The sequence below is a fragment of the Paenarthrobacter sp. NPDC089322 genome, from assembly GCF_040684895.1.
Taxonomy (GTDB): Bacteria; Actinomycetota; Actinomycetes; order Actinomycetales; family Micrococcaceae; genus Arthrobacter.
The window spans coordinates 1-57671 of sequence record NZ_JBFBGW010000007.1 but is presented as its reverse complement, the minus strand read 5'-3'; the positions used below and the strand labels follow the sequence as shown (position 1 = coordinate 57671).

The 57671-nt window shown below is 62.4% G+C and carries 49 protein-coding genes (1 of these 49 running past the window's edge); 24 read left to right on the top strand and 25 right to left on the bottom strand.

Features of this window, described 5'->3' with window-relative positions; translation table 11 throughout:
* The 3 genes from AB0N65_RS09550 to AB0N65_RS09540 form a co-directional block, all read right to left on the bottom strand.
* Positions 1 to 184: the 5' end (the start) of a carboxymuconolactone decarboxylase family protein gene (locus tag AB0N65_RS09550; RefSeq protein ID WP_326336165.1), read on the bottom strand. The gene continues 359 nt to the left of window position 1, outside the view; the window shows 184 of its 543 coding nt (coding positions 1–184); its start codon is at positions 182 to 184; the stop codon falls past the left edge of the window.
* A gap of 31 nt (positions 185 to 215) precedes the next feature.
* Entirely contained in the window at positions 216 to 1217 is a 1002-nt protein-coding gene (locus tag AB0N65_RS09545) for a VOC family protein (protein ID WP_364160482.1), read from the bottom strand.
* Positions 1218 to 1301: 84 nt separating this feature from the next.
* Positions 1302 to 2333 carry a LacI family DNA-binding transcriptional regulator gene (locus AB0N65_RS09540; protein ID WP_364160480.1) on the bottom strand — a complete coding sequence of 344 codons (1032 nt, stop codon included), beginning with the start codon at positions 2331 to 2333 and terminating at the stop codon, positions 1302 to 1304.
* A 409-nt stretch (positions 2334 to 2742) separates the two neighbouring features.
* Here AB0N65_RS09540 and AB0N65_RS09535 point away from each other — a divergent pair, with 409 nt between their 5' ends.
* The 5 genes from AB0N65_RS09535 (at position 2743) to AB0N65_RS09515 (ending at position 9931) form a co-directional block, all read left to right on the top strand.
* Positions 2743 to 4116 (top strand): MFS transporter, encoded by a 1374-nt coding sequence (locus AB0N65_RS09535; RefSeq protein ID WP_364160478.1) that lies wholly within the window; start codon positions 2743 to 2745, stop codon positions 4114 to 4116.
* 29 nt (positions 4117 to 4145) lie between these two features.
* Entirely contained in the window at positions 4146 to 5393 is a 1248-nt protein-coding gene (locus tag AB0N65_RS09530; RefSeq protein ID WP_364160476.1) for a CoA transferase, read from the top strand.
* Positions 5390 to 6553 carry an acyl-CoA dehydrogenase family protein gene (locus AB0N65_RS09525; protein ID WP_364160474.1) on the top strand — a complete coding sequence of 388 codons (1164 nt, stop codon included), beginning with the start codon at positions 5390 to 5392 and terminating at the stop codon, positions 6551 to 6553. The genes AB0N65_RS09530 and AB0N65_RS09525 overlap by 4 nt, the downstream gene beginning before the upstream one ends.
* 2 nt (positions 6554 to 6555) lie before the next feature.
* Positions 6556 to 8640 carry a 3-hydroxyacyl-CoA dehydrogenase NAD-binding domain-containing protein gene (locus AB0N65_RS09520; RefSeq protein ID WP_364160472.1) on the top strand — a complete coding sequence of 695 codons (2085 nt, stop codon included), beginning with the start codon at positions 6556 to 6558 and terminating at the stop codon, positions 8638 to 8640.
* 103 nt (positions 8641 to 8743) lie between these two features.
* Positions 8744 to 9931 (top strand): acetyl-CoA C-acetyltransferase, encoded by a 1188-nt coding sequence (locus AB0N65_RS09515; RefSeq protein WP_364160470.1) that lies wholly within the window; start codon positions 8744 to 8746, stop codon positions 9929 to 9931.
* Positions 9932 to 9939: 8 nt separating this feature from the next.
* Here AB0N65_RS09515 and AB0N65_RS09510 read toward each other — a convergent pair whose 3' ends face one another.
* From AB0N65_RS09510 to AB0N65_RS09495, 4 genes are all read right to left on the bottom strand, one after another.
* Positions 9940 to 14769, bottom strand: coding sequence for an NAD-glutamate dehydrogenase (locus tag AB0N65_RS09510; protein WP_364160468.1), 4830 nt, complete (start codon positions 14767 to 14769; stop codon positions 9940 to 9942).
* A 243-nt stretch (positions 14770 to 15012) separates the two neighbouring features.
* Positions 15013 to 15825 carry an MBL fold metallo-hydrolase gene (locus tag AB0N65_RS09505; protein ID WP_364160466.1) on the bottom strand — a complete coding sequence of 271 codons (813 nt, stop codon included), beginning with the start codon at positions 15823 to 15825 and terminating at the stop codon, positions 15013 to 15015.
* Between the two features lie 118 nt (positions 15826 to 15943).
* Complete coding sequence (locus tag AB0N65_RS09500; protein WP_364160464.1) at positions 15944 to 17149, bottom strand: NosD domain-containing protein; 1206 nt, start codon at positions 17147 to 17149, stop codon at positions 15944 to 15946.
* A gap of 67 nt (positions 17150 to 17216) precedes the next feature.
* Complete coding sequence (locus AB0N65_RS09495; protein ID WP_364160462.1) at positions 17217 to 17426, bottom strand: hypothetical protein; 210 nt, start codon at positions 17424 to 17426, stop codon at positions 17217 to 17219.
* Between the two features lie 436 nt (positions 17427 to 17862).
* On the opposite strand from AB0N65_RS09495, the gene AB0N65_RS09490 reads away from it, so the two are divergent.
* The 6 genes from AB0N65_RS09490 to AB0N65_RS09465 all read left to right on the top strand — a co-directional run bounded on the left by AB0N65_RS09490 (position 17863) and on the right by AB0N65_RS09465 (position 25238).
* Positions 17863 to 19143 carry a sugar ABC transporter substrate-binding protein gene (locus AB0N65_RS09490; RefSeq protein ID WP_364160460.1) on the top strand — a complete coding sequence of 427 codons (1281 nt, stop codon included), beginning with the start codon at positions 17863 to 17865 and terminating at the stop codon, positions 19141 to 19143.
* A 71-nt stretch (positions 19144 to 19214) separates the two neighbouring features.
* Positions 19215 to 20102 carry a sugar ABC transporter permease gene (locus AB0N65_RS09485; protein ID WP_364160458.1) on the top strand — a complete coding sequence of 296 codons (888 nt, stop codon included), beginning with the start codon at positions 19215 to 19217 and terminating at the stop codon, positions 20100 to 20102.
* Between the two features lie 173 nt (positions 20103 to 20275).
* Positions 20276 to 21139, top strand: coding sequence for a carbohydrate ABC transporter permease (locus AB0N65_RS09480; protein WP_364160725.1), 864 nt, complete (start codon positions 20276 to 20278; stop codon positions 21137 to 21139).
* A gap of 83 nt (positions 21140 to 21222) precedes the next feature.
* On the top strand, positions 21223 to 22266 hold the full coding sequence (locus AB0N65_RS09475) for a LacI family DNA-binding transcriptional regulator (protein WP_364160456.1): 1044 nt from the start codon (positions 21223 to 21225) through the stop codon (positions 22264 to 22266).
* A 38-nt stretch (positions 22267 to 22304) separates the two neighbouring features.
* Complete coding sequence (locus AB0N65_RS09470) at positions 22305 to 23876, top strand: glycoside hydrolase family 32 protein (RefSeq protein WP_364160454.1); 1572 nt, start codon at positions 22305 to 22307, stop codon at positions 23874 to 23876.
* A gap of 21 nt (positions 23877 to 23897) precedes the next feature.
* Positions 23898 to 25238: a NosD domain-containing protein gene (locus AB0N65_RS09465; protein WP_364160452.1), complete on the top strand. Its 1341-nt coding sequence runs from the start codon at positions 23898 to 23900 to the stop codon at positions 25236 to 25238.
* A 59-nt stretch (positions 25239 to 25297) separates the two neighbouring features.
* Here AB0N65_RS09465 and AB0N65_RS09460 read toward each other — a convergent pair whose 3' ends face one another.
* The 5 genes from AB0N65_RS09460 to AB0N65_RS09440 form a co-directional block, all read right to left on the bottom strand.
* Positions 25298 to 26116, bottom strand: coding sequence for an MBL fold metallo-hydrolase (locus AB0N65_RS09460; RefSeq protein WP_364160450.1), 819 nt, complete (start codon positions 26114 to 26116; stop codon positions 25298 to 25300).
* Positions 26117 to 26137: 21 nt separating this feature from the next.
* On the bottom strand, positions 26138 to 26791 hold the full coding sequence (locus tag AB0N65_RS09455; RefSeq protein ID WP_364160448.1) for a DedA family protein: 654 nt from the start codon (positions 26789 to 26791) through the stop codon (positions 26138 to 26140).
* Between the two features lie 97 nt (positions 26792 to 26888).
* Positions 26889 to 27518: a 3-oxo-tetronate 4-phosphate decarboxylase gene (gene otnC / locus AB0N65_RS09450; RefSeq protein WP_364160446.1), complete on the bottom strand. Its 630-nt coding sequence runs from the start codon at positions 27516 to 27518 to the stop codon at positions 26889 to 26891.
* Positions 27515 to 28831 (bottom strand): 3-oxo-tetronate kinase, encoded by a 1317-nt coding sequence (gene otnK, locus AB0N65_RS09445; protein ID WP_364160444.1) that lies wholly within the window; start codon positions 28829 to 28831, stop codon positions 27515 to 27517. The genes otnC and otnK overlap by 4 nt, the downstream gene beginning before the upstream one ends.
* Positions 28832 to 29626: an aspartate/glutamate racemase family protein gene (locus tag AB0N65_RS09440; RefSeq protein ID WP_364160442.1), complete on the bottom strand. Its 795-nt coding sequence runs from the start codon at positions 29624 to 29626 to the stop codon at positions 28832 to 28834.
* A 300-nt stretch (positions 29627 to 29926) separates the two neighbouring features.
* Between AB0N65_RS09440 and AB0N65_RS09435 the strand changes: the two genes are divergently transcribed.
* On the top strand, positions 29927 to 30271 hold the full coding sequence (locus AB0N65_RS09435; RefSeq protein ID WP_364160440.1) for a cupin domain-containing protein: 345 nt from the start codon (positions 29927 to 29929) through the stop codon (positions 30269 to 30271).
* Positions 30272 to 30351: 80 nt separating this feature from the next.
* On the opposite strand, the gene AB0N65_RS09430 is transcribed toward AB0N65_RS09435, so the two are convergent.
* A complete protein-coding gene (locus AB0N65_RS09430) occupies positions 30352 to 31254 on the bottom strand; it encodes a LysR substrate-binding domain-containing protein (RefSeq protein WP_364160438.1) in 903 nt (300 codons plus the stop codon).
* Between the two features lie 168 nt (positions 31255 to 31422).
* Between AB0N65_RS09430 and solA the strand changes: the two genes are divergently transcribed.
* Both solA and AB0N65_RS09420 read left to right on the top strand, forming a co-directional pair.
* Positions 31423 to 32607 (top strand): N-methyl-L-tryptophan oxidase, encoded by a 1185-nt coding sequence (gene solA, locus AB0N65_RS09425; protein ID WP_364160436.1) that lies wholly within the window; start codon positions 31423 to 31425, stop codon positions 32605 to 32607.
* A 39-nt stretch (positions 32608 to 32646) separates the two neighbouring features.
* The gene (locus AB0N65_RS09420; protein WP_364160434.1) at positions 32647 to 33321 is read left to right on the top strand and encodes a haloacid dehalogenase type II; all 675 of its coding nucleotides are present in this window, start codon (positions 32647 to 32649) and stop codon (positions 33319 to 33321) included.
* A 7-nt stretch (positions 33322 to 33328) separates the two neighbouring features.
* Here AB0N65_RS09420 and ligD read toward each other — a convergent pair whose 3' ends face one another.
* The gene (gene ligD / locus AB0N65_RS09415; RefSeq protein ID WP_364160433.1) at positions 33329 to 34567 is read right to left on the bottom strand and encodes a non-homologous end-joining DNA ligase; all 1239 of its coding nucleotides are present in this window, start codon (positions 34565 to 34567) and stop codon (positions 33329 to 33331) included.
* A 105-nt stretch (positions 34568 to 34672) separates the two neighbouring features.
* On the opposite strand from ligD, the gene AB0N65_RS09410 reads away from it, so the two are divergent.
* Positions 34673 to 35806 carry a phosphatase domain-containing protein gene (locus AB0N65_RS09410; RefSeq protein WP_364160432.1) on the top strand — a complete coding sequence of 378 codons (1134 nt, stop codon included), beginning with the start codon at positions 34673 to 34675 and terminating at the stop codon, positions 35804 to 35806.
* A 23-nt stretch (positions 35807 to 35829) separates the two neighbouring features.
* Here the strand turns inward: AB0N65_RS09410 and AB0N65_RS09405 are convergent, their stop codons facing one another.
* Both AB0N65_RS09405 and AB0N65_RS09400 read right to left on the bottom strand, forming a co-directional pair.
* On the bottom strand, positions 35830 to 36753 hold the full coding sequence (locus tag AB0N65_RS09405; protein ID WP_364160430.1) for an NAD(P)H-hydrate dehydratase: 924 nt from the start codon (positions 36751 to 36753) through the stop codon (positions 35830 to 35832).
* Positions 36737 to 37522 carry a histidine phosphatase family protein gene (locus AB0N65_RS09400; protein WP_364160428.1) on the bottom strand — a complete coding sequence of 262 codons (786 nt, stop codon included), beginning with the start codon at positions 37520 to 37522 and terminating at the stop codon, positions 36737 to 36739. Before AB0N65_RS09400 ends, AB0N65_RS09405 begins: the two co-directional genes overlap by 17 nt.
* Before the next feature lie 150 nt (positions 37523 to 37672).
* Between AB0N65_RS09400 and AB0N65_RS09395 the strand changes: the two genes are divergently transcribed.
* The 5 genes from AB0N65_RS09395 to AB0N65_RS09375 all read left to right on the top strand — a co-directional run bounded on the left by AB0N65_RS09395 (position 37673) and on the right by AB0N65_RS09375 (position 41115).
* On the top strand, positions 37673 to 38008 hold the full coding sequence (locus tag AB0N65_RS09395; protein ID WP_364160426.1) for a hypothetical protein: 336 nt from the start codon (positions 37673 to 37675) through the stop codon (positions 38006 to 38008).
* Positions 38009 to 38072: 64 nt separating this feature from the next.
* The gene (locus tag AB0N65_RS09390) at positions 38073 to 39548 is read left to right on the top strand and encodes an MFS transporter (protein WP_364160424.1); all 1476 of its coding nucleotides are present in this window, start codon (positions 38073 to 38075) and stop codon (positions 39546 to 39548) included.
* Between the two features lie 128 nt (positions 39549 to 39676).
* A complete protein-coding gene (locus AB0N65_RS09385; protein WP_364160422.1) occupies positions 39677 to 40069 on the top strand; it encodes a nuclear transport factor 2 family protein in 393 nt (130 codons plus the stop codon).
* Between the two features lie 23 nt (positions 40070 to 40092).
* Entirely contained in the window at positions 40093 to 40728 is a 636-nt protein-coding gene (locus tag AB0N65_RS09380; RefSeq protein WP_364160420.1) for a dihydrofolate reductase family protein, read from the top strand.
* Between the two features lie 33 nt (positions 40729 to 40761).
* Entirely contained in the window at positions 40762 to 41115 is a 354-nt protein-coding gene (locus tag AB0N65_RS09375; protein WP_364160418.1) for a TraR/DksA C4-type zinc finger protein, read from the top strand.
* Between the two features lie 4 nt (positions 41116 to 41119).
* Here AB0N65_RS09375 and AB0N65_RS09370 read toward each other — a convergent pair whose 3' ends face one another.
* The 9 genes from AB0N65_RS09370 to AB0N65_RS09330 all read right to left on the bottom strand — a co-directional run bounded on the left by AB0N65_RS09370 (position 41120) and on the right by AB0N65_RS09330 (position 53760).
* Positions 41120 to 41650, bottom strand: coding sequence for a dihydrofolate reductase family protein (locus AB0N65_RS09370; RefSeq protein ID WP_364160416.1), 531 nt, complete (start codon positions 41648 to 41650; stop codon positions 41120 to 41122).
* A complete protein-coding gene (locus tag AB0N65_RS09365; RefSeq protein WP_364160723.1) occupies positions 41647 to 42918 on the bottom strand; it encodes an MFS transporter in 1272 nt (423 codons plus the stop codon). The genes AB0N65_RS09370 and AB0N65_RS09365 overlap by 4 nt, the downstream gene beginning before the upstream one ends.
* Before the next feature lie 77 nt (positions 42919 to 42995).
* A complete protein-coding gene (locus AB0N65_RS09360) occupies positions 42996 to 44195 on the bottom strand; it encodes a VWA domain-containing protein (RefSeq protein ID WP_364160414.1) in 1200 nt (399 codons plus the stop codon).
* A complete protein-coding gene (locus AB0N65_RS09355) occupies positions 44192 to 46585 on the bottom strand; it encodes a DUF5682 family protein (protein WP_364160412.1) in 2394 nt (797 codons plus the stop codon). Before AB0N65_RS09355 ends, AB0N65_RS09360 begins: the two co-directional genes overlap by 4 nt.
* Before the next feature lie 17 nt (positions 46586 to 46602).
* On the bottom strand, positions 46603 to 47709 hold the full coding sequence (locus AB0N65_RS09350; RefSeq protein WP_364160410.1) for an AAA family ATPase: 1107 nt from the start codon (positions 47707 to 47709) through the stop codon (positions 46603 to 46605).
* Entirely contained in the window at positions 47706 to 49154 is a 1449-nt protein-coding gene (locus tag AB0N65_RS09345; RefSeq protein ID WP_364160408.1) for a DUF5691 domain-containing protein, read from the bottom strand. The genes AB0N65_RS09350 and AB0N65_RS09345 overlap by 4 nt, the downstream gene beginning before the upstream one ends.
* Positions 49151 to 50449: an SWIM zinc finger family protein gene (locus AB0N65_RS09340; protein WP_364160406.1), complete on the bottom strand. Its 1299-nt coding sequence runs from the start codon at positions 50447 to 50449 to the stop codon at positions 49151 to 49153. Before AB0N65_RS09340 ends, AB0N65_RS09345 begins: the two co-directional genes overlap by 4 nt.
* A 48-nt stretch (positions 50450 to 50497) precedes the next feature.
* Entirely contained in the window at positions 50498 to 51667 is a 1170-nt protein-coding gene (locus AB0N65_RS09335) for a glycosyl hydrolase (protein WP_364160404.1), read from the bottom strand.
* 161 nt (positions 51668 to 51828) lie between these two features.
* Positions 51829 to 53760, bottom strand: a complete 1932-nt coding sequence (locus tag AB0N65_RS09330) for an FAD-binding monooxygenase (protein WP_364160402.1) — start codon at positions 53758 to 53760, stop codon at positions 51829 to 51831.
* A 186-nt stretch (positions 53761 to 53946) separates the two neighbouring features.
* On the opposite strand from AB0N65_RS09330, the gene AB0N65_RS09325 reads away from it, so the two are divergent.
* From AB0N65_RS09325 to AB0N65_RS09310, 4 genes are all read left to right on the top strand, one after another.
* A complete protein-coding gene (locus tag AB0N65_RS09325) occupies positions 53947 to 54882 on the top strand; it encodes a 5'-3' exonuclease (protein WP_364160400.1) in 936 nt (311 codons plus the stop codon).
* A gap of 176 nt (positions 54883 to 55058) precedes the next feature.
* Positions 55059 to 55607 carry a Clp protease N-terminal domain-containing protein gene (locus AB0N65_RS09320; protein ID WP_364160398.1) on the top strand — a complete coding sequence of 183 codons (549 nt, stop codon included), beginning with the start codon at positions 55059 to 55061 and terminating at the stop codon, positions 55605 to 55607.
* 194 nt (positions 55608 to 55801) lie between these two features.
* Positions 55802 to 56221, top strand: a complete 420-nt coding sequence (locus AB0N65_RS09315; protein WP_364160396.1) for a YciI family protein — start codon at positions 55802 to 55804, stop codon at positions 56219 to 56221.
* A gap of 19 nt (positions 56222 to 56240) precedes the next feature.
* A complete protein-coding gene (locus AB0N65_RS09310) occupies positions 56241 to 57494 on the top strand; it encodes an RNA polymerase sigma factor (protein ID WP_364160394.1) in 1254 nt (417 codons plus the stop codon).
* The last annotated feature ends 177 nt before the right edge of the window (positions 57495 to 57671 follow it).

Sequence of the window (57671 nt, the reverse complement as noted above, 5' to 3'; positions counted from 1 at the left end):
GCTTTGAACCGTCACGCAGGGCGTTGGCGTAGGAAAGAAAGGCATCAAGAAGCACGGGCGCATTCGCCAGCGTGCGGAAGATGTTCGCGGTCGGAACTTTGCGCTCGGCTTCAAGCCGGTCCCACAGCGGCTGCTGGTCGATCGATAGGGCATGGTCACGGGTGAGGGAAGGAACTCGGGACATAATTTGTTGGACTCCAGTTCGGGGTAGGGGATCAGCGAGGCTGTGGGCTGGACAGGAACTTCTCCAGCGTCATGGGGGATGGGGGAATGGCAGGGGACTTCAAGGGGACGTCAACGAAAGCCGAAGCTTCGAAGTACCACTTTTCCAAGGCGGGCAGTCCCCACCGGGCGTTGGTGCTGACCGAGGTAGCGTCCCATCGAACAGGTTCGGTTTCGATGTCGATGGTCTGGTAGTGGCTGTTGAAAACTTCGACGCGGTGGCCATCAGGGTCGCGAAGGTAGCTGAAAAGCATGCCGCCAGGTCCATGGCGTCCCGGGCCGCGTTCTACCCCGTCACCGTAGCCAAGGATTCCAGCGAAGTCGCAGGCCGTGAAGATGTCGTGGCTTTCGGAAACGGTATAGGCAAAGTGGTGAAGGCTTGGTCCGTCGCCGGGCACGATGGCCAGGTCCAAGCAGGTTCCCTTTCGGTACATGAATGCGCCGATCAGCTCGTCGCCATGTTCCAAGTACTCCGAGTTCCGGAATCCGAGTTCGCCATAGAAAGCGCACAGTTCATAGACGTCGGGGACGAGTAGCTGAAAGTGGTCAAGCCGCTGAGCATGAGCGCCCTGGTATTGCTCGAAGTTGATGTGCAAGCGTGGCCGGGTAGACATGGTTGCACACAACTCCAAGGGCGTGCCGATGGGGTCGGAGACGTGAAGCGTGCGGCCTTGATGCGGCATCTCCACCCACTCGGCCGGGAGTCCGCGCTCGCGGAAATAACGATATGCCTCGTCCAGATCCTCATCGAAAAAGACCCGGAATCCAATCCGACGGGCGGTGCCGCCGTCGGGGCTCTGCTCCAGCACGAGGCTGTGGTGACATGCCTCGGCCAGTCCGCGGAGGTAGACTGTCGATTCGTCCTCATCGCTAACCACCAGACCAAGGACCGTGGTGTAGAATTTACGGCTCTCGGCCAGGTCGGCGACATTAAGGCGTAAATGGCTGGTTCGGCTGATGTTAAACGGCGGGCGCAAGTCGACCGGTGGCAGCATAATAATTTCTCCAATTGGTGCTAGGGGTAGCACTCTCTGTTCTTTGTGCGCATAGAGTGCGCAGCTCTTGTAGGTGTCACGACGTCAGGCGGAGCGCTTTCGCGTTTCCGCCCGCGGTGCGGCAGTGCTGCCGCGGGCCACCAGCCAGCCCGCCGACACGGACTCATAGGGATCGTTGCCGGTTGGCGGGTTATTGAGCCTGCGGATAAACCAAAGTCCACAGGAGGTGGCCACGTCTCCGATCGGGAGACTGATGGTAGTGAGGCCAGGCCCCCACCAGGAGAACCCACTTTGATCGCCGAAACCGACGAGGGAAAGCTCATGGGGCACCTCGACGCCCATTTCCAGGGCCGCGTCCAGTACGCCAACGGTGTGTTGAACGGAGCCCAGCACAACGGCTGTCGGCGGGGTCGGGCGGTTCAGCAGCCGGCGGAGGGCCTCCTGGGCATGCTCCGGTGAGGCCGGAGGGCCCAGTTCGACCAAGTCAGACGACGGTGAGACGCCTTCAGCGATCAGCGCCTGGCTGTAGCCCTCGAGGCGTTCGCGGCCCGTCGGCAGGTCCTCCGAGGCGCCGATGTACGCTATCCGCGTGTGCCCGAGTTCAAGTAGGTGCGCCGTGGCATCCTGTAAGGCCCGCTGGTCGTCGAGGCCAAACCACTGCCCGCCAAGGGATGCATGCCTGCGAAGTAACTGGACGTGCGGCATGCCGCGTAGCAGGTTGACCGAGTCCCCGTGTGGGCTGGGGGTCGGTGCAATCACTACTCCTGCGGCGTGACTGGCAGACAACTCGCGTAGGTGTCGCCTCTCAATCAGGCGATCATCGAACGTTTCCGCGAGCATCAGCTGGTACTCCTCGCCGGCCATGATCGCGGACAATTCGTGGGCGATGGTGGAGTAGAAGCTGTTGCGAACGTCCGGAATGACAAGCCCGACGACGTTGCTTGAGGCGCCACGCATCATCCTGGCCGCACGGTTACCGACGTAACCCAGCTCCGAGGCAGCCTGGCGAACACGGACTTTGGTCTGTTCGCTGATGCGTCCATCGTCGGCCAGCGCCCGGCCGACCGTGGAAACCGATAGTTGCAAGTGCGCGGCGATATCCTTGGTCGTGACCATGGTTCCTCCTGGCAATTCTCTCTGTGGGCCATTGCGTGCGGTGGTCGTGGCTGTAGCCGTGACCATCACGTTGGTGCTAACGATAGCACGCTGGTCCAGCACGTCAAGAGAAAACGCCGGGGGTTGGTAGGGAGGAACTAGCGGGCCCGTAGGTTCTAGCTTGGATTGGCGGACCTTGGTAGCCCTCGAATGCCACGGTCGCGGCAGGGATTTCATGGTGAGGCCTTGACTCGTCCGAGCACGGTGCTATCGTTAGCATCACCCCGCATCGCAGAATCTTCCAGTCCCACTTTCGCCACGGCCAACCACTAGCGGGCCGTACGAGGTGGCTCTCCCACAGCATCTCGTGGACTGCCCTTGGGCAGGCACACACCTCCACGAACGCAAGCCCCAAAACAAGGAGACAACGATGTCCCATCCAAATACTTCCGGTCCCGGCAGCGCCACTGGCGCACCAGGGTCCAGCCTTAAGCACGCAGTGCCCACCTACCCTGAGCCGATGGACGCCATCTCTATGGATGCCGTCCCCGCCAGCCCTACTCCATCCAGGGTCAAGAACAACCCCGAGGGCATGGCCACGAACGTCATTGCCGGCATATCGCTGGGTGTTCTGGCGGTTACCTTCATGCTCAACGCAATGGATCGCCAGGTTTTCGCGCCCCTGATGACTACGATCGCCAAAGAGTACGGGTTCAATCTCCAAACAGGTGGACTGCTCGCCACCGTTTTTACCCTCGGAATGGCTGTCGCCGGAATTCCCGCTGGTTTCCTGGTGGAGCGTTTCTCGCGCAAGGCTGTCCTCTTGGTCAGCATCGCGATTTACTCATTAGGGACCCTGGCCACGCCGCTTGCTACTTCATGGGGAGACATGGCGGTGTACCGGATCATCTCCGGACTGGGCGAGGGGATGCAAGCCGCAGCACTGTTCGCAGCTGTTGGCGCCTTCTTCCATCACCGTCGCGGCCTTGCCTTGGGCATCCTGGGCTTTGCTTTCGGGCTGGGCGCAACTTTCGGACCGGCACTCGGAATCATGTTCGCGGGCCAATTCGGAACCTGGCGGGCCCCGTTCGTTATCTTCGGACTACTTGGCCTGCTGCTGGCAGTAGTTGCGATGTTCACGGTCAGCCGCAAATTCACCGAACAGGCCATCAGCACCACCGGAACCGAGGGCTCGTACGATTACATGCCCGCCAAGGCGTACAACCGTAACTCCCTTGCTATCGCCGCTGCCTCCGGATGCGGGGCCCTCGCCTTATACGGGTTCCTGGGCTTGTACCCCACCTTCCTGACCACCCAATTGGGAGTGTCCACCGCGGAATCAGCACTGGCGCTCAGCTTCGTCGGACTGGGCGGCTTGGCCGGCTTGCTCGGCGGTTGGATCGGTGACCGGATCAACCAGAGAACACTGTTGATCGTATCCCTCGTGGTGATGGCTGTGCTCGGCGTACTCATCTACCAAGTGCAGGCATCATTCGCATGGCAATGTGTCTTCGCCTGCCTTATGGGCGTGTTCGGGACCGGAGTCTTCTTCCCCAACACAAACAGCGTGATCCAGCGGGCAGTCCGTCCGCACCAGGTAGGCCGCGCCGCCGGACTGTTTGTCACCTGCTATTACGGCTCCGCCGCCTTTTCCGGCCTGCTGTTCGCGGCAATGGTGCCTCACCTTGGTTGGCAGGGCGCGGGCTTGCTTCAGGTCACCGTACTGCCGTTGGCTGCGGCCGCGATCATGCTGATCGTTCAGACGTCCCTGTTCAACAACGCCCCGCGCGCGGCCACCCACTGAGCCTGTGATTCACCCGAATGGAGAACCAGATGACTGACGCCGGCTCCCAACACCAGCCCTTCGGCGCGCTGACTGGGATAGTAGTTGCCGACTTCAGCCGGGTGCTGGCAGCACCCTACGCAACAATGTTGTTCGGTGACCTTGGCGCGGATGTCATCAAGATCGAGCGCCCTGGCCTTGGTGATGACACTCGTCAGTGGGGACCGCCGTTTACTGATGATCATGAAGCGACATACTTCTTGTCAGTGAACCGCAACAAGCGCTCGTTCACAGCCGACATGTCGGACCCGGCAGACCACCGAAACCTGGTGGAGCTAATCCGGCGGGCTGACGTGCTGATCGAGAACTTCCGCCCGGGCACCATGGCGCGGCATGGCTTGTCCTACGACCAGCTTGCAGCGATCAACCCGAGGCTCGTGTATTGCTCGATCACGGGGTTCGGTGCGGGTGAGGCCGCGGCGGCATTGCCGGGCTACGACCTGCTGGTACAGGCCGTTGGCGGGCTGATGAGCGTAACCGGTCCGGGCCCCGGGCAACCGGTGAAGGCGGGGGTCGCCCTGGTGGATGTCCTGACTGGGCTGCATGCCGCGGTTGGCGTGCTGGCGGCCCTGCGGGCCCGGGAGACCACTGGCCGCGGCCAACTCGTCGAAGTCAACTTGCTTAGTACGTTACTGTCCAGCATGGTCAACCAGAGCGTTGGCTACACCGCAGCAGGCTCGGTTCCGGGCATCATTGGAAACCGGCACCCTTCGATCGCCCCGTACCAGCTGTTCCCTGCGTCGGACCGGCCCGTGGTCATCGCGGTTGGCAATGATCGGCAGTTCGCTCAACTGTGCGCGACACTCGGAATCCCTGAGCTCGCGAAAGATCCCCTGTTCGCGACCAACCCGGCGCGTGTGGCCCACATCGAGGAACTCGACCGGGCGATCAGTACGCAGACCATCGGTCAGACCGCGGGCCACTGGTACCGCACGCTGTCCGCCTGCGGCGTACCCTGCGGTCCGGTCAATGACATCGCCGACGCGTTCGCGATGGCCAACGACCTCGGACTGAACCCCCTCGTCACCCTCGGCGCCGGAAACGACGCCGTCCGCCTGCCCGCCAATCCGATCAGTTTGTCCGAGACGCCTGTCTCGTACACACGTCGGCCGCCACGGCTGGGGCAGGATGCGGACGAAGTGTCCGCTTGGCTTCACGGACCCCCCACAACGAAGCTACCGAAACACCCAGACCACCACAGCAACAGCAAGCACCAGCCAATGGGAGCACACTCGTGACCGATCTTTCCACCGACTACCTCGACATCGACGCACTGCTTACGGAGCAGGAGTTGGACCTGCGAGCGCAGGTCCGCCGGTTCGTCGATGACCGTATCCGACCCAACATCAGTTCCTGGTACGAGGACGCCGTCTTCCCCCAGGATCTGGTCAAGGAGATGGGGAGCCTCGGCCTCCTGGGAATGCATCTGGCCGGCTACGATTGCGGGGGCCGCAGCGCGGTCGAATACGGGATCGCCGCAATGGAGCTTGAAGCCGGGGACTCCGGCATTCGTACCTTTGTGTCCGTGCAGGGATCGCTCGCCATGAGCGCCATCTCAAAGTTCGGCTCCGAAGCGCAGAAGCAACAGTGGCTGCCGGGCATGGCTGCAGGGGAGCTGATCGGTTGCTTTGGCCTTACAGAGCCAACTGCCGGAAGCGACCCGGCTGGTATGGTCACCCGCGCCGTTCGGGAGAAGTCGGGCTGGGTCTTGAACGGAGCGAAACGCTGGATCGGCCTCGCCTCGATCGCCGACGTCGCGATCATCTGGGCAAAGACCGACGACGGCATCCGCGGCTTCGTCGTCCCCACTGACACGCCGGGCTTCTCTGCCATCCCGATATCGGGGAAGATGTCGATGCGCGCGTCCATCCAGTGCGACATCACCCTTGAGAACGTTCATCTGCCGGAAAGCGCCGCATTGCCCGGTGTGGTGGGGCTGAGCGGTCCGTTCTCCTGCCTCAACGAAGCCAGGTACGGCATCATGTGGGGCGCGATGGGCGCCGCTCGTGACGCCTACCAGACCGTTCTGGCATACGCGCAGGAGCGTACCCAGTTCGACAAGCCAATTGCCTCGTTCCAGCTTATCCAGCAAAAGCTCGTCGATATGGTCCTGGAAATTCAGAAGGGAACACTCGTTGCCCTGCAGACAGGGCGACTGAAGGACGCCGGGCGCTTGCGTCCCGAACAGATCTCCTTTGGCAAGCTCAACAACGTCCGTCAGGCGATCGAGATCTGCCGTACCGCCCGCACTATCCTGGGCGGAAACGGGATCACCCTTGAGTATTCACCGCTGCGGCATGCGAACAATCTGGAGAGCGTTCGAACCTATGAGGGCACCGACGAGGTACACACCCTGATCATGGGCCGTGCGATCACCGGCATTCCGAGCTTCTCGTAGCCATGGGATCTGATATCCACAGCCCGGCCCCACAGGCCGGGAAGTCAGTCACGACGACCTCAACCACCTACATGGACCATGGCGGTTTCCGCTTTGCAGTTCTGAGCCTTGAAAACTCCGGACGACATCCTGTGACCATGTGCCCGGCATCGTTGGCCGGGTTCGAGGCTGCGCTGGGCTCCCTGGATCTTGCTGGTGTTGATGCAGTTGCCGTCACCGGCCACGGCCCGGTTTTTTGTGCCGGAGCAGACCTCAAGGTGATGACAGAGGCCACCACCTTGGACCAGGCCGAGGACGTCGCGCGTCAAGGCCACGCGGCCTTGGGCCGCCTGGCCACGCTCTCTGTGCCCACGTTCGCTTTCATCAATGGAGTCGCGTTGGGCGGCGGGTTGGAACTGGCGTTGCATGCCGACTACCGCACCGTAGCTGACTCCGCACGTGCTCTGGGTTTTCCTGAGGTCCGGCTCGGGCTGATCCCAGGCTGGGGCGGTATTCCGCGAACAATGGCCCTCCTTGGCCTGGACCTTGCGGCTCGCCTTGTGGTGACGGACTCGCTTGCGGGCAGGACGCTCTCATCGCAGGCTGCGTCCGAGATGGGCTTGGTCGACCGCCGGCTCCCGGAGGATGGGTTCCTGCAAGCCTCGCTGGACTTCGCCGTCGGCATCCTCTCCGGGACGGATTCGGATACAGCGCACGTGGACCGAAGCAAAGAGCGGAAGCCTTCTGGCGCCGTCGCCGGTTTTTCAGCGCTGGACACAATCCGAAAGAAGCTCGACGCACGTCTCCACGGCGCTGCACCCGCCCCCTACCGTGCCTTGGAGCTGATCGCCGCGGCAGCGCGGGCACCGCGCGGCACCATGAAACAAGAGGCGGAGATCCGCGCGTTCGGTGAACTGCTTCTCTCTGATGAGGCCCGCGCGAGCATTTATGCGTTCCAGCTCACACAGTCCATGGCAAAGAAACCCACAGGGCGGCCGGCCGTGGAAACCCTACCGGTTCGGTCCGTGGGCGTCATCGGAGCTGGACTGATGGCCAGTCAGTTGGCTCTCATCTTCGCGCAAAAGTTGCGTGTGCCGGTGCGAATCACGGACCTGTCCCAGGAACGCATTGATTCCGCGCTGGTCTGGATCGGCGCCCAGTTGGACAGTCTCGTTACGGGCGGTCGCCTCACGGCTGATGGTGCCGATGCCGTCCGCGCGTTGATCACCGGAGGTACGGACAAGACGGTATTCGCGGACAGCGATGTGGTCATTGAGGCTGTTTTTGAGGAACTTGATCTCAAGCGCGCCGTGTTTGCAGAAATCGAATCCCTCATAAGGCCGGACGCGCTGCTGTTGACTAACACCTCCTCGCTGTCCATTGAGGCCATGGGTGCCGCCCTGAACCACCCCGAGCGACTGATTGGCTTCCATTTCTTCAACCCGGTGGCCGTGCTGCCGCTGGTGGAGATCGTCAGTAGTTCGCGCACTGACGAGGCTACGCTGGCCACTGCGTTCGAGCTGGCACGACTACTTCAAAAGACCGGTGTGCTCGTCAAGGACACTGCGGGCTTCGTGGTAAACCGCCTGCTGACGCGGCTCATGGGCGAAGTGCTTTCACTGATTGACGACGGCGGCGATCCGGACGTGGTGGACCACGCCTTGGAACCTCTTGGACTGCCAATGACCCCGCTGCAACTTCTGCAGTACATCGGCCCGTCAGTACAGCTGCACATTTGCGAGGCGATGAACCGGGCGTATCCGGTGCGCTTTGGCGTGAGTCGCAGCCTGACGGCAGTGGTCGCTGCGGGGCTTCCGGGCTACCTGGACAACGACGGCGGGATCTCGCCAGCCGCTGCTGCCCTCCTGCCGCTTGCCCAGCCGATGGATCCCCGTCAGGTCCGGGCAAATGTACTGGCAGCCTTGGCCGAGGAAGTTACGGCGATGCTGGAAGAGTCAATCGTGGCAGGACCCGAGGAGATCGATTTATGCATGATCCTAGGAGCAAACTACCCCTTTCACACCGGAGGTCTGACACCGCTTCTGGATCGGGAGGCAGGCACCGCTTTCCATCCCCGCATGCGAGTTCCCGTTTCCGCTGTCCGGTAGCCCGGCCAGGTGCTGGCCGCCAGCCGGAAGTCCCGCCCCCAACCCGGGTCGTTCCAACCTGCGAGTTCGGCCCGTCCACCCCCGATCCCTCAGGGAGAAGAAAATGAACCCCCCATCGGATGTTGTCATCGTCGGGGCCGCCCGTACGCCACAAGGACGGCTGATGGGTCAGCTCGCTCCGCTGTCCGCAATCGAACTCGGTGGTGCCGCGATCGCCGCTGCCCTCGAGAGGGCCAACGTCAACCCCGAGGTGGTCGACGCCGTCATCATGGGACACGTGCTGCAAGCCGGAGCGGGACAGAATCCTGCACGTCAGGCAGCCGTCGCTGGAGGGATTCCGCTGAGCGCGCACGCCGTCACCGTCAACAAAGTGTGCCTGTCCGGGCTGAGCGCCATTATTGACGCCAGCCGCCTGTTGCGTCTTGGAGAAGCCGACGTCGTGGTCGCCGGCGGACAGGAGTCGATGAGCAACGCCCCGCACCTGCTGCCGGGGTCGCGCGCCGGACTTCTGTACGGAAACACCGTGCTGATCGACTCAGCCGCCCATGACGGCCTGACTGATGCTTTCGATCACGAGGCCATGGGCCTGGCAACGGATGGCGTCAATGACGCGTTGGGAATTCCCCGTGCCGAGCAGGACAAGGTAGCAGCCGATTCCCACCGGCGGGCGGCGGCCGCTCAGGTTGCAGGGCTATTCGACGAGGAAATCTTTCCCGTCAAAGTGCCGCAGCGGCGGGGGGACCCGGCGCTGGCAGATACAGATGAAGGCGTGCGTCCGGACAGCAGCGAAGAGTCCCTGAGCAGGCTTAGGCCAGCGTTTTCCCCGACCGGTACGGTGACCGCCGGCAACGCCTCGCCGCTCAATGACGGCGCTGCCGCCGTGGTCCTCACAACGCGGAGCTATGCAGAAGCCCACGGCCTCAAGATCATGGCAGTGCTGGGTGCTCCGGGACAGACGGCCGGCCCGGATACCTCGCTGCCTGACAAACCTGCCCATGCCATCGCGAAGGCGCTTGGAACGGCGGGGTGGGACGTGGAAGACCTGGACTTTGTGGAGATCAACGAGGCGTTTGCCTCAGTAGCCCTTCATGCGGCCGAGCGGCTCGGGATCCCCATGGATAAGGTGAACATCAACGGGGGAGCGATCGCCCTGGGCCATCCCATCGGCGCCTCCGGTGCCCGGGTGGTGGTCTCTGCAGCGTACGAGCTGCAACGTCGGGGCACCGGCAAGGCAGCGGTCGCCCTGTGCGGCGGCGGAGGCCAAGGCGAAGCGCTGCTCCTGTCGCGCTGACCCAGCCCTCACCGCCGTACCAGGGTCCGCAGGAGCTTGAGGGCCACGGAGATCGAATCGATGTCCACTTGCCCGGGTTTGGTGACCTCCGCAAAAGTGTCCTTGATGCGACGCAGTTGCTCCTGGTGGCCACTCTCCCATTCAACAAGGCGCTCCATGGCAGCTACCCCCTTGGCACCGGGGGTGGTCTGCAGGACTGAAAGGGTCATGTCTGCCACGGCGGAGTAAACGTCGTCACGCAGGGCAGCACGCGCCGAGGCTTCCCAGCGGTTCTGCCTGGGGAGGTCGGTGATGCGCAGCAGCAGGCCCAACGCACCGATGCGGTGGAAAACCGCGTAGTACAGATCGGCGATCATAGCGGGGGGTTCTTCCACCCGTTCGGCCAGGAGCGAGATGTCAAGCAGCCCGAAGCTCTCCAGCAGATCCGACGCACGCTTCACCAATTCGCGCGGCATCCCTACGTCGTTCCAGCGCGCAATCCTGTCCTCCGTGTGGTCACGATCGGAGCCGCGCAGAAACTCCCGGGTCCTGGTCAGGAGCAGTTCAAACGTCGGAGCGATTCTGCCCAAAGCCACGGTAACGGGCTGGTCCCGGTGTTCGTGCGTCACGTACCAGCGCGTTGCGCGGTCCAAGGCCCTGCGCAGGTACAGGGCAACTTCTGCAGCGTACTCTCCGGGGAAGTCTGCTGGAAGTGCCGCCAACCTACGCGTGATCCACGGCAGGTTGTACACCTCACGGACCACCACGAAAGCCCTGGCGACCGCCGCCGCGGTGGCGTTGGTTTCCTCAATAACGCGGAAGGCAAAAGTGATTCCCCCAAGGTTGACCATGTCGTTGGCCAGGACCGTACAGATAATTTGCCGACGCAAGGGGTGTTCGTCCAGTGCCTCTTCAAAACGTTCCGACAACTGGCGGGGGAAGTAGTCGCGGAGCACGCGCCTGAACCACGGATCGTCCGCCAGGTCGCTGGCAATGAGGTCCTTGGCCAGCTCGATTTTTGCGTGCGCCGCAAGTACAGAAAGTTCCGGCGAGGTGAGCCCAATCCCTGCGCGCAGCCTTTCGTGGAGTTCCTCCGTGCTGGGAAGGCCCTCCAGGTTGCGATCCACCTCTGCAACGTCCTCAAGCCAATCCATCATCCGTTCAAAGCCGGGGCTCAACTCCACTACGAGGTGCCGGTCATTGAAAAGCAGGATGTTCTGGTTCACGTTGTTTTCCAGAACCAATCGGGCTACCTCATTGGTCAGGGACTGGAGCAAGCCTGCCCGTTCCGCGGTGGGCAGCCTGCCTGAGGCGATCACACGGTCAACGAAGATCTTGATGTTGACTTCGTGGTCCGAGCAGTCCACACCGGCTGAGTTGTCTATGGCATCGGTGTTGAGGAGGACACCGGCAAGGGCAGCGTCTATCCGCCCACGCTGGGTGATTCCCAGGTTCCCGCCCTCTGCCACTATCCGCGCCCTCAGTTCGGTACCGTTAACCCTCAAAGCATCGTTGGCTTTGTCACCAACTTCAGCGTGGCTCTCAATGGCCGCCTTAACATATGTACCGATGCCACCGTTGTAGAGAAGATCAACCGGGGCCCGGAGAATGGCTTGAATGAGGACATGCGGCGGCAGCTGGGCAGTTCCGGGCGCCAGGCCGAGCGAGGTCCGGACCTCCTCAGTGATTCCTATTGCCTTGGCACTCCGCGAATGGACGCCCCCTCCCGGGCTGATCAGCGACGGTTTGTAGTCGGCCCACGACGAGCGGGGTAGGCGAAATAGACGCTGGCGTTCTTCGAATGACGCCCCAGCATCAGGGGACGGGTCGAGGAAAATGTGGCGATGGTCGAATGCAGCCAGCAGACGTATGTGGGGTGAGAGCAGCATTGCGTTTCCGAACACGTCCCCGCTCATGTCTCCGATGCCCACAGCTGTGAAGTCAGATCTTTGCGGGTCCATTCCCAGCTCGTTGAAGTGGTGCTTGACTGACTCCCAGGCGCCGCGCGCTGTGATGCCCATCTGCTTGTGGTCATAGCCCACCGAGCCGCCCGAAGCGAAGGCATCGCCCAGCCAGAAGCCATACTCCTGCGCGACGGCATTAGCGGCATCGGAAAAGGACGCTGTGCCCTTATCCGCTGCAACAACAAGGTAATAGTCGTCGCTGTCGTGCCGCACCACACCCTGAGGAGGGACCACCTTTTCTCCTCGTGACGTGATGACCAGATTGTCCGTGAGGTCCAACAGACCCCGGATGAAAATCCGGTAGCATTCCAAGCCCTCTTCCAACCATGACTGCCTGTCCGAGGCGGGGTCAGTGAGTCGCTTGGGATAGAAACCTCCTTTGGCTCCTGCCGGGACAATGACCGAGTTCTTCACTTCCTGTGCTTTGACCAGTCCCAGGATTTCGGTGCGGAAATCCTCGCTCCGGTCAGACCAACGCAGACCCCCGCGGGCGAGGTCTCCGAAGCGAAGATGAACACCCTCAAGGCGTGGTGAGTAGACCCAGATCTCGTATTTCGGTCGCGGCACAGGGGCATGGGAAATCACTGTTGGATCCAGCTTGACGCTCAGTTGGGGCTTGTTCAGGAAGTAGTTGGTCCGCAGCGTCGCTTCCACCAGGTCCATGAACGTACGAAGGAGCCGGTCAGCGTCGAGCCCCGGGACTTCGTCAATCGCGGCCTGCAGCTCCTTCCTGGCCGCAGCAACATTCCTGAAGCGGCGGGAGTCGTCCAAACCGGGATCGAACTTAGCGTGGAACAAGGCCAGGAGCGCGTGTGTTGCCCGGGGGTTGCCTACAAGTGTGTCCGCGATGAATCCATAGGAGTTCGTCGTCCCCAACTGCTGGAGGTACTTCGCGTAGCTTCGTAGGATTGTCGCTTGCCGCCAGTCCACGCCCTGACCAATAACGAGCGCGTCGATCTGGTCGGATTCGGCATCCCCCCGCATGGCAGCGGCGAAAGCATCTGCGAGGAGTCCGCTGCGGGCGTCTGGATCAGCACCCATCGGATACTTCACCCGGAGGTCGTAAAGATACACGGACTGTCCGCTGCCGTGAAAAAGTTCGAAGGGTCGTTCCTCCAGCACCTCTACACCGAGGTTGTGCAGTAAGGGCAGGATCTGGGTAAGGCTTCTGGGCGCCGTCAGATAAAGGCGGATCCGGGCATCCTCCTGCTGCTTGAGCGAAGCGCTGGCCGTCGCTCTGTAAACCTTGAGCAGGGGATCACCCACGGGTCCACCGCCTGTACCGCCCACATGCAACGTCTCAAAAGCGATAATGTCCTTTACGGCAATGTCCGTCCCGTAAACCGCGCTATAGCTTAGTGGAAACGCGTCCAACCACCGTTCAGAGAGCCGGGCGGCCTTTACAGGAGGGAAATGATCGCGAATTGCATTGCCGAGCATTTCCTTCCAGGAGCGGACACCTGATGTCAGGTGCCTCTCGAGTTCGGAAAAGTCGACGACCGTTGCCCCGGACGCTGTGGCTTCCAACGCAGGGGCGTTGACGTGCACCCGGAAAAGCACGCAGACCACGGGGGACCGCGCCGGCATCACCGTGACGTGGACGGATTTCGCCCTGATGGCCTGCTTTAAATTCTGTTCCATACGTAGCCGCACGGCTGTGGTGTAGTGATGGCGGGGTAACAGCACCAGACTTGAGACGAACTGCTCGGAAGAGCGGGGCCAGGGGAGCACTCGCATCGCTTGGAGCACCTCGGAACGAAGTATCTCGGCCGCTGGAACGGCGAGTTCGTCCGCCTCAAGACGAAAGAGCTCATCGCGTGGAAATGATTCCAGGATGGCCAGCACTTTCCCAATTTGGGGGGACGGGGGCCTGAACCCTAACCGTTCCACAACGGCCTGCACTTTGTCCCGGATGATCGGAATCCGCTGGACTGACTGCTGGTCGGCCGCCGGCGTGAAGAGTCCCGCGAACCTCCGTTCCCCGATGACCTTACCGCTCTCGTTTAACGCCTGTAGGCGCACTTCGTCCAGAAATGCTGCCCGTAGGACGGTGGACCGCGCACCAGAGCCCACAATAGTCAGTATCTGATGCCCGCCATGTAGCGCAGGTCCCCGCTCGGGTGTGACTTCGTCCAACCCAGGCCGCCTCAAGAGACCCAGCGAAGAACCTCCCCGCTCTGTCAGCAACTGCTTGCCGCCCGCCGTCGTGAGCTCATATTCCGTGTATCCAAGCAGCACGAAGTTGCCGGCCTTCAACCAAAGAAGCAACTGACGGTACTGCTCTCGTGCCGGAACAACGGCTATGGACGATTCCTCCACCGAGGCCACGGCCTCGGCGAATTTTCGGTGGATGGCCGCGGCGTCGTCAGCCACCATGCGCACATCCTCCAACACCGTATGCAGTCGGTCTGTCAGATCCTTCATCGCTGCGGCGTCTGCGAGCCTGCCGATTTCTGCCGTGACCCACGTCTCGCGTATTCCGTGGGGCATCGGTAAGTCCAAGAGTCCTTCTCTTGGTGGGCCGGGGATGACCTCCAAGAGTCCGTTGGTATGACTGTCGCGCACTACTTCGAACGTGGGATGTACGAGCAGCCGGACGGACGCATCTTCAAGCGTGAGTTCCGCCCTGATGGAGTTCAGCAGGTACGGCATTTCTTCAGCCACCACTGACACAATGCTTACGTCGAGTTCGTTTGAAATGTTGACTAGGGTCTGTCCGGGCATGCGCCAGGATGCCAAGTCAAGATGGTGCGCCGCTCTGGCACGCAGGATGTCGGAGCTGTAGCCCTTCAGTTCCTCTGTAGGTACATGGGCGTAGTACCAGGCGAGGAACTTGTCGTCCGGCTTGATGTCACCGGCACGGGCATTGCCCGGGCGGCGTGATTTCGCTGACATGGCAATGCGCCTCCACAACGCGGGGTGCCCGAAGACTGCCGTTGGTTATCTCGGCGCCGCGCATGATCTCATCATCGCCGCCGCTCAGCGACGCGTCCAGAGTATGTACGTCCATAGTCCCGCTCTCCCGACCGGGTTCGTCTGCTGGTAAGGGGTTCCCATGCCGTCGAATCCCGATCAGGCCTACCTTCTTCTTGGCATATGGGCGGAAGAGTTGCTTCAACATGAGTATCGTGGGCCCACTCAGGTCAGATGGTCGAAGTCTCCCCGAGCCCAGGCAGCGTGCCTTTGGGCGGAATCTTTCAGCACCTGCTTTGCACCTGATGCGATGATGTTGTTGAAGTTGCCATAGATGCGGTCGAAAGCGAGCTCACCGAGCTGAGCCGCGATGCGGAGGGCGACGGCACCGGACAGCGGTAGGTGGTTGGGGTAACTGCGCATGAAGGATACGGATCTGCGGTCCGGGTTGGAGAATACGCTGTCGCCGGTCAGCAGCACCCCTTTGCCTTCTGCCCCTGCGGTCCAGAGTGCTACCGAGCTGCCGGGGAAGTGCCCGCCTGTCTGATGCAGCGTTAGTCCCTCGGCGATTGTCGTGCTGCCCGACCACAAGGTGACGTTTGCATCGTCGCGTCCCAACCATTGCCGGTCCGCTTCTGAGACAAGCACCGGGACGTCGCCGAGACGGCGGGACCACTCCACCTGAACACCGTACATATGCGGATGACTGGCCGCGATGGCCAGCACCGGTCCGTGCTCAAGCACTCGCTGAACGGCGGAGTCGTCCACGAAGCCGACCGGATCCCACAGCAGTGAGCCGGCAGGTGTAACCAGGAGCTGGGAGGTCTGGCCGATTCCCACCTTTGGCTCCACCCTGATCGCAAAGAGTCCCGGCTCGTTTTCCGTCATCATGACCTGATGGCCGGACCGTTCCAAGTCCTTCAGTGTGAGCCACTCTTGCCCGGATTCCGGAACGTACTGTCGCTCGTCGGTGCAGATCGGGCACAACTCCGGTGTTGGTTCGTCGCGTTCGACTGCACAAGTTCCGCAAATCAGCATGGGCGTTTCCCTCCCGGTGTCGCTGGCGATCGCCCTGCACCCTCAGCAGGCCAGTGGCCTTAGCCTAGGGCAGGTAAGAGTCCCGAGGAAGTGAAGGAGCGCAGGATCAAGCCGGCGCCTACGGCGTAGGCCTGAATGCGTAGTTGGACGCGTAACGCACAACTTGGTTGTTGTCTCCGCTATCCAGCACCTTGGACCCGGAGGTGGACGCGTCCAGGACCACGGTGTGCACCGCGATGGCTGACACCGTGTTGTTGGTGGCGATGTAATTGTTGCTTCCCGAAGCGACCAGGATGATGGTGGGCGTCTGTCCGGATGGCGTGACCGACCCGGAAGGGACGTCATAGCTGAAGTGGTTGCCGGTTACGGTGTTGCTGTTGCCTGCGATATGCACCAGCCCGAAAAGGTCGTCCAGTCCGTTGTTGTATGGCTTCAAGGGATCAAACGGTTCCATTTGCCGCAGGAAGTGGTTCGCTCCCACGAGGTTTTCCGTGCAGCTTCCTTCGAAGTTCACCATGCCGGGGTAGAAAGCATGGAAACGATTGGACGTAATTGCAGAGCGCGTGCAGTTCTTGAAATGCACGCTGCTCTTGCCTCGTGGAAAGACGTTGTTGCCGGTCACCAGCAGGCCCATGTGGCCCTCAGCGAAGATTGAGAATCCCACGTAGCCGGCGCCGATCAGGTTGTCTGTGACTTTTGAGGCCTGGCCCGAGCCGGTCAGCTCCACGCAGGAGCCGCATTCTGCGAGGAAGTTGCCGCTGACGCTAAGGGCGTCAGTGTCCCGGACAACCAGTCCGTGTTCCAGGTACACCATGCCCATGCCTTCTACCCGGCATGAGTCGTTGGCGGAATCGAAACGGATTCCGGTTTTCCCGTTGACGTAGGAATTCTGGTTGGAATTGAAGGAGACGCCGTCCAGGCAGAAGTTCTGGAAGACGACGGAACTGAGGCGCGGGTCGCCCGTGCGATGAACCCGGAAGGCGTCGGTGTTCCCGTCCGTGTTTTCCACGCGCACGCGACTGCCGCCCGGGTTGATTTCATGCCAGCTCGAGGTGTTTCCGGCGTTGTAGCGAATGCTGCTGGAGGTGAATCCATGCCCGGAACCGCGGATGGTCAAGTAGCTGACATCCACGTTCACGCGGGTCTTCAGGGAGTAGTCTCCGGGCGGGATGTAGACCACTGCGCCGGGTTTGGATGCTTGGCTGGTCTGTTGGGATTTCACGTCGGCGATGATGCTGTTGATGATGAGCCCAATGTCGTTGTAGGGCGTTGCGGACGGGTTTCCGGGGACGGACCAGGTGGTGACGTCGTAAACGGTGGTCAAGGCGTGTTCTCCTCTGATCTTCGGGTACTTGCTTGAGTGGCAATGCGGGTGTTGCGGGATTGGATCGCTAGAGCAGGCCGATGATTCCGCGGTGGTTCGGCGTAGCCTGCGGGCCTTTCACGTCGGCAGGCTTTGCAGGATGACGGTTTTCGGCGGCCTTTTGGGCAGCCTTTCGGGCCAGTGCCCCCTCGGCGGACATCACGACGACGGTGCAAGCGGCTGCCGCTGCTGGAATCAACCGGAGGATGCTCCTTCGGCTAACAGTTCCAGGGTTCATGGTTCTCCTTTGAACGGGTTGATGGTGCGGGCGGGGGAGTTCGCCGGGAAGAGTGCTGCCTCGTTGTTGACGAGCGCGTAGAGCGGATGCACCAGTCAAATGCACGGTGCGGCACAGGCGATGGCGCGAGAGGCGGGAAAAGTGTGCGGCCTCAAGGGCACGGCCATAAGGGTGTGCCGCAATTTCCGGAGAACTTGCCAAAATTGCCAAATCCGCCAAAATATGCCAAAACGGTTTTTCTTCCGGCGACGATGACTTTAGGCCCGGGTCGCCCAGTGCGTCAAGAGCCTCCGATGCCTGGCAAAGTGACGCTTGACACGTTGCGAGAACTAGCCATATGGTTTTGCCAAGTCGTTTTGGCAAAACGATTTTTCATCTTCACCGTTACTCCCACCCACCAACCAGCTTCCGTTCAAGAGAAAGTGAGTCGACAGCGATGTCCACTCGAAACACCATCTCCCGACTCGTCACCCTTGGTGGCCTGTGCACTGCGGTGGCACTCGCGGCCACAGGCTGCGGTGCCGGCGGTCCGGCGCCCACTTCCGGCAGCGCCTCCAGTTCCGTCAATGTCCTCGTCGAGGCCGGCGGGCACGCTGAACTCACCGGCGTTGCCGAGCAATGCAAGAAGGATGCAGGCATCGACGTCAACTTCGTCGAACTGCCGTACGACGGCATGTTCAACCGCCTGTCCAGCGAGTTCTCTTCCGGCAACGTCTCTTTCGACGTCGCGGCCTTGGACTCCGTGTGGCTCCCCAGCTTCAAGGACGCCGTCCAGCCAATCGACGAACTCTTCACCGACGAGGCCAAGAAGGACATCTTCCCCGCCTTGGTGAAGGAAGCAAATGTGGACGGCCACTTCATCGGCATGCCGGCATGGACCAATGCCGAGATCATTCTTTACCGCAAGGACCTTTTCGAAGACTCCAAGAACAAGTCCGAGTTCCAGGCCAAGTACGGCTATGAACTCGCGGCTCCAAAAACCTGGAAGCAGTACCAGGACATCTCCGCGTTCTTCACCAAGGACGGAATGTTCGGAACGGACGTCAAGGGCGCGGTGGAAACGGAATGGCTGGCCCACGTGCTCCAGGCCGGTTCCCCTATGGTCCTTGACGACAACAACAATGTGGTGATCGACAACGCCGCCCATAAGGAAGCCCTCGACTTCTACGTAAGCCTGGCCAAGGATGCCCCCAGCGGTGCCGCGCAGGTTGACTGGGCTGCAGCGCAAAACCTGTTCAACCAGGGCAAGACTGCCATGACGCGTTTCTGGGCCCACGCGTACCGCCAGATTCCCGCCGATTCCCCAGTGGCTGGAAAAGTGGGAGCCGCAGCGATGATTGGCGGCAGCGCCGGCGTCGCGGGTGTTCCGGGACCGTGGTACCTCTCCGTACCCAAGGCAACCAAGAACACTGATGCTGCGAAGAAGTTCATCAAGTGCGCGTACGACCACAACAGCATGGGCATCGACTCCAAGCTCGGCCTGGCATCGCGCATCAGCGCCTTCGAGAAGTACCAGGACCAGCCCGGATACGAGAGCTTCAAGCCATTGATCGAGACGCTCAACGCCCCTGCCACCGCGACCCGTCCTGCAACGGCCAAGTGGCAGCAGATTGTGGACACGGTCCTCATCCCGTTGCTGCAGAAGGCAGTTGCCGGTGGCGATACCTCCGCCCTCCTGGCCGATGCCAAGAAGCAGATCCAGGACCTCCTGAAGTAAGACTCCGCGGCCGGCGCCTTGAACGCAACAGCCGGCGCCAGCCGCGGTCCCAACCAGCAGAAAAGAACACCGTGCGTATCTCCGATCGCCGCTTCGCCCTCTTCCTGATGACGCCCGCGGCACTGTTCCTGGCCGTCTTTGTTGCCTACCCGCTCTTCCGCCTCGTGGCCGACAGCTTCTTCAAAATTTCGCCGATCGCCGGCGGACCCCGTGATTTCGTGGGATTCGAGAACTACGTGACGGCCTTCGCCTCCGAGGCCTTCACAAGTGCCGGATGGCGCACCCTCGCCTACACGGTGGTGGTGGTGACCCTCGAATTCGCCCTCGGCCTGGGCATGGCCCTGCTCTTCACCACCCTGGGCCGGAAATCCCAGATTTGGCGGACAGTCTTCCTCTACCCGCTGATGATCGCCCCGATCGTGGCAGGCCTGTTGTGGAAGTTCCTGATGATCGACAACTTCGGCCTCATCGGCACCCTCCTTCACCAAGCAGGGATCCTCGAAAATCCCAACCAGATCGGGTGGCTCTCCGACCCCGGCATCGTGTTGTTCTCGGTGGCCATCCCGGATATCTGGCTCACCACGTCCTTCATGTGCCTGGTGCTCTTCGCAGGACTGCAGAACATCCCCGGCGACCTGATCGAGGCGGCCCGCCTTGACGGCGCAAGGGCACCGGCACTCCTGTTCCGGATCATCCTTCCGTTGCTGCGGCCCGTCATCGCCGTGGCATTGGTGGTCCGGGGGATCGACGCCGCGAGGGCCTTCGATACCATCCTCATCCAAACCAACGGCGGGCCGCAGTCGGCATCGGAAACCATGAGCCTGCTGATCTACCGGACCATGATCCGCTTCGGAGACCCGGGGCTTGCCAGCGCCATGGGAACCATCTACTTGCTCGCGATGCTCGCCGTCGCCTTCTTCGCGGTAGCCACCATCTGGCGGCCAGGAAAGGACACCTGATGATCACCGCAGATTCAATGTACGACGGCGGCAGGCCGGGCCCTGCTGCAGCCTCAAGCAGGCGCCGCGCGGCAATGGCCGTCCGCCTGGCAGCGGCGAAGAACCCCACGAAGACGGGAGATGTCGCCACCAAACCCGGGCTCCCGCCGTCGAGCACTGCGAACCCCCAACCGATGCGCAAGCGCCGTGGGGTCAACCGCGAAGGCCTCGAGGCGGGCCGCCGCAGCACACGAACCATCCTGTGGATCCTGCTGGCAGTGGCCATGGTGCTCTACGGCTTCCCGTTCCTGTACCTGCTGTTTACATCGTTCAAGACACCGATCGACACCATCGCTGTTCCACCCACGATCCTCCCCAAGGAATGGACACTGGAGAACTATGCCAACGCGCTTGGTCGCGGCGGCGTAGTCGCCTCTTTCATCAACAGCATCCAAACGGCCGTCATCAGCACCCTGCTGTCACTGGTCCTCGCTGTGCCTGCCGCGTACGGGATCACCCGCTACAAGACGCCCAGCGGCCGGGTGTTCATCATGGCAGCACTGGTGACCCGGATGGTGCCGCCGGTGGCCATCGGCATTCCCTTGGCGTCCATGATGGCATCGGCTGGCCTGGCCGATACTCCGATCGCACTGTCCATTGCGCACACGACGATCTCGTTGCCGCTCTCGATCTGGCTGATGTCCAGCTTCTTCGAAGCGGTGCCCCGTGACCTGGAGGAAGCAGCAACCGTGGACGGCTGCAGCAGGCTGGGCGCCCTGTGGCGGGTGGTGATTCCCGTGGTCTCGGGAGGTATCGCCGTCACCGCGATCTTCGCCTTCCTCGCTTCGTGGAACGAGTTCCTCTTCGCGTTGCTCATGACCGCCATCCGCTCGCAAACCACGCCAGTGGTGATTGCAAATTTCCAAACCCAGTTTGGACTCGACTGGGGCTCCATGACCGCACTCGCGGCGGTGTACTCCATCCCCGTGATCCTCCTGACGCTCCTCTTGCAGCGCAAGATCGTGGCAGGCATGACGCTGGGCGCGGTCAAGGGCTAGCGCCGTCACGGCGCCCGACGCAACAACCAGTAGCCTACTGATAGCCCCGCGGGCATCACCAACCATAAGGACGTGGAAGACAGATGAACAATAAGAACATCGGCATCAAGGACGTAGCGGTTGCAGCCGGCGTCTCCGTGACGACTGTCTCCCACGTCCTGAACGATGTTTCGTACGCCAGGATCAGCCCCGAAACGCGGGACAAAGTCAGGGCCGCTGCGGAGGAACTGGGCTACGGCCCCAACCGTCTTGCCCAGGCTCTCCGCACGCAACGGACCGGCATGCTGGGCTTGGTCAGCGAGGATATCGCCACCACGCCGCACGCGGGCAGGATCATTCTTGGTGCCGACGAGGCCGCCAAGGCCAGGGGCTACAACCTCATGATCATCAACACCCCTGGCTCCTCCACCCTCGAATCCAGGCAGGCGGATGTCCAGGCTCTCCTCGAGCGCCGGGTGGACGGCATTCTCTACGCCACCATGTACCACCGCAACGTGGAGCTGCCGGACAACCTCGGCAGCGTACCCTCGGTCCTGGTGGACTCGGTGGCGACCAGCGGAAGCATCACTGCCGTGATTCCCGACGAAGAAGGTGGTGCCCGCACTGCGGTTGCCGCGCTCCTTGAAGCGGGGCACACCCGGGTGGGCTTCATCAACAACACTGATGATGTGCCTGCAACCCGCCAGCGGCTCCAGGCCTTCCGGGCCAAGCTGACGGAAGCAGGGCTCGACGGCGACGCGGCACCTGTGGAGTCCGAGATCTCCGAGGTGCAGGGTGGCTATGAAGCCGCCCGCAGGATTCTGGCCCGCGAAAGCCGACCCACGGGCTTGTTCTGCTACAACGACCGGATGGCGATGGGCGCCTACCGAGCGGCGGCAGAATTGGGACTCAGCATTCCGGAGGACCTGTCAATTGTCGGCTTCGACGACCAGGAACTGATCGCCGCCAACCTTTATCCGGGCCTCACCACGGTGGCCCTGCCCCACTACGAAATGGGTGCCTGGGCCACAGAGCACCTGATTGACGCCGTCGAGGGGAAGACCGATCTTGCCCTCATGGCACTTCACCCGACCATTTTGAGCTGCCCGCTGGTGCGCCGCGATTCCATCACCGCGCCCCGCCAGTAGGCCGCCAGCCCTTCCACGTCCCAAAAGGAATGCCAGATATGTCCAGTAGCCTTGACGCTGCACGCCCGGAAACAGCCCCGGCCGAAACCGGCAGGTTCCGGCCCGCCATTCACTTCACGGCAAGGGATACCTGGCTCAATGATCCCAATGGCTTGGTCTTCTACAACGGCCTGTACCACCTCTTCTTCCAGAACAACCCGTACGACAACGTTTGGGGCAACATGTCCTGGGGCCACGCGACGTCTCCCGATCTGCTGCACTGGACCGAACACCCCGTGGCCATCGCCTGCGACGAACGAGAGGACATCTTCTCCGGCAGCGTCGTGGTCGACCACCGGAACACGTCCGGTTTCGGTACAGCGGATAAACCCGCCCTGGTGGCCATCTACACGAGCGCCTTCAAGTCGGGCACGGAACACAGCGGCATGCAGGCCCAGTCCCTGGCCTACAGCCTGGATGCCGGAATGACGTGGCATAAATATGCGTGCAATCCCGTCCTCACCAGGAACTCGGCCCACTTCCGCGATCCCAAAGTCTTCCGCTACTCCGGCGAACAGGGCGCGTATTGGGTGATGGTCGCCGTCGAAGCTGTGGAGCAAAAGGTGGTCTTCTACCGTTCGGAGGACCTCAAATCCTGGAACTTCCTGAGCGACTTCGGCCCCGCCAACGCTGATGCCGGAGAGTGGGAATGCCCGGACCTGTTTCCCCTTCCGGTGGACGGGGATCCGGACAACATCGCGTGGGTCCTGATCGTGAACGTAAACCCCGGTTCTGTGGCCGGTGGTTCCGGAGGCCAGTACTTCGTAGGGCACTTCGACGGCGTCCGGTTCCTTCCGGACGCAGGTTCACTCGTGGCGCCGGCGGGACTTGCTTCCCTCCCGGACGCCTCCGAAGCCTTGAAGCAATGCCTTTGGCTGGATTGGGGACGCGACTGCTATGCCTCGGTCTCCTTCAGCAACGCTCCGGATGGCAAGCGCATCATCATTGGTTGGATGAACAACTGGGACTACGCCAACGAACTCCCAACCGCACCGTGGCGGTCATCGATGACCATCGCGCGCGAGGTGAGCCTCACCGCCGTCGACGGCTCCGCCCGCCTTGTTCAGCGGCCGGTTCTGAGCGGAACTGCCTCAGGTGCCGGACCTTCTTTCCAGGACCGCCTGGCCACAGGCGCCGTTGAGCTGGGACATGCGGCCGTCCGCTTGCCGGATGCCGTGCCCGGCAGCGCGCAGGTTATCGAGGCCGAAATTATGCCTGGAACTGCCGGTCGAATTGATTTCCGGTTCTTCGAGACCGGCGACGGGAGTAACGGCACGATTCTCAGCTACGACACGAGCCGGGCACGGCTCACGCTTGACCGCAGGAAGTCGGGAAACACCGATTTCCACGAAAAGTTTGCTTCCGTGGAATCAGCGCCGGTTGATCTTGAAAACGGTGTGCTCCACCTGTTGATCATCGTGGACCACGGCTCGGTGGAAGTATTCGTCAACGGCGGGAAGGTAGTCCTGACAGATCTGGTATTTCCCCCGGCCGGTGCCGTGGGGAACCGGCTGGTTGCTGAGGGAGGCCCGGCAACACTGCGGAAGCTCTCGGTCTCGACACTCGCCTGACAACACAAAGGGAAGAATTACATGTCCAGCAACAACTACTACGACGTCACCGCGTGGCCCGTCGGCAATCCGTCCGAAGACGTCGGCGAGGTCATCAACAGCATCATCGCTGACATCAAGGCCCGGCAGAACAACTCCGACGTGGACGATGGCGGGAAGCCCGGCGCGGTGATTTACCTTCCGCCCGGCGATTACCGCCTTCGTACGCAGGTGGTCATCGATGTCAGCTTCCTCAGGATCCAGGGCTCGGGACACGGATTTACGTCATCGAGCATCAGGTTCAACGTTCCCGACGACGAATGGCCGGGCCTGCATGAGCTGTGGCCAGGTGGCAGCCGCATTCTGGTCGACATTCCCGTCAGCAAAGCGGGGGAGGCCTCCCAAGGGGCCGCCTTCTTCGTCCACCGTGACGGAAGCCCGCGGATAAGTTCCGTGGAGTTCTCAAACTTCTGCATCGATGGCCTGCACTTCACCCCGGATGGCTCGGGGTTGCCTGCCGAGAACACCTACGTCAACGGCAAGACCGGAATCCACGTGGCGAGCGCTAATGACTCCTTCCGGATCAACGGCATGGGGTTTGTCTATCTGGAGAATGCGCTCACGATCCACAATGCGGACGCGCTGTCCATCCACGACAATTTCATCGCTGAATGCGGAAACTGCATCGAGCTCCGCGGCTGGGGGCAGGCATCAAAGATCACCGACAATTTGATCGGGGCGGGCTTCAAGGGCCATTCGATCTTTGCCGAAAACCATGGCGGTCTCCTGATTACTGCGAACAACGTGTTCCCCCGTGGGGCGAGCAGCGTCCACCTTGTGGGTGTCACGCGTTCAAGCGTCACCAACAACCGACTGCACTCGTTCTACCCGGGGATGGTGATTCTCGAAGCGAACAGCTCGGAAAACCTTGTGGCCACGAACCATTTCCTTCGCGACCACGAGCCTTGGACGCCGTTCCTGGGCGTCGATAACGGACTGGACGACGTCTACGGACTTCTCTGCGTCAGCGGCAACAACAACTCTGTTGTCGCCAACCACTTTTCCCACATCCTGGATTCGCAAAGCATCCGGCCGGCAGGTGCGACACCTGTCATCATCCGGTTGCTGGCAGGGAACGGCAACTTCGTCTCCAACAACCACGTGGTGGCGTTGGACGTTGACTCCGCGTCGAGTGATTCCTGTTTCGCGGCCCAGGTGGATGCCTTACTGACCACCGCCGCCTCCCACAGCGTGGACGTGGCCGCCGCCGTTGTGGCGCCGGAGTCAGTCCGGAACACCATCCTGGATTCAGGAACTGCCGCGCAGGTTATCGCTGACAGGGCAGTCAACGCCGTCAGGGCTACTCCGGCGATTGGATCCTAGGCCGGGGCTGTCATCCTGCCGTGCGGTCTCTGCATAGGGCGGCGGCACCTCAGGGGGCGTTACCCGGCGTCGCCGTTATGCTCCCTGGTGGCAAGCCGCTCGAGCTGCCATTGGTGAACGTCCGGCAGCCAGTCCAGCGTGGCGGAAGGACCGACCCGCGGGTCGTGCGTCACCTTGCCGTCCCGAATGTCACAAACATAGGCGAGGTCCTGCTCAATACGTGCCTTTAGCTGATCGGCCCCTCCCACGGAACCGTGGCCGGGGACAACCGTCCGCACTTCGTGGGCCATGTTTTCGAAGATCTGCAACGCGGCGATGTAATCGCCCAGCGGATCCTTCGCTTCCAGGTCCAGGAACGGCATCAGGATGTCAGAAAGCATGTCGCCGGCGACGAGGACGCCTGGACCGTCGATCAACACCGCTGCGTGGCCGGGGGCGTGGGCTTGATGCTCGATGATACGGGCTTTGGGCCCATTCCACGGGATGCGGGTTGCTCCCTCCGGGAGGCCAGTGAGGAGGCCAAGCAGTTCCATGGGAATGTCCCCGGCATACTCCGGTGGAAGGCCTTCGGCAACGCGGTCCTTCCAGTCCGCGTGTGCGAGGAGGCTGTGGAGCGAGTCCGAGCACCGGGCTGTACCGTAGCGCGGCACCTTGCCGAAGTCCCGGTGCCAAAGTACGTGATCCCAGTCAGGGTGGGTCGAGAAGCCGGCAACAACGGGCTCGCCAAGCCCACGTAAGTCACGGGCAAGGCACGACATTTCGGCGGTCGTTATTCCCGGGTCGATCAGCAGCACGCCGTCATCGCCTTGAACCACAACGGAATTGCTCTGAATGAAGTCGCTCTCATGGACCAGAACGCCTTCAGCGACTTCCCTCAACAAAAGTGGCCTCCCGCTTGTTTAGTTCGAGGCGTCCTTGCGCTTCTTAAGACGGCGGACGACGAGCCATACAATGAACGCTCCCAGCCCAGCGTACAAGGCGTAATTGAGGAAGCGGGAGTACTGGTCAACGAGGTGATACTGCGCTCCAAGCAGCGCACCCAAACCGATGAGCAATGAGTTCCAGAGGCCGGTCCCTGCAAGTGTGAAGAGACTGAACGTCATAAGGTTCATGCTTTCAGCGCCCGCGGGCAGCGAGATGAGGCTTCGCACGCCCGGGAGGAGCCGACCGAAAAAGATGGCCGACTTGCCATGGCGTTCGAACCAATCGGCCGCTTTCTCGAAGTCCTCGCGATCCATCAACGGCAGTTTGGACAACAGACGGATGGACCGTTCCATGCCCACCTTGTAGCCAAGCCAGTACAGCAGGAGCGCACCGGCATAAGCCCCCAACGTGCTCGTGATAAAGACCAGGACGATGTTCATGCTCCCTTGCCGGGTGAGGAAACCGGCGAGGGGAAGGATCACCTCGCTGGGAACAGGTGGAAACACCGTTTCCAAGAGGGTCAGAAAGCCAACTCCCCATTCGCCCAAGGCATCGATGATCCGCGCCACGACACCAAGAAATCCAGTCAGTTCATCTACCGGACTTTCCGTTCTGATGAGGAGTGGCAAATGAGGTCTGCTTTCTGGAGGAGGGAGGGAACGTACTCACGATTAAACGCCCTCGGGCAAGAACATGAGCATAGGCGGGGTCCTGCGTGGCGCACGGCTACCCGCGGGATGCAGCAAGCCGGGCTACCTGTTCGGGTTGGAGAGGTCGTGTGGCGTGCCCTTGGAGCAGTAAGTACAGGCGCGCTGTTTCTTCCACTTCCTCTGCTGCATCCACTGCCTGTGCCAAGGAGAGTGCCGAAACGATCGGCCCGTGGTTGGCCAGCAGCAGTGCGTGGCTGGAGAGGGCGGCCCGTTGGGCCGCTTCGCCCAGTCCTTGGTCTCCGGGCGCAAAATAGGGCAACCGGGTCAGCCTCCCAACCCTCATCACGAAGTAGGCGGTCAGCGGCGGCAGAACGTCATGGTCGTCCAGATTATCCAGACACGAAACGGCCGTGGCGTAAGTGGAATGCAGATGGACGACAGCCTGGTCCTGAGGCCGCGCTTTGTACATCGCCAAATGCAGAAATGCTTCTTTGGACGGGCGGGCTCCGGAAAGGTGGTCGCCTGTTTCCGAAACCAACGCCAGATCATCTGTTCCAAGTTCCCCCAATGAAGCGTTGGTGGGTGTGATGAGCATCCCGCCGTCCACACGTGCACTGAGGTTTCCTGATGTCCCCCTGGTCAAGCCTCTCTGATGCAGTGACCTTGCCAAACGGACGAGTTCGTTGCGGCAGTCCATTCCGGTCATAGGTTGTCATCCCATGCGTCAAGGAAGAGTGTTGGACCGCCCAGGTTTCCCGATTTGAGCAAGAGGGATAGTGAAGGTGCGGTTTGCGTTGTCAGCCAGGGGACGCCGGGGGAGGCTTGTTTGCCGACATGCGCCGTGGTGACGCCAAGCCTGCGGACTACAGCGCCGGACGTTTCTCCGCCGGCGACGATAAGCTGCCTACATCCCATACCGACGAGTCCTTCGGCGATTGCTGCCAGGCTGTCTTCGGTAATAGCAGCGGCCCGGACCTTACCAAGCTTCCTCTGGGTTCGGATGACGTCCTCGGGGGAGGCAGTGGAATGAATCAGGATGGGGCCGCGCGGAAGGTTCTCCCTCGCAAAGTTCAGCGCCTGGGCGATCACGTCCCGTCCTTCTGCGACGGCAACGGGGTCCACGAGGAAGCAGGGACGAAGCTGCCGGAAAGTTGCGATCTGGGCGTTCGTCATCTCGGAGCAACTGCCGGCGATGATCGCCGCCGGTCCGGTTGGCCTGGCCGCTGGTGTTGACTTCGGTGGGACGCTGGATCTGCGTGCAGCAGCCAGACCTCCGACGAGTCCTGATCCGCCGGTGACAAGGGCGTGATCGAACACTGCAGCCCCCAGCACTTCGAGGTGGCGGTCAGTGAGTGTGTCGACGACGACGTACCCGGTTGCGTCGTCCCCCAGGTTTTGGAATTGGGACCGAACGGCTGCCGCACCGGCTTCAATCGTGCTGTAGCCTACGTGGCCGACGGGGGTTGTGGTTTGGGCTTGGAGCAGCCTGGGCACGTTCGAATCGGACATCGGCGTCAGCGGGTGATGGCGCATTGATGATTCCTGGAGGAGATCTGTTCCCGCGAACAACACCCCGTTGTATACGGTCCGTCGCAGTGCAGGCGTTCCAGGAGCTACAACGGTCACTTGGCCCGCAGCGGCAAACTCTTCCCGCAAGGCATCTGCGACGGGCCCGATGTTTCCCTCAGAAGTGGAGTCGAATGTCGAGCAGTACTTGAAGTAGAGCTGACGAACCCCGCATGATCTGAGGGCCCGCGCCGCAGCGAGCGACTCTTCCACCGCCTCCCCGGGGGACACGCTGCGGGTTTTCAGGGACACAACGATGCAGTCGACGTCCTGCGGCGGGACGGTCAGGTCGGGGATACCGAAGGTCTGGACCACACGCATCCCGGCGTCCACGAGGGTGCCCGCCACATCGGAGGCGCCCGTGTAATCGTCGGCGATGACTCCAAGCCATGGGACGTCGGATTTCATGTGATTGTTGGGCATGGCGGGTTCTTCCTCGGGTAGGGACGTCATTTACTGATCCTGGCGTCCGAAAAGAGCGCTGAGCTGTGTCATGCCGGAGTCGGGGGAAGCGAGGACAACCGGGCCTCCGGGCCGGTCCCGAATGTGCTCGATGGCTCGGGCCATGGACGCTTGTGCAAGAACGACTACGTCGCAATCTGCTGCCAGTTCAGCGAAAGAGTCGAGGACAAGGCTGTCATGCAGTTCCCGGTTTCCCGCGCGCAGGGCGTCGAAAGCGCCTTCGGCCTTCACAGCCGTGATGTGGGGTTTCTTGTTCTGCTTTTTGGCTGAGTCCTGGACGAGCCGTGTGGTTGGGCCAAGCGTCGCCGACAATGTCGCTAGCACGCCGATCCTGTGTCCGGAGGCGACGGCGAGATCAGCCATGGGAGTGTCGATGCGCAGCACGGGAATCGAAACAAAGTCCTGGGCAGCGGTGGCCGCTTCGCCAACGGAGGAGCAGCTCACGAGCAGTGCATGGGCTCCCGATTCCTCGGCATAGCGGGCATAGGCGACCAGTCGCCGTCGAACATGTCCGGGGGCTGTTCCCTCGGCAATGGTGTCCTGCAGCAAGGATTCGTCCACGAAGTGCAGCACGCGGAGACGCGGAACCAGGTTCCAGGCCAGGTGCTCCATATCAGTGACAAGCCCGGGGACAGTGTGGAGCATTGCAAGCAGTGGAGTTCGGCTCATGGTCAGGCCTGCTGTCGCGCGATGGTCCGCGCGGGGTAATTGGTGGGGAGGTGAGTCATAAGTTGGGGTCCTTTCCTTGGCGGACGCGGTGGTCTTGAGTCCCTGGTCGGCGGACATAGGGCAGTCTTCTGGGCTGGAGTTCCGGTCAGATCAGCGTAAAAGACAAGAAGCGTCTGATTATCACCCCTCACCGCAATGCATTATTGCCAGGAGCGAAAGAAGCTCATCGCATTCCATGGAACCTCCTGGCCGCGCTCCCTGTAACACTCCTGCCCCGACAACGAAACCTTTATGCGCCGCCTATCGTCAATTGTTGACAATTGCTAGGGTGATTAGAGTGCTCTTCCGAGGAAGGAAGGGCCTGCCACTACTAAGGGCCCAGCCCGCGAAGGAGCAGCCATGGTCAAGGCGACCGTTATGAATGACGCAACAACAGCAAACCCCGGGGAACACAAACCCAAGGAGACTTCAACGACCCCCGGGCAGACGGAAGTGTCCTTCCGCCTGTGGAACAGGGACGATCTCAAGACCGGTATCTGGGAAGTCACTCCGGGAGAGTTCAAGAGCACCCGACCCGGCTACGACGAGATCTGCCAGATCCTGAGCGGGAGTGGAACCATCACCGAGCCGGATGGCAGCAGTTTTGAAATCGGACCCGGTACCCTCTTCGTCACCCCCGCAGGCTGGGAGGGCCACTGGACCATCCGCGAAACCGTTCGCAAGATGTGGGTTGTTAAGGACGTCCAGGAAACGAAGGAATAGTCAGGCCTGACATGAAGGGTCCGGGGCGGCAGCAGCTGTCCCGGACCCTTTTTGGCATCTTTCGTGGTTGTTCCCTGCAACTAAGAGCCTAACCTCGCTGCAAGGCCATCCCGCAGGTGCTCAATCGCCGCGGTGATGCGACGCGGTGTTCTCACGGTGGCAGGGTAGAGGGCAAATATGTCGGCGCTGGGCGTGGGCACGTCGGCGAGGACCTGCTGAAGCGCTCCCTGCTGTATCAGTGGATTGACGTGCCACGTTGAGCGCATCACCAGGCCCATGCCCTGGACGCACCAGTCAGTCACCACGTCACCGTCGTCACTGATCATGCTGCCCCTGACGTCTACGTACTGCTGCTCCTTTTCGCCAAAGCGCCACAGTGAGTAGTCGGCGTTGTTCTCGCGCAGGACTATGCAGTTGTGCCGTTCAAGGTCCCTGATGGTGCGTAGTGGCGGGGCGCTGTCCATGTAGCTGGGCGCCGCGCACACAATCCGTCGGTTCCGCGCCAGCAGTTTTGCTTTGAGCCTTGAGTCCGAAAGTCCGCCGACCCGGATGGCGATATCGAAATTCGTACCCGAGATGTTCAAGGGCAGCGGTGAAAGTTCCAGGTCTATCTGGATCAACGGGTGCTGCCGGGCGAAGTCCGCTAGCAGGGGCGCAATGTGCGTGCGGCCGATCCCAGGGCTGGAACGAACGGCGATGCGTCCCCTGAGCTCAACATGGTGCACTGACAATGCTTCCTCAAGATCGGATTTCTGCTGAAGGATGGCCAATGCTCCGGCCGCATAAAGCTGTCCCTCTTCGGTGAGGGTGAGCTTGCGAGTGCTGCGCCTGACCAGTGGCACGCCCAGCCGCGATTCGAGGGCGGCAAGGCGTTTGCTGACCGCTGAAACCGACTTTCCCCAGTTCCTGGCCGCCTCGGTCAGGCTCTGCGAACGGGATACCTGTTCAAAGAAATCCAAATCATCGATTGAGCTGAGATCCATGGCTGCTTCTTTCGCTTAGGGAAACAATGCATTGTCTCATATGCCCTTATCTGGTGTCTTCTTGTGTCATACGCTGGTTTGACTGAAAGCGCGTCCCACGGAGAGCCGCCTCAAGAGGCGGGCCGGAATCGGTCCATGGCGTGCAATAAGGGAAAGCAAGGTAGAAGTATGACTGCACTCGAAACTGACGTTGTCATCGTCGGTGTTGGCTCGGTAGGAAGCATGGCGAGCTGGCAACTCGCCGCCCGTGGTGTGCGGGTCATCGGAGTGGACAGGTTTTCGATCCCCGGCCCGTTCTCTGCCTACGCGGGGGAATCGCGCATTTTCCGCAAGGTGTACGCAGAAGGTGGGCACTACACACCCCTCCTGAAGAGATCCCAGACCCTCTGGCGTGACCTGGAGAAGGTCAGCGGCGCCGACCTGCTTCACACGACGGGCGCCCTCACGATCTACGACGAGAACAATCCGCGGTTGACAACACTTCTTGACGCGGGGAAAACCAACGGATTGGACTTCGAGTTTCTTCGCGGTGACGAAGCGAGGGCACGGTACCCCGAGCATGTCATCAGGGACACTGACGTCACTGTTCTTGACCCCGAGGGAGGTTACCTGAAGTCGGAGAAGGCCGTTACGGCCGCGTTGGCAGAGGCCACCCGTCTTGGCGCCCGATTCCTGGGAAACCGGAAAGCCCGGACCGTTGAAAAGCACGGTGACCGGTACGTCGTCCGGACCGACCAAGAAGAGATCATTGCCTCCCGGGTGATCCTCTCGCAAGGCAATGGTGCCGGTGCTGTGTGCAAGGAACTCGGTGTTCACCTTTCCGTCCTGCCGCAGATCCTGACCTGGTTTCCGGCCACGGAACCGGCAGCCTTCTGCAGGGAAGACATGCCGGTCTTCCTCAGGAGGGCGGAGGAAGACGGGCGGCCGGACAAGGCACAGTTCTACGGATTCCCTAGCGCGGACGGTTGGACGGTCAAAGTGGTCGCGAGCATATTCCTGGATGAGGTTGACTCCATGGAAAAGCCTCCCACGTGGGACCCTGCACACCTGGACACCATCCGGGCCTGGGTCCGGGAGTTCATCCCCGGCCTGATGCCTGAACCCCTGCGGGTTGCCGTGTGTGCGGACGGTCATCTGCCGGACAAGACCGGGCTGTTCGGGACGGTGCCCGGAATGGAGGGCGTCGTCGTCACGGCCGGCCTTTCCGGCCACGGCTTCAAATTGGCCTCCGCCTTGGGAGCTATTGCCGCCGACCTCCTGCTGGACGGAAAAACAGCCACGGATGTCAGCTTCATGGATGCTGCCAGGTTCCTCGGACCAGACATGAAATTCACGTCCTTGGCTCTCAGCTAAGCCGCACGAAGAATAACTATGACAAGAAACGGATTAATAATGGCAAACACCAACTTCCGCCCGAAGTACATCTCCTACGATGTCTACGGCACGCTGATCAACTTCACCATTTATCCCACCACGCAACGTCTTCTTGACGGCCGCATCCCGGAGGAGCAGTGGTTGGCCTTCAAGAAGGTCTTCCGTGCATACCGGTTCGACGAGGTCAACGGCGACTACAAGCCCTACCAGCAGATCCTTCAGGATGCCTTTGACCGCGCATGCAAGCGATTTGGTATTGGACCAACCCCCGGTGCCGGCGCAGAGCTCGCTGAGGCAGTACGCAACGCTGTTGCGCACGAGGACGTGCCGGCCGCGCTGAAGCTCCAGGGCGACAACTATAAGCTGGTGGCATTGTCCAACGCCGACGACAGCTTCCTGGACATCAGCATTCCCAAGCTGGGTGCAGATTGGCACGCCGTGTTTACCGCTGAGCAGGCCGGAGCCTACAAACCGCGCCTCCAGGCGTTTGAGTACATGCTGGACGCCCTGGACGCCAAGCCTGAGGACTTCCTGCATGTCTCTTCGCACCCACTTTACGACCACATCCCGATGTACAACCTGGGCTTCCGGGACCTTGTCATGCTGGACCGTGGCGCTGAACCCTTCGCCGACGGCTACAACATCACCACCGTGAAATCCCTGGATGAGTTGAACAAGTTGCTCGGTCTCTAAGGTCCCGTCACGCCCTCCCCGGCCACTCCTTACCCGCCCAGGGATCGTAGTCGGCCACCAGTTCCTCCTGCGGAGGTCGGTCGTCCTCGGGAACGTGCTGGAGGTTCACCCGCACCCGGTACCAGAGCGAGCTTGAACCCCGCATGCCATCGACCAGCACATCGGCCGGGTGCAGTGCGTGAACGATGCCGGCGTGGCTCTCCTTCCATTCTTTTAAGGCAGATAGCGCCTCGGACTTGGTCTTCGTGCGGGCCACTTCGATGAGCGGCATGGTCGATTGCCGGCGCCCCGTCCCGTCACCGGAGCGGGGCGCCTTTTCGGCGGGACCCAGTTCCTTGGCGAGAGCAAGTAGTCCGTCGAGGGAGCCGGCTGTTTCGTCGATCCTGCTGTGGGGGTCGCCGAGGTCCGCAAACCGTTGCGGCACTGTCCTCACGGTGAAGCTGTCAGGACGGATGGTGCGGACCTCGTCCCACGTGAGCGGGGTGGAGACCCGCGCATCGGGGAGTGCGCGCACTGAGTAAGCCGATGCGACCGTGCGGTCTTTGGCGTTCTGGTTGAAGTCGACAAACACGCTCTCGCCGCGCTCCTCTTTCCACCACCGGGCAGTGGCGAGGCCGGGCGCGCGGTTTTCGACTTCACGGGCGAGGGTCTCGGCGGCCAGCCGCACATCCTTGTAGGTCCACTGCGGCGATATGCGGACCAGGATATGGAGTCCCCGGGATCCGCTGGTCTTCGGCCACCCCACGAGCCCGACGTCGTCGAGGACCTCCTGTGCCACATATGCGACATCGACGATCTGTGACCAGTCCACCCCGGGCATGGGATCCAGGTCGATCCGGAGCTCGTCGGGGTGCTCGAGGTCCTCCGCGCGGACGGGGTGGGGGTTGAGGTCAAGGCACCCGAGATTCACTACCCATGCAAGGCCTGCAGCATCCCTGATGACAGCTTCTTCGGCTGATGTGCCGGACGAGTAGCGCAGGGTTGCTGTGTCGATGAACGCGGGGTGGTTTTCAGGTACGCGCTTTTGAAAGAACGGTTCGGCATCGATCCCCTTGGGGAACCGTTTGAGCACCATGGGGCGGCCGCCTGCTCCGCGGAGCGCCCCGTCGGCGACTGACAGGTAGTAGCGGACGAGGTCGAGCTTTGTCAGCCCGGCGTCCGGGAACACCACCTTGTCCGGACTTGAGATGCTCACTTCGCTGCCGGCGATGTCAAGGATCTCTGCCGGAGTCTTCGACGGGCTCATGCCGACACGCTAGCAACGATCGGATCACCCTGCCAGAGCAACGACGCGGTGATCCGGACGTGCAGGAAACTCGTTCGACATCCTCTCTCGTGCCAGACTGGACGCATGTCTCCACGTCTGGTGAAACCCCGCGCCCGTTCCGGAAACGATGACAGTCAGCGCACTCTCCAAGGTGACAAGGGTCGTCACTTGGCAGTGCGGCTCGACGACGCGTGGCTGAGGTTCTCTACACAGCTGGCCATTCGCCGCGGCCGTGTGGAGACTGTGATTCCCTATACCGGATACGGCACGACCTCCTGGGTCCGGGTGCTGGCCAGGGTGGTGCTCGGCGACCCGCGCGATATGGGAAGCGACACCACCGAGGGACCGCTGAAGCCATTACACGAAGGTATGCGTGGTTGGCGAAACTTCACCAGCGCCCCGGTAGCGCACGCAAAGGTGTTGGTAACGGTCGCAGGCGAAGTCCATGAAGTCGTAGCCGATCGCGGCGGTGTGGTGGATGCCCGCATTCCAGCCGCGCTGGCGCCGGGTTGGCATTCGATCTCCCTGCAGTCCGGGAGATCGACAGTGGAGGCTCCTGTTCAGGTCATAGCGGACGACACTGACTTTGGGGTTGTTTCCGACATCGATGACACGGTGATGGTGACGGCCTTGCCCCGACCATTCCTGGCAGCGTGGAACACCTTTGTCCTCAATGAACACGCACGGACGCCGACTCCGGGAATGGCTGTACTGTACGAGCGGATCGTCAGGACGGTACCTTCCGCCCCCGTACTCTACCTGTCTACGGGTGCGTGGAATGTGGCGCCCACGTTGGCCCGGTTCTTGTCGCGGAACCTGTATCCGGCGGGCCCCAAGCTTCTGACTGACTGGGGCCCCACCCCTGACCGTTGGTTCCGGAGCGGCAAGGAACACAAAAGGACGTCTTTGGAGCGTCTCGCGGAGGAGTTCCCGGGAGTCAAGTGGTTGCTCGTCGGCGATGATGGTCAGCACGATGAAGCCATCTATTCCGACTTCGCCCAGCGCCACCCGGAGAACGTCAGGGCCATTGCGATCCGGCAACTCTCCGTTGGTGAAGCGGTCTTGGCGGGTGGCCGGTCGAAGTCCGAGGGCCAGCCCACGCCGGGGATCCCGTGGATATACGCATCGGATGGTGCCGGGATGTCCTCCCAGCTTGAGCAATTGGGCATCATCCGTACCAGTGAGCGCGCTGAGGACGCACCCGACGAACCAGCCTGAGCACGGCGTCCCACCGCGGCTTCTCAGGTGTTAAGTTCCACCATCAGCGCGGGCAGTTGATCGGCCAGTTCGCGCGCCAGGAATCCGAGCGGGCCGAGCTTGCTGGCCAAACGGTCGGCTGCTGCGGCGTGAAGATGGGTTCCCCAACAGGCGGCCTGAGCGTCGCTTGTTCCCCGCGCCCGAAGTCCGGCGATCGCACCGGCCAGGACATCGCCGCTGCCGGAAGTCCCCAGGCCGCCGTATCCGGTGGTGATCTTCCAGAGTCCGGAATCTTCCGGTGCATTCCCCGATGGCAGGGAAATAACGCCTTGGCAACTGACCACGGCGTCGAACCTCTTGGCGACTTCCGCAACGTCGGCTTCCAGGTCCCTTACGTCGCGACCCAGCAGGATGCCCGCTTCCGTCGGATTGGGGGTCAGGATCATTCGTCCGCGCCACGGGCCCAGTTGCTCTTCGAGAGGGACCAACGCGCCCAAGGCATAAGCGTCAATAACGACGGCGGGACCACCTTGGCTGTGTGGCCCACCGTCGTGTTCCTCCCGCTCGAGCAACGCCCGCAACAGCTCTCCTGTCAGTTCGGGATCGTCCAAGCCGGGTCCCACCAGTATGGTGTCGGCCCGGTCGAGGTAGGAAGAGATCAGCTCCAGGCCGTTTCCGGTCAAGGAACCTGCGGCGTTTTCAGGTAACCCCAAGGCCCCGCACTCCGGCAGGGCGACTCCAATGTGCGCGGCTACGGATTCCGCAACAGCCAACGTGATCTTGCCGGCGCCCGCACGCAGGGCCGCGGTGCCGGCCAGCAAGGCAGCACCGGGCGTTGCCCGCGCCCCGCCGATGACCACGACTGCACCGCGGGAATACTTGTCCTCGCCGGGCGCAGGCAGCGGCCAATCGCGTAGCAGCGAGGGCGTCACCGGCGTGGTGCCCGTCCAATCACTGCGGGTGGACACTGGCGTCCCCTGCATGCTCAGTGATGGTGACGCCGTGCTCCGCGAGGTGGTCCGCCACGTTGAAGCTCTCCAGCTTCCAGGGACCTGCCCCTGAGGGCCGGACGTACCTGGTGATCGACGCGTTCAGGACCGACGTCCCGGCGGCAAGGTCGAGGAGCTCCTTTTCGGACATGCCCTCCAACACGTAGCGGAAGAGGAGGATGACTGCGTCATGGCACACCACCATCACCCGGTGCCCGGTTCCCAGGTTGTTGAGCTCAGCGAGGACGGAACGGATGCGGAGGGCTACATCGGCCCACGATTCTCCGCCGGGCGGCCTGTAGTAGAGCTTGCCCAGCCACAGCCGCCGTTCGGCTTCCTCGGGGAAACGCGCCTCAACGCCCAGCCGGGTCAGCCGGTCCAAGATCCCCAGTTCGCGGTCGCGCAGCCGTTCATCGGTCCGCACGGCCAATGGCCAGTTGGCTGCCTCAACCGCGATTTCGGCGGTCTGCCTGGCACGGGCATACGGTGAGGACACCACGGCGTCGGGGCGGAACTCCTCGGCAATCCGTGCCAGTGCAGAACCGAGTGCCTTGGCTTGTTCCTGCCCGGTGCCGGAAAGATTGACGTCCGCATCACGGGCAGGAACATTAATGACTTCTGCCCCCGCAAGACGTGCCTCGGTAGCTGCGACGTTGCCTTCACTCTCACCGTGGCGTATGAGCAGCAGGTCGACAGCGCCGGCCTCTTGAGTTGCTGCCCTGAGCCCGTCCTTCTCCATGGAAACCATCCAATCCTCCTGCCGTCCAAATGACTCGTGCCCACATGACTTTGTGCCCACATGACTCGTGCCTTGCCGAATGCGGGAACAATACCAACTGCGTACCCACGCGACCATGAGATAAACGGGGTGCCGCTTGATGGTTGCTAGGGTGGAACCATGAAACGTCGCTTTGCAGCCCTGTCCGCAGTCCCCTTGTTGCTGATGCTTGCCGGTTGCGGCGCCGTTGAAGAAGCCGCTGGAAACGCGGCCAGCGAAGCAGCTTCCAAGGTGGCCACCGCTGCTGCCGACGAAGTAACCCGGCAGATTTGCGCGGTGGTCCAAGACGGCTTGGTCAGCGTTGACGACAAACGCCTCCTCGGCAGCCTCGTGGACGCCGCCCGTACAGCCGGTGTTCCGTCAGAAATCACGACGCCCATGGACCAGATTGCGCAGGCCGGGGACGAAGTACCGGCTGAGTCCGTCCAAGCACTCAAGGACGCCTGCCCCGCCTGACCACATGGGGTAAGAACACCAACGGGCGGTGACCGCGTCACCGCCTGTTATTACACTGGGGTCCATGACTGAGCAGGAACCGGAACATACCGGGGGCTCAAAGGCTCCCGACGACGGTCGGCCCACAGACGCCGTGGCCGTCACCTCCGCACCTTCCCCGGACGGTGCGCACCTTACCGATCCTGGCGCCGTCGACACATCCCTGCGCAGTCCCAGGGAGCGTTCCCGGACGTTCGCCGGGATCCTGGTGAATACGGCGCTCGCCAACATCACCACCAGCTATCTCTGGTTTGCGCTGACTTTCTGGGTTTACCTGGAGACGCGGAATGTGATTGCCACCGGCGTGATCGGTGGCGCTTACATGCTGCTGATCGCCCTTTCCAGCATCAGCTTCGGCACTTTCGTGGACCGCTACCGCAAGTTGACGGTGATGCGGTTCGCCGCTGCTTTCACTTTGGTGATGTTCGTGGTGTCCGGGGCGATGTTCCTCCTCACACCGATTACCTCCCTCCTGGACCTGACGCAGCCATGGTTCTGGATCTTCACGGTCATCATCCTGGTGGGCGCCGTCGTGGAAAACATGCGCAATATCGCCCTGTCCACGACTGTCACGATCCTCATCGAACCTGACCGCCGGGCGAACGCCAACGGCCTGGTGGGCATGGTGCAGGGATTGATGTTCGTCGTCACGTCGGTGCTCTCGGGCCTGTCGGTGGGGCTGCTGGGCATGGGTGGAACAATTGTCGTTTCGCTGGTCCTTACGGCTTTGGCCTACGTCCACCTGCTCACCCTGCGAATGCCGGAGGAGGTGCGGGCGGCTGCTACTGACGCGCACGGCGGTTTCGATTTCCGCGGTTCGCTCGCCGCAGTACTGGCCATCTCCGGGCTCTTCGCGTTGATCCTCTTCTCCACGTTCAATAATTTCGTCGGCGGCGTCTACATGGCGTTGATGGATCCCTACGGACTGGAGATGTTCCCCGTGGAGCTGTGGGGTACATTCTTCGCGGTGGGTGCCACCGGGTTCATTGTCGGCGGGGCCTTGATCGGAAAGTTCGGGCTTGGCTCAAATCCCTTGCGCTCCATGCTCATCGCCGTGGTGTTGATGGGTTTCCTGGGGGCGGTGTTCACGCTACGGGAGTGGGCGTGGCTGTATGTTGTCGGAATTTGGTTGTACCTGGTGCTGGTTCCGGTGGTGGAAGCCGCCGAGCAGACTGTGATCCAGCAAGTAGTGCCCTTGAACCGACAGGGAAGGGTCTTCGGCTTTGCCATGGCGTTCGAATCGGCGGCCGCTCCCATCACTGCCTTCCTGATCGCGCCCATCGCCCAAGTCTGGATCATCCCGTATGCACGTTCCGCTGAAGGTTCCGCGCAACTTGCACCGTTGCTGGGCGAAGGAACCTCACGGGGCATCGCACTGGTGTTCCTGATAGCCGGAATCATCCTGGTTGCAGCCGCATTGTTGGCCTTCATGACGCCCGTGTACCGCCGGGTCTCTGCGTCGTACGCGGAAAAAGCGTCCCAGAGTTCCCAGGAGTCATGAAATCGCAGCCCTTGGGGCCTATGAAACCTGTCGCAGGCGCAAGCACAAAACGCTGAGCCGTGGTGCAATCCGCGGTTCGGGAGGACAATGCTGGCATTACCCAAGCCTTCCGAAACCAGGTGGAGATCGTGAATGAACCAAGTGCTCATGAAAGCGTGGTCAACCGGCTGATCCAGTGCATCAACGATCGGCGGGTCGAGGTGATGGACGAGTTGTTCCATGACGACGCTGTAATGCATTGGCCGCAGTCCGGCGAAGTGGTTCGGGGCGCTGAAAACCGCAGGGGCATCTACAACGCCTTTCCCCAACTGCCAACCATCACGCCGCGACGACTACTCAGCGGAGGAAACATCGTCGTGGCTGAGGCCACTCTGGATTACGGCGGGCCAAGGTATGAGACAGTGTTCATTTTTGAATTCAGGGACGGCCGGATCGCCAAGGAAACCGCGTACTGGAGCGAAGCCTTTGACGCGCCTGACTGGCGGGCACAGTGGGTGGACAAGCATCAGGAAGCCCAATAAGCAGCAACGCCCGGGGAGGCGCAATGCATGACAACAACGCCGAAGGTTCGTCGGCCGAACTGATGGTCGACCTGATCATCTCCTTGGACGGGTACGCCTCAGCTGAGGGGTGGCCCGGTTTCTGGGGACTGGAGGGGCCGGAGTATCTGGCGTGGCTTGGGGAGGAAGGGGAGAAGGGCTATACATTGCTGCTCGGGTCCAGGACCTACCGCCTCATGTCCGGCATGTCAGAGGAAGCCGCGGCGGAGGACTCGGGATTTTCCGAGGCCGAGGGGGCCAGCCTGACAGGCCTTGCCGCTGTCCCCAAGATCGTCTTCTCCTCTACCCTTGAGTCTCCCTTGACCTGGCCGAACTGTGAGTTGGTAAGTGGGGACGCGGTGGAAGCCGTCCGGGAAATGAAGCGAAACAGGCCCGGGCCCTTCAGCACATTGGGCAGCCTGAGCCTGTGCAGGTCCCTGCTCAGCGCCGGCCTGGTGGACAGGTTCCGTCTGGTCGTCTTTCCCGTCATTACGGGGGTGACTGGCCGCGAGCGCATCTACGACGGGTACCCGGACATCTCCCTCGAGATGGTTGACAGCCGAATCTTCGACGGGCGCCTTCAGCTCCTTGAGTACGTGCCCACGGTCCTTGATGGCCCTCCGGGAACCGGCAGTAGATAGCCCGGGCGGGCCCGTGCTGTAGCGTTGTGGTCCATGGTTGACGTGGAGCGGTTCCGGGTCCGGCTTGAGAAGGAGCGCGAGCTCAAACGTGGCCTGCTGCAGTCCCTAAAGAACGACATTACCTCGGTCAACCTTGCCCGGCAGGACTCCAACGTCGACGACGAACACGATCCCGAGGGCAGCACCATAGCTTTCGAACTCTCGCAGGCGTCAGCGCTGTTCGAGCAGAGCCGGGTGGGCTTGGAGCAGATTGAAGCTGCACTGGAACGAATTACGTCGGGAACGTACGGGACCTGTTTGGTCTGTGGCGCTGCCATTCCCGAAGGCCGTCTTGAGGCCAGGCCTTGGACTCCTTACTGTGTGAACCATGCCTCGGGCAGGGCATGAGCGGCTATGCCCGCAGTGCGTAGTTCAACAACACGATGCCGGACGGAAACGGTTTGCACTCTAAAAGTCGCAACTTTGTCCAGCGGCTGATGTCTCCGACGAACGGGATCCCGCCGCCGAGGATGACCGGCACAATGGACACACCAAACTCGTCAAGCAAGTCCAGCTCGATGAACTGGGTAACGAGTTGCCCGCCGCCGAATATGCAGATGTCCTTGTCCTCGGGGATTGAGCGCTTGATCATACCTACGAGGTCCGGGAGATCGCCGGAGAAAAGCTGGGTCGCGCCTTTGGATGGAAGCGATTGGTCGTGCGTCACGACATAGGTGGGAACGGTGGAACCGCCACCACCCATGTCCAGGACATCGCGGTACGTCGCGGCTCCCATGACGTAAGCGGCAGTCCTGCGTTCCGTTGCTTCGAATCCGTAGTCTTCATCCTTGGCCATGGCATCGTTCAGCCATGACAGGTCACCGCTTTCCGATCGGATGTACCCGTCGAGGCTGACGGCCATCCCGCCAAAGACCACGCTCACGCCCGCGATCCTTCTTCCGGTGCGGGGGCTTCCGTGCTGGAGCGGTCTGCCGCGGCACCCTGTCTGCGGGTTGCCACCAGGAACGGAAGTGAAATCAGTTCTATGATGCCGGCCATCGCCAACGATGCTGGATAACCATAAATGTCGGCACCCCGGCCCAGGAGGGGCTGGACCACGACGCCGCCGCTGGACCCCATGAGCGAATCGAAGCTGAGCACTGTGGCCCGCTGCTTGGAGGGAATCAAGTCGTTGACGTAGGCCTGCCGCACCGGCGTTGCCGCCGAACCGACTACGGCCCATAGCGCCAGCAGCACGAGTGCAACCCAGAAAATCCGCGTGAATCCGAGGATCAACAGGATCACGCCGCCTACCAGGGCACCCAGGACCAGCACGGACGTGCGTTTGTGGAAAAGGCGTCGCGCATGGGGCGCGAGCCAACCGCCAACGATTTGGGAACCGGCAACGATCGCCGCTGCCAGCCCGGCGATGGAATAAGCGCGCGGGTCGCCGAACAGGTCAAGCAGGTATGGCTGGAGAGCGTAGAAGACGTAAATCCCGACGCCGGCACTGAAGGGTGCGGCCAGCATGACATAGCGTACGGGAGGGTTTTTCAGGCCGTTCTCGATCGACGCCGAAAGAACAGTCCGCGTGGCTCGGAGAGGGTGGGTGGATCGTTCGGGGGTGAATCCGATGTCGCGCATCAGGGCAAAGGCTACTGCGAACATGGCTACCAGCACGAGAACCCTCAGGAGGAAGGGCAGTCCCAAGTTGGTGGCTTGGGCGATGACGCCGCCCGCCACCGAGCCGAGCAGCATGGCTACGCCTTGCACCATCTGCCCCCTCCCGAGGACGGTTTCCAGGCCGCCTTCGTAACCGGAGTATCGCAATGCGTCCACAAGCCAAGCTTCAACGGCACCGGAGAAGAAGGTGAAACCAAGGCCCAGCAGCACGGAAACTACCGCCCACATCCAGAAGGGCGCAGAGATCTGCCAGAGGACGTAGTAGAGGTACGTGGAAGCAGCAAGTGTGATGGTGCCCAGCAGGAAGGAGGTGCGTCGCCCCCACCCGTCGGCGATGACTCCTGTGGGCACCTCGAACAACACCATCCCCGCCGTGAAGAACGCGTTGGCTGCGAAGGCTTCAAGGTTGCTAAGGCCTGCGTCGAGCAAGAAGAGCGTGTTGATTCCCCAAATAAAGGACGCGGCAATGGTGTTGCCGAGGGTCAGCGTGAGATAGATACGCTGAATCTTTCGGGCGGCGTCGTTCATGGAGTCGCCACCGCGGGGAGGAGGGGCCACGAAGTCATTCTCGTCCGGTTCGCCGTTATCCGCCAGAGCGGGAAGAGCTATGGTTCGTGGTGGATGACGATGTCCTGGGATGCAGCCCATTCGCTGACATCGCGACGTTCGATCGCGGCAGCCATCATGTCCGGGAAAAGGTCCGGTGTGCAGGCAAAGGCGGGCACTCCGATCCCTGCCAGGGCTGCGGCGTGGTCGGAATCAAAGGAGGGGTGTCCACTGTCGCTCAAAGCAAGCAGGGCAATCATGGTGGTTCCGCGGCCGACAATCGCAGCAGCCCGACGTAACATCTCCTCTGCAACCCCGCCTTCATAAAGGTCGCTGATCAGCAGGAGAATTGTCTCAGCGGGCTTGGTGATCTGGTCCTGGCAGTATGCCAGCGCCCGGTTGATGTCCGTTCCGCCGCCCAGTTGCACACCAAAGAGCACGTCAACCGGGTCATCCAGGTCGTCTGTCAGGTCCACGACCTCGGTATCAAAGACCACCAGCCGGGTGCTTACCGACCGCAGCGATCCCAGGACGGCGCCGAAGACACTTGAATACACCACGGATTCGGCCATGGACCCGGATTGGTCGACGCACAAGATGATGTCCCGCTGGATCTCGCTGCTGCGCCGGGCGTGGCCGAGCAGCTTCTCGGGTACCACTGTGCGGTACTCGGGCTGGTAGTTCTTGAGATTGGCGGCGATGGTCCGGTTCCAGTCGATGTCCCGGTAGCGGGGCCGACGGGTTCGTGCGGAGCGATTCAATGCACCGGACACAGCTTGGATGGTTTTCGCACGGAGACGTTCCTCGAGTTCCTTCGTCACCTGCCGAATCACGGATCGTGCCGTTTCCCGGGAGTGCTCCGGAATGACACGACCAAGACCGACGAGCGTGCTCACGAGACCGATGTCCGGCTGAACGGTGCGCAGCATCTCCGGTTCAAGCAGCAACTGCCGCAGCCCCAGCCGGTCCATGGCATCGGCCTGCATCACCTGGACCACGGAGGACGGAAAGTACCCTCGGATATCACCGAGCCATCGGGCAACCCGGGGGCTTGACGCGCCAAGGCCGCCGCGTCCTTTGGTGGGCTCGCCGTAGAGCTCTTCCAGGGCCGCGTCACGTCGGGCATCGGCCGCCGAGAGTTCCACACGGTGGCCATCACCTGTTGCAATGCCGTCGGCCTCGTTCCCTCCCAACACGAGGCGCCAGCGGCTTAGCCGACTCCGGCTTTCGCCATCGATGCTTTGACTCTCTTCGGTCATGATGCGGCCTCCCAACCCAGGTACCGGGCCATCGTTTGGATTGCAGGGAGTGCAGCGGCTATATCCAGTGTGGCCGCCTCATCTTCCTGCGCTGTTGCGCCCACCCGGCTCAGCTGTTCCCCGATCTCGCGCCGCTCCGGACGGCTGAACGCCGAAAACGTCCTGCGTACCAGTGGCAGGACGTCGTCGAAAACGTCGTCCGGTACGCCGCCGATCCAATCATCCACAATCTGCAGCAGGCGGCGATCGTGGATCAGGAGCGTAGCGTCACCGGACAGCAAGCCATCGAGCCAAGCCGCGGCCTGAAGAGCAGGCGTAGCCCGGGAAAGACCCCGGCTGAGGCTGGCAGCAACGTCATCGCCGTCCACCATGCCAGCATCCAGCAGCAACCTGGTAGCCCGGCCTGCGATCGAACCATGGATACGGTCCGAATGGGCCACGGTTGCCAGCGCTGCATGCCAGTCGGCCAGGGGCAGATCCGGCAACAGGGTGAGGCCGTCCTGGGCGGAATCGATGGCCCGCCGCATCGCCAACGCGGCCTCGTCATCCAATCCGGAACAGGCAGTGGGCAACCCGACGCAGGCACGAACAGCCGTGGCGTCGAGGATTTTCCGCACGCTCGTAACGTCCACGCCACGAACGTTTCCGTAGCGGCAGGTGCGTGCAAGGGGCGCGATCGCCTCCAGGAGGGGCGGGACATCCTGCTGGAGCGCGGTGCGCTCCGCCAGTGCAGATACGACGCCGGCTATTCCGTCGGGCAGTTCGGCCACCAGGCATTTGCCTAGCAGTTCGCTGAGTTCAGCGAGGCTGCCGGCAGTCTGGGCCTGTTCCGACACGAACGTCGCGGCGGCGGAAGCAACCGTGGTGCCATACCGGCTGGCCTCCACAATGCTGATTGCCAGTTCCGGCCGCCACTGAAGGGTCCATGCCTCCTTAAAGGTGCCCGTTGTACGGCCGACGTCAATGGGCACACCCCAGTCCACGCCGAGCAAATCCAAACGGTGAAGCAGCACCGAACGGGCGAGCTGGTTTGGCTTCCGCAGATCCAGGACCAGGGTTTCTTCCATGGCGCCGGCCTTCATCCGCAGCCGGCGCTGGGTTGCTGCAAGATCGGCGGCCAGGGGAACAGTCGGAACCGAATCCGGAACGGTTCCCAGATCCAGCCCGACAGTCAGTTCCCTGTGAATCAAGGCCAGCGGTAGGGGAGAGCCGTCGCAAAGAACCGCTTGGGTGGCATCGTCGAGTTCGGGAAGGCCCGGGCTCGGACGTCCTCGAACAGCGGCAAGCACGGTCGCCATCCGGCTTGCTTCCACCACAGAGGCCGTTGATGCGTCCAGGTTTTCCCGGCGTAGCGCGTGGGCCACACGCACGAGCCATGACGTCGCCACGTCGGCGGCATCCTCCCGTGGAATGTCCTGAGCTGCTGTGTCCCGGGCTGCCATACCTGGCGCCGCAGCGCTGCTCGCGGTCCAGTGCTCGAAGAGATGCTGGTAATACCCCGGCGACGAGACTCCGGCGCCATAGCCACTGCGCAGGCTTAGCCGGTCCGACGTCCATGGCACCCACGTGACCGCCACTTTCACTTTGGGCAGTCCGGCGAGCACTTTGTTGTCGGCCGCAGCCGAGGGAAAAGTCCCCGGGACCAGCGCCGGCGCGTGGTATGCCCCGCACACGACTGCGATGCGCTCGTGTCCCTCACGCATGGCAGCCCGCAGGAGGCGGCGCATCGCCGCTTCACGACGGTTGTTCTCCGCAACATCCGGATGGTCGGGCAGGCGTTCGTCCAGGGCTCGGATCTCCGAAATGGCCTCAATAAGGGCATCAAAACGATCAACCGGGTCCGAGTTTCGGTGCTCGATCGCGTCTTCCCACCACCGTTCCGCATCGGTGTAACCGGCGGCCTCCGCCAGCATGGTGACGGCATCCGGTCGGTACGGCTGCTGTACCGAAAGGGCAGGCGCCCCGGCTTCTTCGGAGGGCCCGCCGTCGTGCATCACCGCCGGACCGGAAGAGGCATCGGGGAAACTGTCCACGACAGCCGCGGTGGGAGGACGCTCAGCGGCTAACCGCAGCGCGAAGCTGTGGGTGGCAGGCAAGTCGATGGCACGCACGGCAGCTCCTGTGGACAGCGCCCACTGGATGGCAACCCATTCGGGCGAAAAGCTTGCCATGGGGTAGAAGGAGGCAACCCTGGGCTCGTCGACCGCGTAGATCAACCCGGCGACCGGCGGTGCCATCCCGGGGTATTGGACCATACCGATGACCTGGTCCAGCTCCGGGGGACCTTCCACCAGGACAAGGCCCGGCCGGAGTCGGGCCAGTGCCTGCGCAACGGAGTGCGCCGAACCGGGTCCGTGGTGCCTGATGCCCAGGACGTGGACGTCTGTCATGGTTCAGGACAAGCCTTTCAGTTGAACGATTCGAGGTCGCGGCACGCCCGGTAGAGGTCCTTCCACTCGGGCCGGTTGCGGACCACGGTCTCCAGGTACTCCTGCCAAACGACGCGGTCCTGGACCGGGTCTTTGACCACGGCGCCCACCAGGCTTGCGGCGACGTCCTCGGCCCGCACCACACCGTCCCCAAAATGCCCAGCCAAGGACAAGCCGTTGGTCATCACGGAGATAGCTTCGGCTGTGGACAGCGTGGCGGACGGTGACTTGATGGTGGTGCGCTGGTCCTGGGTTACGCCGGCCCGAAGTTCCCGCATCACCGTGACAACACGCCGGATCTCGGACAGTGCAGCCAGGTCGGCCGGGAGCTCCAGCGCCGCACCGAGGCTGCGGACCCGGGTCGTCACTATCTCGACTTCCTGCTCGATGCTGTCCGGGAGTGGCAGGACCACCGTGTTGAAGCGGCGGCGGAGCGCCGAAGATAGGTCATTGACGCCTTTATCGCGGTTGTTGGCGGTCGCGATGACGTTGAATCCCTTGCGCGCCTGGATTTGGGCGTTCAGCTCCGGGATCGGCAAGGTCTTCTCACTGAGGATGGTGATGAGGGAGTCCTGCACGTCGGATGGTATCCGGGTCAGTTCTTCCACCCGTACGAGGCTGCCGGTTTCCATTGCTCGCATGACCGGGCCGGCAACCATCGCCTCACGGGTCGGGCCTTCTGCAAGCAAGCGGGCATAGTTCCAGCCGTAGCGCAGGGCTTCTTCCGGCGTGCCGGCGGTTCCCTGGACCACCAGGGTGGAGGAACCGGAGATTGCGGCGGCCAAGTGTTCCCCCAGCCACGTCTTTGCAGTACCGGGCACGCCAAGGAGCAACAGTGCCCGGTCCGTGGCCAAGGATGCCACGGCGATCTCCACCAGGCGTTCCGAACCCAGGTATTTGGGTGTGATCTCCACGCCGTTGGCGGGCCGGCCGCCCAGGATGTATTGGGTGACCGCCCACGGCGACAGATGCCAACCCGGCGGCCGGGGCCGGTCGTCCACAGCCTCCAAAGCACGGAGTTCGTCGGCAAATGCGTCCTCGGCATGGGCCCGGAGGATATCCGTTCCGGTCTGCTCATCGGTCATTGGAAGGCCTCCGTCAGGGTTTGTCGGAATGATTGGTATTGAACGGCGTCGCGGAGGACACGACGGCGGGCGGCATCGTCGTCCGAGCGCTCCAGCATTCTTCTGCACTGCTCTGTTGCCTCGGGTGGCAATGCGGTGGGCAGGATGCCGGCGAGGTGCCTGGCCAGGAGTCCGCCGTTCTTGCCCCCGATCATCTCCAGTACGGCATGTGACAGGTCCGGCCCCCACGGCCTGGCCAGGTCCTGGACCAAGGATGCCAACGCCAACGGCTGCCCTGCCTCGGCGCGGAGGTGCCCCACCACGTACTGTTCCCGTTCGGGCGGCGGCAAGCAATCCAGTAACCGAACGTCCGTGCGGATGGTCAGCAGGGCACGGACCCACGCGAGGTCCCGGCGCGCCACGACGGCTGCGCTCAGTGCTTCAAGAATCCTGGGTTCTTCCTCCAGGAGCGCCGCGATTGCCTCCGGCTTCCGACCGGACACCGTTGTCCACACCTCCAACGGGGCTCCCCGGACGATCGTTTCCAGGCGGCCCAACCGGTCCGGTTCCCCGGTGCGGGGATTCGGCGCCAGGCCGTCGCGAAGAGCCGCTGCATCCGGATCCGGAGGGAGATCGATAGCGACGCGCTTGTTCAGCAGCCCTTTGAAGTGCAGGAGTGGACGCAGGCGGTCGGCCATACGGCCAGCCCGTGCACTGTCCGGAAGACGGTCGAGCAAGCCTACTGCGACCTCGCGGACACCCTTTGCTTTGTCGTCCAAGGCCCTTTCAAGCAACGCTTCGTCGTCAGCCCGCAGATCCGCGGACAACGAGTCCAGGTGGCGAACCCGCTCCCGGGCGCTGAGGTCATCCCAAGCAATGTTGAGTCGTTCACGAGCGAGAGCGGCATCGGCCATCTTCGGAACTCCTTGCGACGCTTTGGCGCCGACGGGATGCGGGCCAGCTGCGCCCTGGCCGGCGGATTCGTGTCCCGGTTCCAGGTTCCACAACCACCGGCCGCGTGTTCCAATGGCCGGTTCCAGCTGTCTGAAGATTTCGGATTTTGTGCCCGCCAACGCGAACAACACCGGAAGCAGCCGGTGCGGTACCCGGCGTCGTGATTTTTCCGCCAACCGCAGCCAGTCGGCCACCAGTTGCGTCCGTAAGTCCGGCCCAACCGGCGGCTGGTTCAGCAACAGGTCCAGCAGGCGCGCGGCCTCCCCGTCGGCCTGGGGCTCGGTGTCCGGCTCTGCCGGCGGGGGGAGCGCGGTGACAGACGGCATCGCAACGCGGGAGGAACGCCTGATGACGTCCGCCAGTGCTGCTTGGTCAAGCAGCGATTCCTCATTGGACTGAGGAGTCGGTTGCGACGTCCGGGGTCGCACGCCCAACTCGCCGGGCGGCTGCGGAGGGGAGTGCCGACCCGTGCCCACCAGCGCGGTTGTCCGGAGTTCATCAAACCACGTCATGGAGTCACCACCGTACCGTCGATGGCAAGGGTCAGGGGGCGAAAATGGCCGTCTTCGAGCTCCCCGAAGACATCCACCGGATAGCCGCCCGTGATCGCCAGCAATGAGTCCATGGATGCGTCGATCAGGGGAAGGGCAGCTCCGGTCCCGTCCTGAATCCAGCCGTGATTTCCCCATCCAAACCGTACTGCGCCCAGCAGGACAGGGTGACGGGCCCGCCATGGCGACACAGCGACGGCGGCGGCCTCTTCTTTCAAGGCGTCCGCTATGGTCCCTCCATTGCCAAGGCCGGCAGCCAAGCCGCGCGACGCAACAGCGCTCGTGAACATCGCCCGTTGTGGTGCCGAGCCTGGATATCGGGCCAAGGTCACGTCCAGCAGCGCCCCTGCCAGTTGCGGTGTCGCCAGGCCTTGACCCTGTCCCGCAAAGTCCAGTACGACGACGACCGTTCCGTCAGGCGCGCGAAGCCACGTCCGTTGCTGCTGGAGTTTGCCGTCGTCACTTCGATGGGCGCCCAGCACCAGCCACGGTCCAGGTAGCGACTCGGTGCCTGCCACGTGAGCGGAAGCGGTGGCCCACCCAAGTGCTGCCCGCACGTCCGCGAATTCGGCCGGTGTCAGTTTGTCCCTGTCGCTCCAAGCCTTGGTCAGGGCCCACCAGCGGCCCGCATGAAGCAGAAGATGCTCCGCCCAATCAGCGCGGGCATGGATGTCGGACGCCATCGCCCTGACCTGCTCGGCCAAGCCAGGCAGCTGCGAGTCCACCATTCGGGCCGCCACGCTGTCCCACCACGAGTAAGGCTGGTTGCGGGCAGCCGCCAAACCGGTCCGGACAAGGTCCATCAACCAGAGGGAAATGTCGCTGATGCCTGCGTCCATGAGCTGAAGCCGGTCAGCCAGCCGCTTGGCCTGCGCCGCCGGGTCGGCCGGCTGATCACTTTGCCTGCGTTCCCGCGCCGTGGCTCGCTCCGCTCGCTTGGCCGCCCACTCCTCAGCGAAATCGGCGGTCCCTGCATTGTCCCCTGATGCTTCGCCGCGGGACCACATGAGGAGCAACGCCAAGGCATGCTTGCACGGGAACTTGCGGCTGGGGCACGAACACCGGTACGCGGGAGCGGCGGTGTCCACGCTGACTTGATAAGGCGTCTTTCCGCTGCCTTGGCATTTGCCCCACACCAGGACGTCATTGCTGCCTGTTTCCGACCAAGGGCCGGGCCGGGCAAGCTTTCGGGCCGCTGCCAGGGACGACGCGTCCGGTGCGGCACTGATTACCCTCGCCTCGTCCCAACGCCCCATGACAGCCATTCTGCCTGATGGCCCGGACACTGTCGCATGATATCCGCGTTAGGAAGCCGGCGGCGTGCAGGGCTTCGGCTCTTGGGCACCTTTGAACCAGGAGGGCAGGTCCGCAACGTAGGCGTCACGTACTGCCTGTCCCTGGACGGCGGTCCAGTCGACATCGGCCTTCACGTCGAGTTCCACCTCAAGCTTTTCCCACTCGAACCAATTGACCATCTTCACGGATGGATAGTCGCGGGGAATCGCCGGGTCGAAGAGCTGCCGCCACCACGCCTGTTTGATAGCCAGTTCGTCGTCACCGCCGCGGGATGGAATGCTCAGCGCGGCAGTTTCAGGGATGGCGACGGGTTTGTTCCTGGCGGAGCCGTACTCCTCGTAGAAATCAGGTACAGCGAGTTCGTCACCTCCGGTCCCTGCGTAACTGCCGGTGAGTTGACGGATGAACTTCCCGTCCTCAGGAACCACGTTCGTTCCTGACTGGTACGTCTCACCCCAGTGGTAGAGGGACATGCCCACCCAGTCTGTTGCGTCGTCGCCCGGGTAGTACGGTGCGTAGGGGTCGTCAGCAGCGGTCACCGAGCCATCGCCGTCGGTATCCAGCGCCGCGGACTGCGGGGGGCCTTCTTGAACCCCGTGCTGCCCATCGCTGAAGGGGTAACCTCCGCCGTAGTTTGGCGCCCACATCATGTCACTTCCCGGTGCCAGCCGGTGGACGGCTTCGGCCACTGTCCGGAAGGCGTCCACGTACTGGGCCGGTTTCTGGCCCCAGCGGAACCATGAACCGTTCATTTCCTGGCCAAACCGAACGATCACGGGAACGCCGCCGTTGTTATAGCCCACCAGGCGTTCCCCGAGTTTTTCGGCATGTTCCTTGGTTACGGATTCGAGTCCGTCGTGGGGTTCCAGCGTCAGCAACATGGTTCCGCCGTTGGCCTTGATCTGTTCGAAGGCCGCGTCAAGGTTCCGGGCGTTGTCCTGGATCAGCGGGAAGGCTGTCGAGTAGACGACGACGGCGGGTCGTCGCCCGAGCTTCGTGGCGTATTGCTCGAGGGTCTCCCGCTCCCAGTCCAGGCTCACTCCGGAGAGGATTCCGGCGTCAGGAACCAGATCTGTTGCCACCACGCAAACCGGTGCTGCCGAGGGCTGCGGCGCGGAGCAACTAACGAGGCTCGCACCAACAAGGACCAGAGCTTGTGCCCGGATGATGCCTCTCATGACGCTTCTTCCCCGCGTCACTTGTGCACAAACTTCCCCGGCGCCCCCCGCGCGTCGCTTGATCATGCCCCCAATCTAACAAGGACATCTGCGTGCGGCCGCGAAGACAAAAGCCCGGACGATCTTTGCGGGAGACCGACCGGGCTGTTGCTGCGGGCAGACTAGGCGTGGCTGACCAGCTTTGGCTTGATGGTGCCCTCCGATGGTCGCCTCGCGTCGAGCAATGGCGTGAAGAATTCGCCGAGTTCCGCTGTTGCGGTGAGTGGAAGGACGTTGGCGACGTACTGGTCCGGTCGCACAACTACCACGACGCCGTCGCGGCTGAGTCCGCGCTGGTCGTAGATATCGTGGGCGGGATCGGTGCCGAAGACCTTTTCGAGATAGGTGAGCTCGAACGGGCCGACAGTGGGTTTGAACACGGCTGGTACGGCGTTGATGTCTACTCCGGTGTGGTCTTGTTGGTAGATGACTTTGACGTCGAACCAGGCGTCGCGGTCAAGGTTTGACGGCGTCGCGGCCAGCGGTGAGTCAGGTGCTGTTGCGAGCCACTCGGCCAGGTCCGCGACCGCGCCTTCGGCGCCTGCGGGCGCGGCGTCGGCGAAGACGTAGATCCGCCAGCGCCCGTCGGCTTTTGCGTGGTGGCCCAGGTGCATGGGGTTGGTGTCGCATACCCGCTGCACAGGCGCGGACTTGAAGCGCTTGCCTACTGGGAACCCGGTGGCGAGGTCCTGGTGCTTGGCTTCGGCGACCACCATGGAAGGCGCATACTGGGTCATGAACCCGGCAGGGAACTCCGCGGTGCTGGTATAGAAGGTTTCAAGCTCGGTGGGGTCCTTGAACTCCTCCGGCTTCTTGGCCATGAGGGTGGACCATTCCTTGTCGAAATCGATCAGGTTCTTCGCCACGACCTGACGTTCGGCCGAGTAGGTATCCAGCAGCGATTCGGGGCTGCGGCCCTCGATCACGTGGCCGAGTTTCCACCCAATGTTGAACCCGTCCTGCATGGATACGTTCATGCCCTGCCCGGCCTTGGCGGAGTGGGTGTGGCAGGCGTCGCCGGTGATGAACACCCGTGGCGTGCGCGTACCGCGTTCATCCGGCAGGACGTCGTCGAACCTGTCCGTGAGCCGGTGCCCCACCTCGTAAACGCTGTGCCACGCGACATTGCGTACGTCCAAGGTGTACGGGTGCAGGATGTCGTTGGCCTTGGCGATGATTTGCTCAATCGTGGTCTTCCGGACCGCGCCGTGATCATCGGCGGCGACCTCACCCAGGTCCACGTACATCCGGAACAGGTGACCGCCTTCGCGCGGAATCAGCAGGATGCTGCCACCGGAGCCGGACTGGATGGCGCACTTCGTACGGATATCCGGGAAGTCCGTCACCGCCAGGACATCCATCACACCCCAGGCGTGGTTCGCCTGGTCACCGGCCAGATGGCAGCCGATGGACTCGCGGACCTTGCTCCGCGCACCATCGGCGCCGACGACATACTTGGCACGGACCACCCGTTCCTGGCCCTCGTTCGGACCGGCGCTGTGGACGAGGGACACCGTGACGGGGTAGTCGCCCTCACCGGTTACCTTCAGGCCCTGGAATTCGTACCCGTAGTCAGGCTTCATCCGGGCGGGCGAGTTGGCCATGAACTCGGCGAAGTAATCCAATACGCGTGCCTGGTTCACGATCAGGTGCGGGAACTCACTGATACCGGCCGGATCATCCACCGCTCGGGCGCTTCGGACAATCTTAGAATGATCCGCCGGGTCCGGCTTCCAGAACGCCATCTCCGTGATCCGGTACGCCTCCGCGATGATCCGCTCCGCAAAACCAAACGCCTGGAACGTCTCCACGCTCCGGGCCTGAATCCCATCGGCCTGGCCGATCGCCAGCCGACCGGGGCGGCGCTCCACGATGCGGGTGGTGATGTCCGGGAACTGGGCCAACTGGGCCGCTGTCAGCATCCCGGCAGGGCCGGTGCCCACGATGAGGACGTCAACTTCATCGGGAAGCTCGGCCGGGCGGTCGATTCCGACGCCGGCCGCCGGTTCGACTCGCGGGTCACCGGATACATAACCGTGGTGGTGAAACTGCACGGGCTTTCCTCACTTCTTCGTGGGCTGCAGGTTGGATTGAAAATTGTTCGATAATAGAACACCTCGTTCTATTATCGCTCAGACAATGGTAATGCGCCTCACAACCGCGTTCAAGTCTTTTGACGCCTTCGGCAGGAAGGTGGCTCGGTTACTCCGCTTTTCTTTATCTCCGTGTCAGGATCAGGTATGCCTCGCCTGATGCTTTTGGATACCGCCTCGTTGTACTTTCGTGCCTTCTATGGCGTACCCGACTCGATCCGCCGTACGGACGGAACTCCGGTGAATGCCGTCCGTGGGTTGATGGACATGATCGCCCGCCTCATCACAGACTACGAAGCAACCCATCTGGTGGCATGCTGGGACAACGACTGGCGCCCCGGTTGGAGGGTGGACCTGATCCCGAGCTACAAGTCGCACAGGGTGGCAGAGATCGTCCAGGCGGGACCCGACGTCGAAATCGTCCCGGACCCGTTGGAAGCCCAAATCCCGCTGATCCGCCACGTGTTGGGCCTCGCTGGGATCGCGATCGCGGGGGTCGACGAGCATGAAGCCGACGACGTCGTGGGTACCTACGCCAGCAAAGCGCCGATGCCCGTGGACGTCGTAACCGGCGACCGTGACCTCTTCCAACTCGTCGACGACGAGCGCGAAGTGCGGGTCATATACACCGCCCGCGGAATGAAGAACCTTGAGGTGGTGACCGATGTCGTGGTTGTGGAAAAGTACCGGGTGTTGCCTCAGCGATACGCAGACTTTGCCACGTTGCGCGGCGATGCGTCCGACGGGTTGCCGGGCGTCGCGGGCATAGGCGAGAAGACCGCAGCCTCGCTGCTGGCCGAGCACGGTTCACTTGCCGGTCTCCTCGAGGCTGCTGAGGACCCCGACGGCGGGTTGTCGGCTTCCGTCCGGGCCAAACTGGACGCTGCCGCCGACTACCTCAAGGTGGCACCCGCCGTCGTGAATGTTGTACGGGACCTGGGCGTTCCCACGCTGGACGCTGCTGGAGCAGGCCTGCGCCCCGTCACGGGTGAGGCACGCGCGGAGCTGGAGCGACTGGCAACGGAATGGAACCTCGGAGGCTCCGTCAAGCGACTGCTGGATGCATTGGACGTAGTCCGCTAGCCCCCAACGCCGCGCACAGCTTGCGCCGTGCTTTCACAGCTGAATGACAGCTTGGGAACAGCACGGGCTTGGTTCGCTCCGACATCGTGGTTTCAGGACGGCGTACATGCTCGTCCCACGTCACCAGCCGTTCAACGGTGCACTCGCCGTTCCGACGGTCGAAAAAGGAGAGGCACATGTCAAAGACCAAGAGAATCGCGCTAAGCATTGCGACCGGCGCACTGGCATTAGGCGCAGGGCTGGGTGTCACGAGCGTTGCCTCGGCAACGACTACGCCGACGCCAAGTGCTACGTCGTCGGCTGAAGCATCGGCTCCCGCCGAAGGGCAGAACCGGCCCGGAGGCGGCCACGGCCGTGACCGCGGCCAGATCGCGGCCGAGCTGGCAAGCAAGCTCGGTGTTGACGAGGCCAAGGTAACGGAAGCATTGCAGGCTTTCCGGGAAGCCAATAAACCCGCAACGCCGCCGGCGGAAGGCACAAAGCCGGACAGGGCAGCGCAAGAGGCTGCCCTGGCCAAGTCTTTGGCTGAGGCGCTGGGAGTTGAGGAAGCCAAAGTTACCGCTGCCTTGGAAGAGATCCGCAGCGAGGCCAAAGCAGAGCGTTCAGCTGCACTCAAGACGAGGCTGGACAAAGCGGTCACGGACGGCAAGCTCACACAAGCCGAAGCCGACGCCGTGAGCAAGGCCGTGGAGGCCGGCATCATTGGGGGTGGTGGTCGCTGGTAACTGGATGACAGCTTTCCAGCTTGCCCACTAGGAGCAGGATCCCCGGGCGCTGAGTGAATCGCCCCTGGCCCGGGGATCCTTCACGAACGGTTCCGCAGCAATTTTCCAAGCGGTGTCGATTTATGGTCGCGCCATTCGACCTGTGGGTGAGAAGGTCGAAGGGCGACTTTCCACATCATAGGAGATTGACTGAAATGGCCAAGTACATGTTGATCATGCGGGCAACGGACGAATCGTTGGCTAAGTTCGAGAACATCGACTTCAACGAAATCCTGGAAGCGATGGGCAAGTTCAACGATGAATTGATCCGTGCCGGCGTGCTGTTGGCCGCCGAGGGTTTGGACGACGCCAAAGAGGGCGTCGTCGTGGACTTCACGGGCGAAACACCAGTCGTTACAGACGGCCCCTACGGGGAGACAAAGGAGTTGTTCGCCGGATACTACATCCTGGATGTCGCGTCCAAGCAGGAAGCCATCGAGTGGGCGAAGCGCGCACCGATGACCTCGGGAACCAAGACGGAAATCCGCCGCGTGACCAGCATCGACGAATTCCCCCAAGACAACGAGTGGATCCAAAAGGAACGCGCCTGGCGGGAACAAACCGGACAACTCTAGGTCTTCGAGTCAACCGAGAGTGACAAGTAACCAGGCGAGGGCCGCAGTCGAGGCCGTGTGGAGAAGTGAATCCGCCCGCATCGTCGGCGCCCTCGCCCGCTATACAGGGGACTTTCCACTGGCCGAGGATGTGGCGCAAGAAGCGTTGGCCGAAGCTCTTGTCTCGTGGTCCGTCAACGGTGTCCCTGCCGAACCCGTCGGTTGGTTGCTGACGGCAGGGCGTCGTCGTGCCATTGACACCTTCCGACGGCACGCTGCCCGGGACGAAAAGTACGCTCTGCTGGCGCGTGATCTCTCGGAAGAGCAGCCCGGGGTGGATGCGTTGTTCGACGCCGATGCCATTGACGACGACGTCTTGACCCTGATGTTCATTTCCTGCCATCCAGTGCTCTCCAAGGAAGCACGCATTGCCCTTACGCTGCGTGTTGTGGGAGGCATGGGCACGGAGGAAATAGCCAAGGCATTCCTGGTTCCTGTCCCCACCGTCCAGGCCCGAATCACACGTGCCAAGAAGACTCTTTCGGCAGCCGGGATTCCTTTTGCCGTACCTGAAACGCACCAACTGCCGGAGCGGCTCGCTTCAGTGCTGCAGGTGGTCTACCTGATATTCACCGAGGGTTCCTTTGCCACCGGGGGTGAGTCGTGGATGCGCAGCGAGCTTGCCAGCGAAGCCCGCCGGTTGGCCCGCGTCCTGGTGCGTTTGGCACCGGAACCGGAAGTGTTCGGCTTGCTGGCCCTGATGGAGCTCACGGCAGCCCGCTTCCCGGCAAGGCTCGATTCAGCCGGACGACCTGTTCTCCTTGAGGACCAGGATCGACGGCGGTGGGACCAGTCGGCGATCAGACGCGGCCGCGCCGCATTAGCGACGGCGGTTGGTGCGGGGCGCGGTCTCGGCGCCTACGGGCTGCAGGCGTCCATCGCGGAATGCCACGCCGTCGCCACTTCCGTGGCGGAAACCGACTGGCAGAGGATAGTGATCCTGTACGAAGCGCTCGGACGATTGACGCCCTCGCCGATCATTGAACTGAACCGTGCTGTCGCGGTTGCCATGGCATCGGGACCGACCGCCGGACTGAAACTCGTCGATGAATTGGCAGCCAGGGGAGCGCTCAACGGATCCCACCTGTTGCCTGCAGTGAAGGGCGAGCTCCTCGCAAGGCTTGGGCGCGGCGCTGAGGCAAAAGAGCAATTTGTGCACGCTGTGCAACTGTGCTCAAACGCAGCCGAGCGAGCCACCTTGGAACGCAAGATCCTCGACTTGGGGACGTCATAACCCCCGCGCGCGGCTGCGTCGGCCTCGCGTCGTTGCGTTGAGTGCTTCCAGCGCATGAGGTTGCCTTACCCCTCCTTCAGTAGGGCGGGGTGTTTAGGTGCGTTGTGGTGTGTGGTGGTGGTTGCGTCGGGGTGTTTGGGTGGGGTCGATGTGGGGTGGTGGTGTGTACCAGGGGAT

Coding starts and splice junctions, on each gene's coding strand:
- AB0N65_RS09545 (WP_364160482.1), bottom strand. CDS start 1,217: ATGCTGCCACCGGTCGACTTGCGCCCGCCGTTTAACATCAGCCGAACC.
- AB0N65_RS09540 (WP_364160480.1), bottom strand. CDS start 2,333: ATGGTCACGACCAAGGATATCGCCGCGCACTTGCAACTATCGGTTTCC.
- AB0N65_RS09535 (WP_364160478.1), top strand. CDS start 2,743: ATGTCCCATCCAAATACTTCCGGTCCCGGCAGCGCCACTGGCGCACCA.
- AB0N65_RS09530 (WP_364160476.1), top strand. CDS start 4,146: ATGACTGACGCCGGCTCCCAACACCAGCCCTTCGGCGCGCTGACTGGG.
- AB0N65_RS09520 (WP_364160472.1), top strand. CDS start 6,556: ATGGGATCTGATATCCACAGCCCGGCCCCACAGGCCGGGAAGTCAGTC.
- AB0N65_RS09515 (WP_364160470.1), top strand. CDS start 8,744: ATGAACCCCCCATCGGATGTTGTCATCGTCGGGGCCGCCCGTACGCCA.
- AB0N65_RS09510 (WP_364160468.1), bottom strand. CDS start 14,769: ATGTCAGCGAAATCACGCCGCCCGGGCAATGCCCGTGCCGGTGACATC.
- AB0N65_RS09505 (WP_364160466.1), bottom strand. CDS start 15,825: ATGCTGATTTGCGGAACTTGTGCAGTCGAACGCGACGAACCAACACCG.
- AB0N65_RS09495 (WP_364160462.1), bottom strand. CDS start 17,426: ATGAACCCTGGAACTGTTAGCCGAAGGAGCATCCTCCGGTTGATTCCA.
- AB0N65_RS09490 (WP_364160460.1), top strand. CDS start 17,863: ATGTCCACTCGAAACACCATCTCCCGACTCGTCACCCTTGGTGGCCTG.
- AB0N65_RS09480 (WP_364160725.1), top strand. CDS start 20,276: ATGCGCAAGCGCCGTGGGGTCAACCGCGAAGGCCTCGAGGCGGGCCGC.
- AB0N65_RS09475 (WP_364160456.1), top strand. CDS start 21,223: ATGAACAATAAGAACATCGGCATCAAGGACGTAGCGGTTGCAGCCGGC.
- AB0N65_RS09470 (WP_364160454.1), top strand. CDS start 22,305: ATGTCCAGTAGCCTTGACGCTGCACGCCCGGAAACAGCCCCGGCCGAA.
- AB0N65_RS09465 (WP_364160452.1), top strand. CDS start 23,898: ATGTCCAGCAACAACTACTACGACGTCACCGCGTGGCCCGTCGGCAAT.
- otnC (WP_364160446.1), bottom strand. CDS start 27,518: ATGACCGGAATGGACTGCCGCAACGAACTCGTCCGTTTGGCAAGGTCA.
- otnK (WP_364160444.1), bottom strand. CDS start 28,831: ATGACGTCCCTACCCGAGGAAGAACCCGCCATGCCCAACAATCACATG.
- AB0N65_RS09440 (WP_364160442.1), bottom strand. CDS start 29,626: ATGTCCGCCGACCAGGGACTCAAGACCACCGCGTCCGCCAAGGAAAGG.
- AB0N65_RS09435 (WP_364160440.1), top strand. CDS start 29,927: ATGAATGACGCAACAACAGCAAACCCCGGGGAACACAAACCCAAGGAG.
- AB0N65_RS09430 (WP_364160438.1), bottom strand. CDS start 31,254: ATGGATCTCAGCTCAATCGATGATTTGGATTTCTTTGAACAGGTATCC.
- solA (WP_364160436.1), top strand. CDS start 31,423: ATGACTGCACTCGAAACTGACGTTGTCATCGTCGGTGTTGGCTCGGTA.
- AB0N65_RS09420 (WP_364160434.1), top strand. CDS start 32,647: ATGGCAAACACCAACTTCCGCCCGAAGTACATCTCCTACGATGTCTAC.
- ligD (WP_364160433.1), bottom strand. CDS start 34,567: ATGAGCCCGTCGAAGACTCCGGCAGAGATCCTTGACATCGCCGGCAGC.
- AB0N65_RS09410 (WP_364160432.1), top strand. CDS start 34,673: ATGTCTCCACGTCTGGTGAAACCCCGCGCCCGTTCCGGAAACGATGAC.
- AB0N65_RS09400 (WP_364160428.1), bottom strand. CDS start 37,522: ATGGTTTCCATGGAGAAGGACGGGCTCAGGGCAGCAACTCAAGAGGCC.
- AB0N65_RS09395 (WP_364160426.1), top strand. CDS start 37,673: ATGAAACGTCGCTTTGCAGCCCTGTCCGCAGTCCCCTTGTTGCTGATG.
- AB0N65_RS09390 (WP_364160424.1), top strand. CDS start 38,073: ATGACTGAGCAGGAACCGGAACATACCGGGGGCTCAAAGGCTCCCGAC.
- AB0N65_RS09380 (WP_364160420.1), top strand. CDS start 40,093: ATGCATGACAACAACGCCGAAGGTTCGTCGGCCGAACTGATGGTCGAC.
- AB0N65_RS09375 (WP_364160418.1), top strand. CDS start 40,762: ATGGTTGACGTGGAGCGGTTCCGGGTCCGGCTTGAGAAGGAGCGCGAG.
- AB0N65_RS09365 (WP_364160723.1), bottom strand. CDS start 42,918: ATGAACGACGCCGCCCGAAAGATTCAGCGTATCTATCTCACGCTGACC.
- AB0N65_RS09360 (WP_364160414.1), bottom strand. CDS start 44,195: ATGACCGAAGAGAGTCAAAGCATCGATGGCGAAAGCCGGAGTCGGCTA.
- AB0N65_RS09355 (WP_364160412.1), bottom strand. CDS start 46,585: ATGACAGACGTCCACGTCCTGGGCATCAGGCACCACGGACCCGGTTCG.
- AB0N65_RS09350 (WP_364160410.1), bottom strand. CDS start 47,709: ATGACCGATGAGCAGACCGGAACGGATATCCTCCGGGCCCATGCCGAG.
- AB0N65_RS09345 (WP_364160408.1), bottom strand. CDS start 49,154: ATGACGTGGTTTGATGAACTCCGGACAACCGCGCTGGTGGGCACGGGT.
- AB0N65_RS09340 (WP_364160406.1), bottom strand. CDS start 50,449: ATGGGGCGTTGGGACGAGGCGAGGGTAATCAGTGCCGCACCGGACGCG.
- AB0N65_RS09335 (WP_364160404.1), bottom strand. CDS start 51,667: ATGAGAGGCATCATCCGGGCACAAGCTCTGGTCCTTGTTGGTGCGAGC.
- AB0N65_RS09325 (WP_364160400.1), top strand. CDS start 53,947: ATGCCTCGCCTGATGCTTTTGGATACCGCCTCGTTGTACTTTCGTGCC.
- AB0N65_RS09320 (WP_364160398.1), top strand. CDS start 55,059: ATGTCAAAGACCAAGAGAATCGCGCTAAGCATTGCGACCGGCGCACTG.
- AB0N65_RS09315 (WP_364160396.1), top strand. CDS start 55,802: ATGGCCAAGTACATGTTGATCATGCGGGCAACGGACGAATCGTTGGCT.